Raw genomic sequence first — 57,391 nt, 5'->3', positions numbered from 1 at the left:
CCACCAGCGCCTGGTCGGCCTCGAGTACCCAGGCCACGCCTTCCTGGGCCTGGCGCTGGCCGTGTTCCATGCTTTGCACCGCGTTGTTTGAAGATGCCTGCAACTGGGTAATCAGCGCGTGGATCTGGGTGGTGGACTGAGAGGTACGCTGGGCCAACTGGCGAACTTCGTCGGCGACCACGGCAAAACCACGGCCTTGCTCACCCGCACGCGCGGCTTCGATGGCGGCGTTGAGCGCCAGCAGGTTGGTCTGGTCGGCAATGCCCTTGATCACATCCACCACGCTGCCGATTTCGTCGCTGTCCCGTGCCAGTTGCGCTACGGTCGCGCCGGTTTCGCTGACCACACTGGACAAACGTTCGATGGCCTCACGGGTGTCCCGTGCCACTTCACGGCCGCGCCCGGTCAGCACATTGGCTTGCTGGGTGGCGTCGGCGGTGCGCTGGACGTGGCTGGCGACTTCCTGGGTGGTGGCGGCCATCTGGTTGACGGCGGCCGAGACCTGTTCGGTTTCGACGCGCTGGCGGTCCAGGCCCTTGGAGCTGGCGGTGGCCAACTGGTCGGATTGCCCGGCCAGGGCGCTCAATTGTTCGGCACTGTCCTGTAAACGCGTCAGGCAGGTCTTGAGGCGCGCGTTTTGGCTGAGGAACGCGGTTTCCAAGCGTGCCTGGGGCCCGCTGGCGTCGCTGTACATTTGTGCGATCAAGGCGTCCGAAGTCGAGGGTTCCACCCCCTGCAACAGGCGCAGTGTGCTGCCTTGGCGCACGCGCGAGCAGAGCACGCCCACTGGCACCGCGACAACGACGGCCACCGCAATCGCCAGCGGTGCACTGAGGAACAGGCCGGCGAGGCTGCCGGCCAATCCGGTGGCCACATACGGCACGCAACTGATCGCGGCAGGCAGCCAGGCATCCTGGCGTGGCACGCCCGGCTTACCCTGGCTGATGCGGCGGTAAAGGGCCTGGGCACGGCGGATCTCATCGGCAGTGGGTTTGACCCACACCGATTCGAAACCCACCACCTTGCTGCCGTCGAAGATCGGCGTGACATAGGCGTTGACCCAATAATGGTCGCCGTTTTTCGAGCGGTTCTTGACGATGCCCATCCAGGGCAGGCCTTGCTTGAGTGCACCCCACATGTGCGCAAACACGGCGGGTGGCACATCCGGATGGCGCACGATGTTCTGCGGCGCGCCGATCAGGTCGGCGCGTTCAAAGCCGCTGATCTCGACAAAGGCGTCATTGCAGTAAGTGATGACACCTCGGACATCCGTGGCGGAGATGAGTTTTTGCGAAGGCGCGAGGGAAATCTCACGCTGTGTTATGGGCTGGTTATTGCGCATTCCGACTACTCCCTGGTTGCCCTCAGTCCATCGGCGCCATGTGCGAAAAGGTTAATGCACATTTGCCAATTCGCCAGCCACTGGTCAAAAGCCTGAAACTTCCTGCCGAAAAACCTCATAATGGCGGCCATTTTTGTTTAGCCGTTATTCTGGTGTGCCCCCATGGAAATCAAGGTCAACTTTCTCGACAACCTCCGGCTTGAAGCCAAGTTCGATGACTTCACGGTGATTGCCGACCAGCCCATCCGCTACAAAGGCGATGGCTCGGCACCGGGGCCGTTCGATTACTTCCTGGCGTCGTCGGCGTTGTGCGCGGCGTACTTCGTGAAGTTGTATTGCCAGACGCGCAATATCCCCACCGACAATATTCGCCTATCGCAGAACAACATCGTCGACCCGGAAAACCGCTATAACCAGATCTTCAAGATCCAGGTGGAATTGCCAGCGGATATCTCCGAGAAGGATCGCCAGGGCATTTTGCGTTCCATTGACCGTTGCACCGTGAAGAAAGTGGTGCAGGCCGGGCCTGAGTTTGTCATCGAAGAAGTCGAGAACCTCGACGCCGATGCCCAGGCCTTGCTGATGCCGAACTCAACCTCCGACGGCGGCACCTACATCGCCGGCAAGGACCTGCCACTGGAACAGACCATCGCCAACATGTCCGGCATCCTGGCCGGCCTGGGCATGAAGATCGAGATCGCGTCGTGGCGCAATATCGTGCCTAACGTGTGGTCGCTGCATATCCGCGATGCGCATTCGCCGATGTGCTTCACCAACGGCAAGGGCGCGACCAAAGAGGGCGCCTTGGCGTCGGCGTTGGGCGAGTTTATCGAACGGCTCAACTGCAACTTCTTCTACAACGACCAGTTCTGGGGTGAGGAACTGGCGAATTCGCCGTTCGTGCATTACCCGGATGAGCGCTGGTTCCAGCCCGGCCCCAACGACGAACTGCCGAGCGAAATCCTCGACGCCTACTGCCTCAAGGTCTATAACCGCGACGGCGAACTGCGCGGTTCGCACCTGTTCGACACCAACTCCGGCAATGAAGAGCGCGGCATTGTTTCGCTGCCGTTCGTGCGCCAATCGGACGGTGAGGTGGTGTACTTCCCGTCCAACCTGATCGAAAACCTCTACCTCAGCAACGGCATGAGCGCCGGCAACACCCTGGCCGAAGCCCAGGTGCAGTGCCTGTCGGAGATCTTCGAGCGCGCGGTGAAGCGTGAAATCATCGAAGGCGAGTTCGCCTTGCCGGATGTACCCGCCGAGGTGCTGGCCAAGTACCCCAGCATCCTGGCCGGTATCCAGGGTCTGGAAGCCCAGGGTTTCCCGGTGCTGGTCAAGGACGCATCCCTGGGCGGTGAATTCCCGGTGATGTGTGTGACCCTGATGAACCCGCGCACCGGCGGCGTGTTTGCCTCGTTCGGCGCACATCCCAGCCTGGAAGTGGCGCTGGAGCGCAGCCTCACCGAACTGCTGCAAGGCCGCAGTTTCGAGGGCTTGAACGACTTGCCGCAGCCCACCTTCGAAGGCCAGGCAGTGACTGAGCCGAACAACTTCGTCGAGCACTTCATCGACTCCAGTGGCGTGGTGTCGTGGCGCTTCTTCAGCGCGCAGTCGGATTACGAATTCGTTGAGTGGGACTTCACCGGCGAAGGGGCCGATTCGAACGCCCAGGAAGCCGCGACCCTGTTCGGGATTCTCGAAGGCATGGGCAAGGAGTCCTACATGGCGGTGTACGAACACCTGGGCGCTACGGCGTGCCGCATCCTGGTGCCGGACTACTCGGAAATCTACCCGGTGGATGACCTGATCTGGGACAACACCAACAAGGCGCTGTTCTTCCGCGAGGACATTCTCAACCTGCACCGCCTCAACGATGAAGAGTTGCAGGCGTTGGTCGAGCGGCTGATTGAAAGCGAGCTGGACGACTACACCGATATCACCACCCTGATCGGCATCGAGTTCGACGACAACACCGCCTGGGGCCAACTGACCATCCTGGAGTTGAAGCTGCTGATATTCCTGGCCTTGCAGCAATACGAAGAGGCCAAGGAGTGCGTGGAGATGTTCCTGCAGTACAACGACAACACCGCCGAGCGTGGCCTGTTCTACCAGGCGATGAATGCGGTGCTGGAGATGGAACTGGACGACGACCTGGACCTGGCGGATTACGAAGCCAACTTCCGCCGCATGTTCGGTGATGAGCGGATGGACGCGGTGATTGGCTCGGTGAAAGGCGATGTGCGCTTCTATGGCCTGACGCCGACCAGCATGAAGCTGGAAGGGCTGGACCGGCACTTGCGCTTGATCGACAGCTACAAAAAGCTGCATGCGGCGCGTGCCAACGTCGCCTCAGCCTGACACAGCTTTCTGTGGAAACTGGCTTGCTGTGGTGAGCGGGCTTGCCCCGCTCACCACAGCAGGCCGGTTCACCACGCAGGCCAAGCTAAAGTGCTTTAGATAAGTGCCAATGCTTGCGCCAAATCCGCCCGCAGATCCTCCACATCCTCAACCCCCACCGACAACCGTACCAACCCGTCGCCAATGCCCAACTGCGCGCGGGTCGCGGCTGGGATACTTGCATGGGTCATGATCGCCGGGTGTTCGATCAGGCTTTCCACGCCGCCGAGGCTTTCGGCCAGGGCGAAGATCTTGACGTTCTCCAGGAAGCGCGTCGCGCCGGCCAGGTCGCTGTTCAGGTCAATCGAAATCATCCCGCCAAACCCACGCATCTGTTTGCGCGCCAGTTCATGCTGCGGGTGGGAGGCCAGGCCTGGGTAGTAAACCCGTGCCACCTGCGGTTGCTGCTCCAGCCAGGTGGCCAGGTCCAGGGCGTTGCTGCAATGGCGCTCCATGCGCAGGGCCAGGGTTTTCACGCCGCGCAGGGTGAGGAACGCGTCGAAGGGCCCCGCGATGGCGCCGACCGAGTTCTGCAGGAAGCCTAGGCGTTCGGCCAGTTCGGGGTTATCGCCGACGATGGCAATGCCGCCAATCACATCGGAGTGGCCGTTGAGGTATTTGGTGGTGGAGTGCACCACCACATCGAAGCCCAGTTCCAGCGGACGCTGGATCCATGGGCTGGCGAAGGTGTTGTCGGCCACGCAGATGATGCCTCGATTGCGGCAGATACGTGCGATGGCGCTGAGGTCGGTGAGGCTCAGCAGCGGGTTGCTCGGGGTTTCGACCCAGACCATGCGTGTGTCGTCCTGCAGGCTTGCTTCAAACGCCGACAGATCACTCAGGTCGACAAAGCTGAAGCGGTGCCCGGCGCTGCGTTGGCGCACTTTGTCGAATAGGCGGAAGGTGCCGCCGTACAGGTCATTGCCGGACACGATATGGGCGCCGGCATCCAGCAGCTCCAGCACCGTCGAAATCGCCGCCAGCCCGGACGCGAAGGCAAACGCCTGGCTACCACCTTCGAGGTCGGCCACACAGCGCTCCAGGGCAAAGCGCGTGGGGTTGTGGGAGCGACCATAGTCAAAGCCCTTGTGCACGCCGGGGCTGTCTTGCAGGTAGGTGGAGTTGGCGTAGATCGGCGGCATCAGCGCACCCGTGGTTGGGTCGGGGGATTGCCCGGCGTGGATCACGCGGGTGGCAAACGCGCCTTTATCGGACTGACTCATGCAAGGGATCTCCGTAGATGGTTGAGCAGGTCGACGCGGGTGATCAGGCCGTGGAAGCCTGAATCGTCGGCAATAATCGCAACCAGGCCGCGATCCAGCTCCGCCTGCAGTTCCGCCAGGCTGGCGCTGGGGGCCAGGGTTTGCAAGGTGTTGGTCATGGCGCTGGCGACAATCATCTTGAAGTCTGCGGCGTCATGGTGCAGGCCCAGCAGGATGTCGGACTCATCGATCACTCCCACCAATTCTTGACCGTCCATCAGCACCGGCAGTTGCGAGACGTCGGCCAGGCGCATGCGCTGGAACGCCGTGAGCAAGGTGTCATCGGGGCTCACGCTGATCACGCGGCCGTCTTCGAAGCGCCGCGCGATCAGGTCGCGCAGGTCGCCGTAATGCTTGTATTGCAACAGCCCCGCGTCATTCATCCATTGGTCGTTGTAGACCTTCGACAGGTAGCGCGTGCCGGTGTCGCACACGAACGTGACCACACGCTTGGGCTCGGTCTGTTCACGGCAGTAGCGCAGCGCTGCGGCGAGCAGGGTGCCGGTGGAGGAACCGCCGAGAATGCCCTCGGCCTTGAGCAACTGCCGGGCGTGATCGAAGCTTTCCTCATCGCTGATGGAATAGGCGTGGCGCACGCTGGACAGGTCGGCAATCGACGGGATGAAGTCTTCGCCGATGCCTTCTACCGCCCAGGAGCCTGGCGTTTCCAGCTTGCCGCTGCGGCTGTACTCGGCCATCACCGAACCCACCGGGTCGGCCAGCACCATGGCCAGCTCCGGCTGAACGCGCTTGAAGAAACGCGTCAGCCCGGTAAGGGTGCCGGCTGAGCCGACACCTACCACAATCGCATCGACATCGTGCTGGGTTTGCGCCCAGATCTCAGGCGCGGTGCTGGTTTCGTGGGCCAGGGGGTTGGCGGGGTTGTTGAACTGGTCGGCGAAGAACGAACCGGGGATGTCCTTGGCCAGGCGCGCCGCCACGTCCTGGTAATACTCGGGGTGGCCTTTGCCGACGTCGGAGCGGGTGATGTGCACTTCGGCGCCCATGGCCTTGAGGTGCAGCACCTTTTCCGTGGACATCTTGTCGGGCACCACCAGCACCACGCGGTAGCCCTTGGCCCGGCCGACCAGCGCCAGGCCCAGGCCGGTATTGCCGGCGGTGGCTTCGATAATGGTGCCACCGGGGCGCAGGCGGCCGTCGCGTTCGGCGGCGTCGATCATCGCCAGGCCGATACGGTCCTTAATGGAACCGCCGGGGTTTTGGGATTCAAGCTTGAGGAACAGCGTGCAGGGGCCGGTATCGAAACGGCTGACCCGAACCAACGGCGTGTTGCCGATCAGTTCGAGGACGGCGGGGCGGGGAAGGCTGGGCATGTCGTCACCTGAATACGGATGGGATGGACAGCAAAAGGCAAAGCGTGGGTTCGACGATAGGCCGGGATCGGTCCGGTCGCAACCGGACGGTCCGTTGGCTGTCTGTTTTTGGCGCATTAGCCGGGCGGGTTCAGCACCTGCTGCAAGCGCGTGACGACGCCGGCACTGGCGACCTGCATCGGCGCGCGCAACTCGCTGCCGATCAACCCGTGCAAGGCCAGCGCGGCTTTGACCGGCGCCGGGTTGGGTTCCATGAACATCGTGTTGATCAGCGGCTGCAACCGGAAGAACGTCGCTCGCGCTTCGGCGAGCTGGTTGTCGCGCACTTGCTGGCACAGCGCCACAAATTCCTCGGTATGCAGGTGGGCCGAGGCGGCGATGGCGCCCGTCGCGCCAAGGCACAGCGCGTTGAATATTTGCAGGTCTTCGCCACACAGCACGTCCACCGCACCACTGGCCAACAGCGCGAGGGTATTGCCCAGGTTGCCGCCACAGTCCTTGATCGCGACGATGCGTTCGTGAGCGATGATGTTCAGCAGCGTGGCCTGCTCGAAGGTTGCGCCGGTGCGGTAGGGGATATCGTAGAGGATGATCGGCACACTGGAGGCATCCGCCACTGTACGGAAGAATGCTTCCAGGCCGGCCTGGGACGGGCGGATGTAACTTGGCGCGGGCACCAGCAACCCCGCCAGCGGGCGTTGCAGGATTTCACCCTGGAACTCGAGCAACTCAATCTGGTTGTTGCCCGCCAGGCCCATCACCACGCGGTGCGCGGGGACCAACTGCAGCACTGCGTCGAGCACTGCCAGTTGTTCCTGACGGCTCAGCGACGCGGCCTCCCCGGTGGTGGTGCAGACCATGATCCCGGCCACGTGCTTTTCCAGCAGGTGGCTGACCAGCCGGCGCAGGCCGATAAAGTCGATGGCGCCGTCATGGAACGGCGTGACCACGGGAACCCAGATACCTTGAAACGCTGACATGCACTTTCTCCTGATAGTTGACCGCTGGAGTCACCGTCAGAAGGGCAAGGGCAATTGTGCAAAGGAGGGGGAGACCGTCGCGCTCAATGTCCAGTCAGCTCATCTGACGGGACAGCGCGCCCCGGTCACATGAGCGACTGTTTCTTCGATTTGAGGGCGTGCGCAACGCAACCTTGCGCCTTGGCAATCAAGCCAATGGCGCAAAGGTTAACGGAGGACATTGTGGACATTCGCTGACACACCCTGAATAAGGCCTCCATCTTCATGGAATATTACAGAGTGTGTCAACGGTGCTTATTCGAATTTATCGATACGCGAGTCAGAGTAGAAAAACTCGTTCTTGTCGGTGCTCGATTCAAAGAAGTAGGCGTAGTCGGTCAGGAAGTACAGGTGGCTCACGCGCTTGTACTTGTCGTCGTCGGTTCGGCAGGACAACGCCTTGGCGCTGCCCGCCAGTTTCGCGTTGAGTTCGCTGGCCGGCAGTTCACGCTCGACCTGGCAACGGTTGGTCTGCGTGTTGGTGCTGCTGCCGATCAGGCTGTTGAGGCTGGAGCGTACGGTGGTGTAGGTGACGGTCTCGCCCACGGGCAGGGCCTTCCAGTTACCGGTGAAGCTCAGTTGGGTCAGGGTCGAGCTTTCCGCCATGCCCGAACCGCCGTAGGTGGCTTTGGACACCAGGTGGAACAGGTTGCGCCAGCTCACGGCCTGACTCTCATAGCCGTCGCCACGGGTGGCCAGGGCCAACTGGCCGCTTGGTGCGTCCTGGCTGATGAACTGCGTGCTTTGGTTATCGCTGGTCTTGCCACGGTAGTTGCTGGTGCCCGCGAACTGGACGTATTTGAACGAGCGGGTGGGCTTGTCCAGGTTCAGCTGCGTGATGGCCGCCAGCACGGCTGGCTGCACTGACGTCAGAGCGATGGTAGCCGGAGCCTTCAGGCGTGGCTTGAACGCCGGCAGCGCGGCGATTTTTTCCGGGGTGACGCAGACGTTCTTGAACAGCAACTCATAGTCGGCATTGCTGCCGGCGATGTTCTGCGGCGTGGGGGAACTGTCGACACGGCCGTCGCTGACGCGGTTGTTGGCATCCATGTCGTAGCCGGCCAGTTGCATGTACGTGCCGGCTTTGCAGGCTACCGAAAAGTGTTCGCGTTTTTGCGCGTAGGGCGCGTTGTAGGGCAGGTCGTTGAGCACTGTCGGGTTATCGAAGGCGGCCCAGAAGCGCGTTTCGCCGTTGACGGTCTTGATGCTGTTGGCGTCGATCAGGACCTGGTTGTCACGCTCATTGGTCTGCACCAGGCGCCAGTCGGGCTTGGGTGTCTCGGCGCAGGCGCGCACGAAGGTCGGGTTGGCAGCCAGGGTTGCGTACTGTTGTGGCGACAACGTCTGCGCGGACGCATAGCGATCAATGCTAGCCGGGTACATCCGTCGCACAGCATCCAGGTATAGCAGGTAGACCTTCGGTGACGCACACGCTGCTTCAACTTGCATCGTGCGGCGCACACCATTGGGAATGGGCGGCATCAGCAGCTCGAAGCTCAGCGAATCGCCTTCGCGCACGATGCTGTTTTCCACCAGGGGTTGCGTGAGGGCCAGGGTGAACATTTGATCAACCTGGGCTTTCTGGGTGGCGCAACCGGGCAGGGTGGCAATGCCACCGATCAGCAAAAGGGGAGTGATAAAGCGCACGGGAGCCTCGTTGAGTCCATTCAGGGATGTAAGGGTGACGGCGGGTAAAGCTGAATCTTTAACCGGTTGTTGCGGGCCGCAAGCCTAACGAGGATGGCTGCCTGTGTACAGCCATGGGGTGGCCGCCGCCGGATATGTGCGGGTCGCAATTGTCCTGCCGTGGTTGCAACGAGGCGGTAGGCTGTGCAGATATTCCGGGAGAACCTCGATGATCCGACGTGCGTGTCTGGCCGCTCTGTTGACCCTGTCCGCCTCGACTGCCTTTGGCGGTTCGACCTACGATCATTTGTATGCCTTCGGCGACAGCTACTCCGACAATGGCGCGGGTGAGGAACTCACCACCCGCCTCGCCGCGCAGAAGGTCAAGGAGGCCCAGGCGCTGCCAGGCCCCCTGTACTGGAAGGGGCGCTGGAGCAATGGCCCCACCGCCGTCGAAGGCCTGGCACAGGCGTTGAGCATCCCCCTGACCGACTATGCGGTGGGCGGCGCCAAGAGTGGCCATGGCAACTACTACGCGTGGATGATGCCGTCGCGCGACACCGGAGTACTGGGCCAGGTCACTGAGCATTTGCAGGCCGCCAAGGCCAACAAGGCCGACCCCAAGGCGCTGTATTTCATCTTCATCTCGGCCAACGACTTTTTTGAATGGGCCGACTTCGCCCATCCTGAAACGGTCGAGGCCTTGAGCGAAGCCAGCGTGGCGAATATCCGCAGCGCCACCGAACAGTTGGTTGCAGCAGGCGCCAGGCACATCATGGTCGTGGGCACCACGGACCTGAGCCATGTGCCTGCCGTGGTGCAGGGCAATCAGGTCGACACTGCGAAAAAGTACCAGCAGTTGCTCGCGCAGCAACTTCCGGCAGTGCTGGCACAGATCGGGACGGCGAAGGTGAGCTACTTCGATCATCTGGCCTTTAGCGACAGACTGCGCGCCAACCCGGCGGACAATGGTTTCACCGACCTCGATACGCCGTGCCAGGCCACCTACCCGCAGGTGAAACCGGTGTGCGCCGACCCGGACACCCATTACTACTGGGACGAATGGCACCCCACCCGCAAGGTGCATGCACTGGCGGCCAAGGCGATGCTTGAGGCGTTGCCTTAACCTGCCGCGACCGCCGCTTCAATGGCAGCGATGTCGATCTTCTTCATGGTCATCATCGCCTCGAAGGCGCGCTTGGCTGTCTCCGGGTCCGGGTGGGTCACGGCATCGGTCAGCACGCGCGGGCTGATCTGCCACGACACCCCCCATTTGTCCTTGCACCAGCCGCAGGCGCTTTCCTGGCCGCCATTGCCGACGATGGCGTTCCAGTAACGGTCGGTTTCCGCCTGGTCATCGGTGGCCACCTGGAACGAAAACGCTTCGGTGTGCGGGAAGGTCGGCCCGCCGTTGAGGCCGATGCAGGGGATGCCCAACACGGTGAAGTCCACGGTCAATATATCGCCCTGTTTACCGGACGGGTAATCACCGGGTGCCAGGTGGACGGCATTCACCCGGCTGTCCGGGAAGGTCATGGCGTAGAAGGTCGCGGCCTCCAGGGCGGTGCCGTTGTACCAGAGGCAGAGCGTGTTTTTGTGGGTCATGATCGGTCTCCACGTGAGAATGGCCCTGTGGAGTTTAGCCGCCCAGTTGCTGCGCGATGGCCGCTTTGTCGATCACCGACCATACGTGGGCGAATGTGCCGTCGACCACCTCATAGAACACATTTTCGTCGAACGTCACCTGGCGTCCATTGATCGGCAACCCGAAGAACTCGCCCCTGGGCGTGACCTTGAAGTTCAGGCGACTGGCCACGGTCGGCGGGTCGGCGACCAGCAACTGGATGCAGAACACCAAGTCCGGTATCTCGCGAAAATCCCGCTGCAGCATCGCACGGTAGCCGGCGAGGCCGACGACTTCGCCGTTGTAGGTCACGTCCGGGTGCACGAAGTCACCCAAGTGCTCCCAATCCTGACGGTTCAGGCAGTCGATATAGCCTTGGTAAAAGGCAGCGAGTTCGTCGCGAGTCATCGTTCAGGCCCTGCGCGCCATCAACAGCACCGACGCCGCCGCCGACAGTAACCCCGCGCAGCAGCGATTGAAAATCCGCTTGCCGCGAGGCTCGGCAAACCAGCGACGCATATGCAGGCCCATGTAGGCGTAGGCGCTGATGGCGATCCATTCCAGCATCAGGAACATCGCGCCCAGCAGCGCGAACTGCGGTGTGATCGGCTGACCGGGCACCACGAATTGCGGCAGGAAAGCGGTGAAGATCAGGATGGCTTTAGGGTTGCCCGCCGCCACCAAAAACTCCTGCCGCGCCAACCCCCACAAGCCCACCTTCTTCGCCGCCACATCCGCCTCAGCCTCGGGATTGGCCCGCCACAACTGAAACGCCAAATAAAACAGATACGCCGCCCCCAGGATCTTGATCCCGTAGAACAACAACTCCGACGTCTGCAGCACCACTGCCAACCCGGCCGAGGCGAGGGCGATCATGCCGGCGAACGCCAACAGGCGGCCAACACCGGCCAGGCAGGAAGTGCGGTAGCCGTAGCGTGTGGCGTTGCTCACGGACAGCAGGTTGTTCGGGCCCGGCGCCATGTTGAGGGCGAAGCAGGCAGGAAGGAAGAGGGCGAGGGTGGCGAGGTCCATGGCAGCTCCGGGTGTGCGGGGAGGTGTGAGGATAAGGCGGAGTGGGGCGGTTGGACAATGTGCGCGTTGGTGCTGCGATGACACCAACGCTTTAGGGTCAGCGAGCAATCAAATTGACGTCATTTTTTGAGGAAGTTCATAGGGGAAGTGTGCGACAGCGCTTGAACGACATCGGCAACCATCTGTTCAGCCGTGCTCATCCCATCAATCCGCAGGACCGGCGCCGTCTGCCGTGACAACCACGCTTCATGCCACGCTCGGTTGCGCCCTGAAAAGTTCGGATCGTCATACTGCGAAGCCCATTCCCTGAATGCCACGTGTATTTCATGCATATCACCACCGGGCTTGATCCGGTCGCCAAATCGCTGGGTTTCACGTGCTGCGAGCCGTTCAAGGCGAACAGGGGTAGGGGTCGCAACGAATACGATCAGTTCGGCGTCCGCGATCAGCGCATCTCCCCACACCATGCAAGAACCGCTCAGCACCCATCCGGCATCGCCAAGTGCTTGCTGCATCAGTGACACACGCTCGTTGGGAGGCCGCTTGGTGGTGAAAGGCGGGTTGGTGGGCATCCAGTAGTAATCGTCGACATCCACCTGGCGCACGCCGAGTTGCGTGGCGAGGTGTCGACCCAAAGTGGTCACGCCCGCGCAGGAAGCGCCGGTGATGTAGATCTGCATGTTTTTCCTCCATGAATATAAGGCAGTTTCACGTTCACCTTACCGGTGCGGGCAGCACTTAAGTGTGGCCTATTCAGCCGTCCAGACCGCCAATTCATATCCATCCAGGTCCCTGAAATGGAACCGACTTCCACCCGGAAACGAAAACGTCTCGCGGGTGATGACGGCCCCCAGGGCCTTGAGCCGCTGCTGCGTATCATCGAGATGATCTGCATACACAATCACCAATGGCCCACCCGGTCGCACGGGTTCCCCGGTGGTAAAACCTCCGGTCAGGCGGCCGTCGCTGAATTCGGTATAGGTGGGGCCGTAGTCGACGAATGTCCAGCCGAATGCGCCGCCGTAGAAGGCTTTGCTGCGGGCAATATCACCCACGTTGAATTCGATGTTGTCGATTTTTCGGTCTGTGCCGCGAGTGCTCATGCCTGGTTCCATGGCTGATGTTCAGGGGCGCGAGTGTAACGTAGGCAAACGCCATCGTGAACGCGGGAGTCCGAGTGGGCTATCTAGGCTTATGATGCAGTCGGACACAGAATCAAGGGAGCAACTACAGTGCTGAACATCGGAATCCTGGGCGTCGGTGAGCTGACGGAAAAGGTTGTGATTGGCCTGCGTCGCAGCGGGTTTGCCGGGCGGATGCTGCTGTCTGCGCGCAACCACGACCGTGCACAACAGTTGCGTGCGGAGTGGGCGTGTGACGTGATGGCCGACAATCAGCAGGTCGTCGATGAGGCGGACGTGTTGTTCCTTGGCGTGCGCCCGGATGTGGTGGAGCAGTTGTCCAGGGAAGTCCGGATCAAGCCCCGGCAGACGCTGGTGTCGTTGGTGGCCGGTGTGAAGCTGGACGCGTTGCAGCACCACTTCCCACAGGCACGCGCGGTGCGGGCGATGCTGTCCTATGCCGCCCAGATCAACCAGTCCACCGTGGTGGTCACGCCGGGTGGCGAGCCCCATGAAGCGCTGCTGGGTGCACTGGGCTCGTTGATCGTGCTGGAGCAGGAGGACGCATTCGAGTTGGCGACCGTAGCGGCCTGCATGAACGGCTGGTTCTATTTTTTTCTCAACGATCTTCAGCGCTGGTTTGTCGACAAGGGCCTGCCCCATGAACAGGCGGCCCAGCTGGTGATGGGGAATATGCAGGACTGCCTGGCCAGTGCTCGGCACCAACCGCTGGCCAGTCTCGAAGCGCTGGGGGATGCCATTGCCACGCCTGGGACGTATACGTCGGCGGGACTGGACGTGCTCAGGCAGAACGGCGCGACGCAGGCATGGACGCAGGCCTTTGATGAGGTGCTCGGTCGGCTGCACAAAGGGGCGTAGGGCGCGCTGAAGAAATCGAGTATCGTTGGCGGTCTCAGCGGCGTACGACCGATTTTTCAGGGACGGATGGAATGACATTCAGGGTGATGGTGATCGGTGGCTACGGCAACTTTGGCAGCATCGTTTGCCGGCATTTGGCGCAGGCGCCGGGCATTGCGTTGGTGCTCTCGGGCCGCGATCCGCATAAGTTGCAACGTAAACTCGATGAGCTGAACGCGCAGTCCGGCACAGTGTGCGAAGGCTGGTGCGGCGATGCCATGGGCGCCGGATTCGCGTCCGTTTTGCAGTCGAAGAACATCCAATTGGTCATCCATACCGGTGGCCCGTTTCAAGGGCAATCCTACGCCGTCGCCCAACGCTGCATCGATGCAGGCGTGAACTACTGCGACTTGTCCGACTGCCGCACGTTCGTCAACGGCGTCGGCGTGCTGGATGTGCAAGCCAAGCAGGCGGGTGTGGCCATCCTCAGTGGCTGCAGTTCAGTGCCGACGCTTTCGTCCGCCATCATCGACCAATACCGGGCTCGCTTTTCGCGCATCGATGCCATCGAGCACGGTATTTCTTCCTCGGCCAAGATGCCGGGGCTGTCGACGATCGAGGGTGTGCTTGCCTATGCAGGCAAACCGATCAAGCAGCTCAGGAATGGCCAGGTGCATGAAGTGCTGGGCTGGCAGGACCTGACACTGCGCAAGCTGCCCCAGCTCGGCACGCGGGTGCTGGCCAATGTGGACGTGCCGGACATGGATATCTTCGCCAGCCGTTATGGTGCCCACACTTTGCGCTTCAAGGCGGGAGCCGGGCTCAAACTGGGAGGTATCGCCAACTGCTTACTGGCCCAGGCGATACGGCTGGGGATCGTGCGTGCCCCCGCCCCCTGGGCCGCTCGGCTGCACCGGCTGGGCACCTGGTTCGAACGGTTTGGCGACGGCAAAAGCGCGATGTACATCGACGTAGAGGGCTTGGGAACCGACGGCCAACCTGTGTCACTGGCGGTGCAACTCACGGCCTTGAATGACAAAGGTCCGGAAATTCCGAGCTGCGCCGCCGTGGCCCTGGCCATCAAAATGGCCCAGGGCTACGTGCCCGAACCCGGTGCTCGGCCGTGCGTAGGTGAAATCACCGTCGACGAATACATGGCTGCCATCAATGACCCGGCGAACCTGAGCCTGGCCGTGCGATTCTCTGACGGGCCTGCCAAGCCACTGCACACAACGCCAGCCCGGCCACATTGAGCGACACGGGGTTAAATGCCTCGCTGAGCATCGCACCAGCAGCCCCGGCAGCGCCACGCCGCGGGCAATTCAGTTGATGCGCACCAAGACGTTCATTGCGGTGCTTTCAAAAAGCGCTGCTCATGGTCCGGATGCGGCAATAGGCAAGTGTCGTACTTGCCGAACATCCGATAGCGATTGCGCGCGACGCGGTCGTAAGCCCAATCCCGCAGCGCGCGCGGGATAGCGCGTAAGAGCAGCAATGCACGCCATGCGCCGGGCAACTGCGCGATGATTTCGAACACCGCGTCTGAGCGCACCCAGTAGCGATGATCGCGAAGGACCAAGAGGGTGTCGAACTGATCCAGGGGCAAACCCGCCCAGGCCAACAGCGCCTGGCCTTCGGCGGATTGCACCGCCGCCAGCCGGACGCGGCGTTGGTGGTCATGCCGAATCAGGAACCGTGCCCAACCGTTGCACAGCTTGCACACGCCGTCGAACAACACCACGGTCTCACCGGGGCTGAGCAATGGCGCGGGGGTAGGGCGGGTTTGGGAGGCGGGCATGGGCGAGGGACCAGGCGGTGTGTGGCTGATGATCATACCTGTCTTCGGTGGTGAGGGCGCTGTGGGCTCCTGCGCGGTTACGAAGGGGGGTAATTGCCCTTATTTTTTGTTGCCCGGTACGCCGCCATCGCTGGCAAGCCAGCTCCTACAGGGGGGCGGTGGTGTTGGTGTTGGTGGGGGTGTGTTTGCTGGCGCAATTCAAGTCGTGGCGATGTTCAACTGTGGGAGCTGTCGAGCCCTGGCGAGGCTGCGAAGGCGGTGGTACTGGCGGCGTTTTTCTGCCTGATCCACCGCGTTCGCAACAGCTCTACAGGTCAATACCGCGAAAGCACCGGTTCGGCGTCTTTTGACTCCGTGCCCACGTCATGCAGGGAAATCCTTGATGTCTCCGGCAGCGCCAAACCGCCTGCCAATGCCAGCAGCGCCACGGCTATCAGGTAAAACGCCGGTGACAGGTTGCTTCCTGTGGTGCTGATCAACCAGGTAGCCACCAGCGGGGCGGTGCCGCCGAAGAGGGTGTACGCCATGTTGTAGGTAATCGCCGAGGCGGTGTAGCGCGTGCGCGTCGGGAAAGTCTCTGAGAGCAACGCCGCCGTGACCACGCCGCACAACACCGCGCCTACCGCCAGTAGCATCACGCCGACAATGGATGCCGCAAACGATCCGGAACTGGCCATCAGGAATGACGGGTACACCACCACAATCAACAGCACGCACGCGGTGATCACCGTGACACGACGCCCCACGCGGTCCGAATACCACCCCGCCAGCGGGCAAATCACCGCTGCGAAAATCAGCGCGATCAGCGACACCAGCAACGCCATCGCTCGATTCAACCCACCCGCCACCTGCAGGTACGTCGCGAAGTAGGTGGTGAACATATAAAACGACAGCGCCGTGAGTGACACAAAAGCGCCCAGGCAGCAGATCGCTGCACCATGGTTGCGCAAGGTTTCCTTGAGTGGCGAGTGGGCGACTGCGTGTTCCTGCTTCGCGGCCTGGAATGCGGGCGTCTCGTGCAGCTTCCAGCGCAGATAAAGCCCTACCAGGCCCAACGGCGCGGCGATCAGGAACGGCAGGCGCCAGCCCCAACTGCCCATGGCTTCGGCAGATAACGATGCCTCAAGGGCGTACGCCACCACGGCGGCGGCAGCGAAGGCGGAAAACGTCGATACCGGTACAAAGCTGCCGTACCAGGCGCGTTTGTCACTCGGCGCATGTTCCATCAGGTAGGCGCAGGCTCCGGCGTATTCACCGCCGGCGGAGAAGCCTTGGGCACAACGGATCAGCGACAGCAGAATCGGCGCCGCCACCCCAATGGCGGCGTAGGTGGGCAGCAGGCCAATCAAGGTTGTAGCGCCGGCCATCAGCAGGATCGTCATGGCCAGCGTGCGTTTGCGGCCGATGCGATCGCCGAGCATGCCGAAGAAAATACCGCCCAGGGGCCGGAAGGCGAAGGCCACGGCAAACACCGCGAAGGTCTTCAGCAACGCCGCGCTGGCATCACCGCTGGGGAAGAATTGCTGGGCGATGGTGGTGGCGAGGAAACCGTAGACGGCGAAGTCAAACCACTCGACGAAGTTGCCGATGCCGGCGGCGATGATGACCTTGCGCAGGGTTTGGGGGCTGACCTGTTCGGTGGAGGGGCTCGTCATAGGGGAAGGCCTCGGGATAGCTGGGGGGATGACTGATTATCGGGGCAGGCACTTGGGCGGCGGGGCTCAAAAGAGTCGTCCGCGTAGTCAGTAGCGACCTGGTTGTAGCGACCTGGTTGTAGTGACTTGGTTGTAGTGACAGACGCAGGAATTGGGCCAGGTCGGGCAAGGGGCGAACGTGCGCAGCAGGCGGGCTGTGCAGTTCTCCCTAACACTTTAACAATGGTTTACATCGCTAACGCTTTGAGTTCGATAAGGTTTGTTGAAACTGACAGAACGTGATGAGCCCTCCATGCAGTCGAGCAATATTCGGTTGGACCCTGAGTTGATAACCATCAGGCGGCTATTCGCAACCCCGCTGGCGAGTGTCCAGTATCCCAACGCGCAACGACTCAACGCTGAGCTCAGGGCGATCGTCGCAGCACGGAGGGCGAGCGATATTCTCGGTGCGCAGCGCAGCAATGACGGCGGTTGGCAGTCGGCCGATGATTTTTCGCAGTGGGGCGGGGAAGCCTGCATGGCGTTAGTGCAGTTTGCGACCGAGTTCGCGACCCAACTGACGGCGGTTAACCACGCGGACCTTGGGTTCATCGAGCCTGGTTTCGAGTGGAAACTCAATGCGTGGGTCAATGTGAATGAAGCGGGTCATAGCAACGCGCTGCATGGGCATCCCGGCGCCTTTTGGTCGGGTGTTTACTGGGTCGACACCGGCGGCAGGGAGGAGGATGCAGCCGTCGGCGGTGACCTGGAATTCATCGACCCGCGCGGGATGATTGCATCGACCTACAACCCGTCGCTGCGAATGCGCGTTGAAGATTGCCTGACGGCCGGGTTCAGCAGCACATGCGTGGCTACCAGCGGGACACTCGTCATGTTTCCGTCCTGGCTGATGCACGCGGTACGGCGTTACGACGGCACAAGGCCACGGATCTCCATCGCGTTCAACTTTGGCGTGTGATTGCAGGGGCGACGCCCACCCAGCCTAGGGGTGAAACCTCCTACCCAGCGCATCCAGGCGCACCGCGATCGGCGGCAACCGCTCGCTGCTGCGTGCCAGGGTTTCCACATCGTCCGCGGTGCTTTGCGCAATGCTCTGCACCGACTGCAGACGCCCGACAATCTCCTGGTTCGCCGTGGTCTGCTCGCGGGTTGTGGTCACGATACGGCCATTGAGGTCATCGATGTGGGCGATGTCGTCGCCCACTGCGCGCAGCATGTCAACGGCCACCTGGCTGTCCTCCACGCAGCGCTCTACGCCCTCGCGGCTATCATGCATGGCTTGCACCGCCTGCCGGCTGCCGTGTTGCAGGCCTTCGATGATGGTTTTGATTTCCTGGGTGGATATCGCCGTGCGTTGCGCCAGGTTGCGCACTTCGTCGGCAACCACGGCGAAGCCACGGCCTTGCTCGCCGGCGCGGGCGGCTTCGATGGCGGCGTTGAGGGCCAGGAGGTTGGTCTGGTTGGCAATGCTGCTGATCACTTCAAGCACGGTGCCGATCTGTTCGGTTTGCAGGGCCAGGCCCTGCACCGTGTCGTGGGTGCCGCTGAGGCGCGTGGCCAGCTGAGTGATTTCCTGCTGGGCGCGGCCGACGCTTTCCTGGCCGCGCAGGATCTGTTGGCTGGCCTTGCCGGCATGATCCACCGCTTGCTCGACGTGCACGGCAATGTGGCCCATGGCGTCTTCCATGCGCTGCATCGAGCCGCTCATCTCGGTGATTTGCGCCAGTTGGTGCCGTGCGCCTTTTTCCAGGGTGCCGCTGGCGCTGGCCAATTCCTGGCCGAGTTGGCCAAGGCCGTGGGAGTCACGGGCGACGCCGTCGATCAGGCCGGTCAACTGATGCAGAAAATGGTCGAAACGCTTGGCGAGGGAGACGTGGGTCTTGCCCTGGTCGCCTTGGGCGGTTTCAACGGTGAGCTGGGAAGTGACCGCCAGCATCTTCTCGAGCATTTCCTGGCTCTCGACCGCTTCGGCCTGGCTGTGCACGGCCAGGTAGAGCAGGGCGACGGTCTCCATCACCACGTAGAACGCATGCACGAACACCATGGTCCAGCCGCCGTGGTGTTCCATCACGAACACTGGAAAACCTTGATGTTGCAGCGCATGGAAAACCACGTGGTGCACGGCGATGGTGGCCGCCGCCACCAGGATCGGCAGCCAGTCACGGTAAAACGTCAGCACCGCGAGCAACGCGAAGATGCCGAAGTGCGCTTCGATCAAGCCCTGGGCCTGGTTGATATGCAATGCCGCCATGACCATCAGGCCCGCGCCGAGCGCGCAGCGCATGACACGGGTGCCACCGATGGCGCGGTAAAGCGCGGTCAGCACCACGCTGGTCCCACCGCCGACTATCGCGGCCTGTATCAAGGTGTCGTGCCAGAACGCCAGGCCCAGGGAAAACAGGAACATCAGCCAGACCAACGCCAGCATGATGCGGTCGGCTTTGCGGTAGTGCTCGAAAAAACGCGTGCGAGTGGGCATTCACACTGACTCCATGTGGTCTGGCCGAAAGAAAGCGAGGGGCAGGGTGGAGCGAATCAGGGATTTCTTGGTTTTTATTGGATTCTGTGATGCCAAACGTGTATCGGCAACAAGAGGCGGGACTTTAGAGCGGCTACCCAAGCGGGTAGCCGTTTATCGGGAGGAGAATCAGAAGCTGTACTTGGCCGTCAGCATCATATTGCGCGGGTTGCCGTAGGAATCACCGCCATAGCTCACAGAGTTGGAGATGGACTGGTAGTAGCGGCGGTCGAAGATGTTATTGGCATTGAGCTGCAGGTCCAGGTGCTGGTTGACCTGGTAACCGGCCATCAGGTCGGTGACAGCGTAGGCGCCTTGCTGGAGGCGGTAGGTGCTGCCATCTGCGACTTTGAAGTCGTTGTACATGCGGCTCTGCCAGGAGACGTTGCCACCCACGCGGAGTTTTTCCAGCGAGCCCTGGAAGTGGTAATTGGTGGTCAGTTTGAACAGGTGTTCCGGCGTGTCGGTGTCGAACTGCTTGTTGACCTTCTGCGGGTTGGCGTCGTCCTTGATGGTGTGCGTGCGCGCGTAGGTGTAGCCACCGCCGACCTGCCAGTTCTCGGTCAGGGCGCCTTGCAGTTCGAAGTCGATGCCCTGGCTGCGAATCTCGCCGGAGGCCACAGAGCAGGAGGCCTGCGGGCAGTTTGCGACTGTCACGCCCACGGCACGGTTTTCCTGGTCGACGCGGAACAGCGCCACGCTCGCGTTGAGCGCACCCCCCAGGTATTCACCCTTGATACCCACCTCGTAGTTCTTGCCGACGATGGGCTTGAGCGGGCTGCCGGAGGTGTCTTTTTCGCTCTGGGGGGTGAAGATATCGCTGTAGCTGACGTAGACCGAGTGATGGTCGTCCAGGTCGTAGATCAGGCCGGCGTAGCGGGTGAGGTTGCGAGTCACCTTGTAGTCGCCGTCATTGCTGCCGTGGGCGTCGTAGTCATACCAGTCCAGGCGCCCGCCGAGGATCAGCTTCAAAGGGTCAGCCAGATTCAGGCGCGTGGTGACGTAGAACCCGTCCTGAGTCGTGACGTCACGGTCATTGGTGGTGTGGACGAAGTCTGGTTTGCCCGCCGTGAGCGGCCAGTTCAGGTTGTAGGGGCTGTAGTTGTGGGTGGTCATGTCGTAGATGCGGCGGCTGGCGCCAACGACCAGTTCATGAGTACGCCCGAACGCCTGGAAGGGGCCGCTGGCAAACGCGTCAATACCGGCCTGGTTTTCATCGTAAGCCGCCTGGTAGACCGTGCGTGCCAGTGTGTTGTTGACCCAGCGCGACTGGTAAGAGCCGGAGAACAATGCGTTTTGCTCGGCGTAGTTGGCGTTGACCTGCAGTTTCCAGTCATAAGCCAGTTGCTGACGCAGTTCGGCGAATACCGTGTTGATCTCCTGATCCTTGTTTTCCCAATCGGTGCCGGGGTTGTAGGAGCGCGGCAGGTTCAGGTGATGGCCATCCTGGCCGACCATCGACGAGCCCCAGAAGTAATTGGTCTTGTCTTTCTGGTTGGAGAAACCGAGGGTCAGGTTGGTGTCTTCGCTCAGGTCGGCTTCGGTGACGGCGTAGAACAGCCCGTGATAATCCTCGGCGTTGTCGATGAAGCTGTTGGCATCGCGGTAAGAGGTGACGACCCGACCGCGCCACGTGCCACTGTCGTTGAGAGGGCTGGAGGCGTCGAGTTCGCCACGGTAGTCGTCCCAGCTGCCGGCGGCGCCGGTGAGGGTGACTTTCTGCTCGTCCAGTGGCCGTTTGCGCACCAGGTTGATGGCCGCCGAAGGGTTGCCCGCGCCGGTTACCAAACCGGTGGCACCCCGCACGATCTCAACACGATCGAACATCGCCAGGTTTGGCTGGGCGCCCACTGAAACGCCGTTGTAGCCGCTGGGAATGCCGTCGTACATCAGGTTGTCGATGTCGAAACCGCGCGATGTATAGGACTGTCGACCAGGACCGCTGGAGAAATTCAGGAACAACCCAGGTGTGGCCTTGACCACATCATTGATGCTGGTCATCGCCTGGTCATCCATACGCTGGCGCGTAATGACCGTGACGGCTTGCGGGGTTTCACGCAGGGTCAATGGCAGCTTGGTCGCCGTTTTCATCGCGCCGGTGGTATAGGACTGCGTGCCTTCGGTGGTTTCGCCCAATTGCTCGTCGCCGGAGATTTGCGTGGCCCCCAGTTCAAGCGTGGTGGCGGGTGCCTGGGCATCAGCGGCAGACACCGCCGCTGAGCTTGCAAGACAGACGGCCAACGCCATCAAATTGAGTGAAAAACCTTTGCCGCCGTGTTGTTGCACTGACATGGAACTGACTCTCCCCGAACGCCGTCCCTAGCGAATAATAAAGATGTTGATAATTATTCGCATCAGTGTGCCAGAACAAATCTGTGGGAAAAAGCCTTTGGAGATCATTAGTTAACGAATTTTTCACATCTGGATGGCGGCATTTGGCCACAGCCCCTCCAAACACTGGCCGCCGCCGCTTCGATCATTCGCGCTTGGCAATCGCCACCCGGCTCGTCGCCTTCACCTCACGCAACGCCAGGCTCGACTGTATCGACGCAATCCCCAACTGCCGCCGCAACACGCTCTCGACGAACTCGCTGTAGCTGTCCAGATCTTCCGCCAGCACCTGCAGCAAATAATCGGCGTCCCCGGTGATCTTGTGGCACGACAACACCTGCGGCAGTTCTTTTACCACCGCCTCGAAGGCGTCGGGCGCGTGGTCGGTGTGGATCGCAAAACGCACATGCACGAATGCCATGATGTCCAGTCCGAGCAGCTTGCGGTCCAGGTTGGCCTGGTAGTCCTTGATCACACCTTCTTCTTCCAGGCGTTTGCGTCGGCGCCAACAGGGCGTGAGGCTCAGAGACAGGCGTTCACTGAGTTGCGCATTGGAAATACTGGCGTCTGCCTGCAGCAGGGCGAGGATGGCGAGATCGGTGTCATCAAGAACGACCTGTCTGGATTTATTTTTCATAATCGTCGGCTGCGTAGGAAAGAATTCCCGATAAACCTAACAGTGCCGTAAATAAAAGCAAAGAAAGCCCGCCGCCGCCCGAACAAAATAGAGCCTGTCTTTTACTGGCGGATACCCTCACATGTTGACCGTTTTCAGCGAAGCCCACCGTTTGCACCATGGCACCGAACTCAAGGACGGTGTGCTCAAGCCCTCGTTCGAACAACCGAGCCGCGCCGACACCGTGCGTGACCGCGTCAGGCAGGTAGGCCTGGGCGATATCATCACGCCGCGCCGTTTTGACCGAGCCTGCTACGTCGCCGCCCACAGTGAGCGCTACGTGGCATTCCTCGAAACGGCCTGGGCCGAGTGGACCGCCCTCGGCCGCAGTCATGACGCATTGCCCCTGGTGTGGCCGGTACGCGACCTGGCCAACCAACAGGTGCCCGACTTCATTGATGGCAAGCTTGGTTTCTTTGCGATGGACGCCGGCTCACCGATCACTCGCACCACCTGGGAGGCCGTCAAAACCAGCGCCGACATCGCGTTGACCGGCCTCGCGCTGCTCGATGAAGGCCACGACAGTGCCTTTGCCCTGTGCCGCCCACCAGGCCATCACGCCGCCCGCGAGTACATGGGCGGTTATTGCTACCTCAACAACGCCGCGATTGCCGCGCAGCGCGCCATCACCCAGGGCGCCAAGCGTGTGGCGGTGCTGGATGTGGACTTTCACCATGGCAACGGCACGCAGACTATTTTCTACGACCGTCCGGACGTGATGTTCATTTCCCTGCACGGCGACCCGTCGGTGTCCTACCCGTATTTTTCCGGCGCCAGCAGTGAACGCGGCGCAGGCGCAGGAGAGGGCTTCAACCTGAATTACCCGTTGCCGAAAAACACCACCTGGGCCCGTTACCAAACCGCCCTGACCGACGCCTGCCAGCAACTGCGCCAGTTTGCCCCCGAGGTGCTGGTGATCTCCCTGGGTGTAGACACCTTCAAGGACGACCCCATCAGCCACTTCCTTCTCGACAGCCAGGACTTTCTCGGCATGGGCGCAATCATCGCCAGCGTCGGCGTGCCCACGTTGTTCGTGATGGAAGGCGGCTACATGGTCGATGAGATCGGCATCAATGCCGTCAACGTGCTGCACGGGTTTGAAAGCAACCGCCAATAACAACGATCGCTCAACTTTTTTTCTGCCAAAACTCAAAAACATAACAAGAGGTTTTGTGATGAAAACAACCACGTCCAGGCTTTATGAAAAGCCTGCGTTGCAACGCACCCTGAGCAACCGCCACATCCAGTTGATGGCCATGGGCGGGGCGATCGGCACCGGCCTGTTCATGGGCTCCGGCAAGATCATCGCGCTGTCTGGCACCTCGATCATCCTGATCTACATGATCATCGGGCTCTTCGTGTATTTCGTCATGCGCGCCATGGGCGAGTTGCTGCTGTCGAACCTCAACTTCAAGAGCTTCGCGGACTTTGCCGGTGCCTACCTGGGGCCACGCGCGGCGTTCTTTCTCGGCTGGTCGTACTGGTTGAGTTGGAGCGTGGCTGTGGTGGGAGACGCAGTGGTGGTTGGCGGTTTTTTCCAGTACTGGTTCCCCAATGTGCCGGCCTGGATGCCGGCGGTGGGCATGTTGTTGACGCTGTTCGCGTTGAATGTGCTGACGGTCAGGCTGTTCGGCGAAGTGGAGTTCTGGTTCGCGATCATCAAGATCATCGCCGTGGTGACCTTGATTGGCGTGAGTGGGGTGCTGATCGCCAGTTCGTTTGTCTCGCCCACCGGAGTCACCGCGTCGTTGACCCACTTGCTGGATAAACAGGCGGCGTTTCCCAATGGCGTGTTCGGCTTTTTCGCCGGGTTCCAGATGGCGATCTTTTCCTTTGCCGGCACCGAGCTGATCGGCACGGCCGCTGCTGAAGCCCGCGCGCCGGAGAAGACGCTGCCCAAGGCGATCAACTCGATCCCGCTGCGCATTATCCTGTTCTATGTGCTCGCCCTGGCGTGCATCATCGCGGTGACGTCATGGCAGCAGGTGTCGCCGAGCAAGAGCCCATTTGTCGAGTTGTTCCTGGTGGCGGGGTTTCCGGCTGCGGCGGGTATCGTGAATTTCGTGGTGCTGACGTCGGCAGCGTCGTCTGCCAACAGCGGGGTATTTTCTGCCAGCCGCATGTTGTTCGGGTTGGCCGACCTGGGTGATGCGCCGGGTATCTTCCGGCGACTGTCGAACAACAGCGTGCCGTTTATCAGCCTGGCTTTTACCTCCCTGCTGATGCTGCTGGGGCTGGTGTTGCTGTTTGTGGTGCCGGAGGTGATGACCGCCTTCACCATCGTGTCGACGGTGTCGGCGATCCTGGTGATATTTACCTGGTCGACCATCCTCGCGTCCTACATCGCCTACCGCAAGAAACGCCCGGACCTGCACGCCAAATCCGTCTACAAGATGCCCGGCGGCGTGCCGATGGCCTGGTTCTCCCTGGCGTTTCTCGCGTTTGTGCTGGGCCTGCTGGCGTTGCGGCCGGATACACGCCTGGCGCTGTGCGTGATGCCGGCCTGGTTTATCTGGCTGGGGGTTGCCTACCCATTATCACGCTATCAAGGCGCCCAATGGGGGAAGGCGAAGCACTCGGTCACAGGTGATCCGCATCAATGACTGCCTTGGCAAACGCCTCTGGCGCTTCCTGTGGCAGGTTGTGGCCAACGCCACCGGTGATCAGGCGGAACGCATATTGGCCGGTAAAGCGCTTGGCGTAGTCCTCAGGCTGCGGGTGCGGTGCGCCGTTGGCGTCGCCTTCCAGGGTAATGGTCGGCACGCTGATGGATGGCGCCTGGGCGAGCTTCTGTTCCAGTGGGTCGTATTTCGTCTCGCCCTGGACCAGGCCCAGGCGCCAGCGGTAGTTGTACAGGGTGATCGCCACGTGGTCCGGGTTCTCCAGGCCCTTGGCGCTGCGGTCGAACGTGGCGTCATCGAACTTCCACTGCGGCGACGCCAGTTGCCAGATCAGCTTGGCGAAGTCGTGGGTGTTTTTCTGATAGCCCGCTGCGCCACGCTCGGTGGCGAAGTAAAACTGGTACCACCACTGCAGCTCGGCTTTGGGCGGCAGTGGGTTCTTGCCCGCCGCCTGGTTGCCGATCAGGTAGCCGCTGACCGACACCAGTGCCTTGACCCGTTCCGGCCACAGCGCCGAGACGATGTCCGCCGAGCGAGCGCCCCAGTCGTAGCCGCCGAGCACGGCTTGCTTGATCTTCAGCGCGTCCATGAAGTCGATCACGTCACTGGCCAGCGCTGCCGGCTGGCCGTTGCGCACGGTCTTGTCCGAAAGGAAGCGCGTGTCGCCATAACCCCGGGCGTAGGGGATCAGCACGCGATAACCCTTGGCCGCCAGCAACGGCGCGACCTGGGCGTAGCTGTCGATGTCGTAGGGCCAACCGTGCAGCAGGATCACCACCGGGCCGGTGGCCGGGCCGACTTCGGCGTAGGCCACGTCGAGCAGCCCGGCCTTGACGTGCTTGAGGGCGCCGAACGCAGTGTGTGTAATGGCGACAGCCTTGGTCGGTGCCTCGGGCATTTCGGCGTGAGCCATGCCCAGGATGCCGAATTGCGCCAGGGCAGCGGCCAGGAAAAGGGGGTGGGTGCGACGAATCAACTGAGTGTGCATGGCGAGCCTCCTGCGGCGGGATGTGTGCTGGATGCTCAGTTGAACCCCTGGCTGTATCTGGCCTGTTTCAGGAAACTCGCGCAGTTAAAGACGGTGTATCGCAGTGGGCTCTGTACACACTGCGATACAAACCTAGAACGCCATCCTTACCCCCAATGTGCCTGCGCGGCCGTTGAAGGTGTTGCTGTCCAGATTGCGGTCGTAACCGAGTTCGCCGTACAGGCTCACGTCTTTGGCAACCTGTAAGGTGGCCCCCAGGCTGACCTCCATCGTGGTGGATTTCTGCTCGGTGTCGATACGGGTGGCATCGTTATAGATCACACGGTTGTCCCCCGCACTGGCGTGCCAGACGTTGGCGCGCACATAGGGCTGCAAGGGCCGGCCACCGACGTGGTAGTCACCGCGCAGCCTTACACCCAGGCGGGAAGTGACACTGGTGTCGGCGTCATATTTGACGTCGGAAATACCGTCGTTCTGGCTGTCGAGCCGGTTCTTGCCCGCGACCATTTGAACCTGGGGCTCGACGATCCATCTCTGAGTGACCTGCAGCGGCCAGCCGACTTCCGCGGAGGCAGTGACATTACGCCCACGGGTTTTCATCTTCACGCCACGGTCCGATTCGTTGTTGCCATTGAAGCGGGTGCCCATCAACACCAGGTCCACATACGCTTGATTGGCCCCGATGAAAGTCCAGTAAAAACCCAGGCTGTCACCACGCAGGGTGGTCTTGCCGGCGTCCAGGTCCTGCCAACCACCGTTGAAGCCTTTGACGTTGCCTGTCAGGGTTATATGGCCGAAGAAGATGCCTGCGTGTTGGGTCTGGCCACTACCGTTGGTGCTGACATAAACATCACTACCGACCTGGAAGCCCGTGACGCTGCTGTCCAGCGTCGGGCTCACCGTCCCGGCGAAACCCTGACGACTGCTACCGCCGTAGACCCGGCCCCAAGCTGCGCGTACATCGCCAGTCTGTTGCTGGCTCTGGTCACCCATGCGCTCGTGATAAGTGCTCAGCGTGTTCCGCACGATCTGGTCAGCCGCCGGAAAAATAGCCGCGTAAATCGGTACTTCCTGACGGTAGATGGGAATTGGCGTGTTGCCTGGGTTATCGGGCAAGGGCGCCTCGCCGGGACTGGGCAAGGGGACGGTAATCACCGGGCCAGGAGGCTGCACCGGCACCGTCGAGCGCAGGTAGTAGTTCTCTGCCGTGCCCGCTGTTACACCGCCCTTGAACAGGCGGTAGTCGAACGCACCGGCGGACACCGGGCCTGCCAGGTTAAAGGAACCGGCGCTGCCACTGGCGCCATTGAGTGCCTGGACCACTTGAATACCGTCCTGCAACGTCGCCGCGCCGGCGCCCGCCAGGTTGGTGACGCTGATTGCCGTGGTGCCGTCGAATTTCCCTCCGTCGATTACCAGTTTGTCGCTGGGTGAACCATCGCCTCCCAGCACGCTTTGCAGCGCAAGCTGCGCGCCGTTGCCGGTGTAGTTGCCCCGGATGGTCAACGTGTCGCTGGTGCTGGTACTGCCCGTGGTCATGTCGATCAAGCCGCTGTTGTTGACCGTCACCAACTGGCCGGCGGTAAAGGCTTCGATCACGCCCGTGCTCGCCAAGAGTGTGCTTGTACCGTCCAGGCTCAGTGTGCCGGTACCGGTTGCACTGTCACCCAGCTTGAGTGTGCCGCCCAGGTGCAGCTTGGAGCCGTTATCCATCTGCATGGTTTCCCAGTTGGTCAATAGGCTTGGGTCCCCGGCCTCGGTGTTGTCCAGGGTCAGGGTATCGACGCCTAGGCCGCCATCAATCAGCTGCGCTGCTGCCAATTGTGAGCCAACCAGGTTCTGCAGCAATGCGTTATCGTTTCCTGCACCCGCCAGCACGGACGAATGCAGGTTCCCCCCCGACCAGATAAATTGGTCATTGCCGAAGCTGAGCAGTATCTGCCCGTTCACCTCGCCACCCGAGACAGTCACCTGATCGTCGCCGCCGCTGACGCTGATATTGCCGCCCACAAACGAGGTGCCGGAGATCAGGATGGTGTCGTTGCCAAAGCCGGTCACCAGGTTGCCGATGATTTGGCCGCCGGACATATCGAAAATGTTGTTATCGAGCTTCATGTCGACGCGGCCAATGCTGCCGCCCGTCATCCTGGCGCGGTCACCGTCCTCGAATGCGCCGATGATCCGACCGGCGTTCATGAAAAAGTCGTCCAGGCCATCACCTTGTTCGAGTGACGCGATTTCTCCTCCGCTCATGGCAAAGTTGTCGATACCCGCCCCTTGGCGGATGGCACCGGCTTGACCGCCGCTGATCTGCACCACATCAGCGCCCGCGCCTTGAGTGACGGAGCCGGTAACGCTCCCCACGTTGAGCCGAAATATATTCGCACCGTCGCCCTGGTCGAGGTTCCCGTCGATCCCCGCACTCGGACCGTTCACATCCACCAGATCGTTGCCGGCCCCAAAGGTCACGTTACCAGTGACCCGGCCTGTCGCGGTGATATTGAGGGTGTTATTGCCTGCCGTGTCGGTAAACCCCGGCGCAGTGGCGCTGTCGCAAGTGGAAGTGTCATCGCCGGCACTGTTGTTGATGGTGCAGGCCCCATAAGAGGCCAGCGGCAACGTCGCCATGACGATCGGGTACAACCAGGAGAGTGTCCGTACGCGCATGATCCGTCCTCATTCGAGGGATAGTTGTCCCGGCACCTGTACAGGCGCGGGTTAGACCATGACAACGTGACGCGCGATACGGATCAGGGACTGCGCTTACCCTTTTCTGAAAACACCGGCCAATGCAAAGGGTTGGCATGGCTTTCTCGACTGCACATGAACCCGTGCAGCGCTTTTTCCACCATAGCCACACATTCGGCAGGCCGCTACTGTCAGAAATAACAGGTATAGACAAGTGGGTGCTACGCCAGCACGATCTCGTAAGGCTCGCGCATCCGCTCCAGCAGCACCTGGGCCAACATGGGCGCCAGGCCGATCTCCGGGTCACCGGCCAGTTGGCTGGCATAGGCATGGGCGGCGTGCAGTTTGCGCGCCACCGTCCAGGTGTCCAGGCGCACCTTGCGCGCTCGCTGCCAAGGGATGATCGCGCCTTCACGGGCCGGCCAGTGCCAGGCCCAGATCGGCAATTCATACAACTGCGCGCCCACCAGGCTGCAGGCGTTGGCGCTGGCCCGGCCGACCGCGTCATGGTCGTCATTGCCGTCGTTGCGCCAGGTGCTGAATACCACGTCGCCAGGCTGCAGGTAGCGCGCGATGAATTGACTCAACTGCGGCTCGCGGGCGGCGAGGGCGTTGTCGCAGAAGCCGCCACGGATCCATTTCAAACTGTGCAACGGCATGCCCAGGCGGCGCAGGGCCTCGACACTTTCCTGAGGGCGCACCACGCTCAAGCGGGCCGCCGGCCACACGTTAGAGCCAGGATGGCTGGCACTGCCATCCGTGATGGAGATCAGCTGCAAGGGGTGTTCCAGCGTACTGAGCAACTGCAGCAAACCGCCGCAGGCCAGCACTTCGTCGCCGGGGTGAGGCGCGATGATCACCACGCGCGCGCCAGGCGGCACCAGTGATGATGGCGCGATGGGCGGGATCTGCGCCAACTGCGGGGCGCTGTTCCAGATTTGCGCAGGGCCGCGACGGCCGTCGCTTAAGGAAGCAAGCTTCATGGGGTGTCACATCCTTGTCGATTGATGCTGGGTCGTACCCCGTTGACGGGACGACGCTCTTGTATCCACCACAGGCTCCGCTGCAGTGGCTGCATGGCATTCCAACCTTGGAACGCCAGCAAGGCGTCATCAGCATAGACAAGGATTGGCGGGTTTTACATTCTGTAATGCCGTTTTTTTCACGTCGCGAGCATCAGGCTCTTCAAATAATCGCCGAAGCCGCCTTGTGTACGGGCGTCCAGGCGCGCACTGGTGATCACCTGCGGGGCGTGGCTCCAGGCGATGGAGGCGCCGCACAGTTCCAGGTTGCGCACCAATTGCACATCCTCATGGCAGGCCAGGGGTTCGAAGCCGCCGGCACGCACGTAGGCACCGGCGCTCACTCCCAGGTTGGCCCCGTGGATATGCCGATGACCGTCACGGGCCTCATAGCCTTGTTGGTAACGAATCTGGGCGGCGGGGTCGAACCCTTCGCTCCATGCATCCACGGTGACGGTGCCACACACCGCGTCCACCCCCAGCGCCAACTGCGCCACCAGCCAATCCGGGGCTACCCGGCTGTCGGCGTCGGTGCAGGAGATCCAGCGCGCGCCCTGATTGAGCAGGTGCCGGGCGCCAACGCCGCGCACGTGCCCCACGTTGCGCGCCTGGGCTTCCAGGCACTGCACAGGGTAGGCCCGGGCAATGGCGGCACTGGCGTCACTGCAACTGTCGAGTATCACCAGGATGTTAACGTCTTCCCCCAATAACCCGGGGTGGCTGGCTGCGATCAGTGCCGCTTTCAGGCAGTCGCCCAGCAACGCCTCTTCGTTGTGTACCGGGATCAGAATGCCGATCATCGCAGGCCCTCGAGGGTGGCAACCGATGTGCCGTCGCGGCTCCACAGGTCGAGAAGGAAGTCGTGTTCGTGATGGCTGGCGACGCGTGGCAGGTCCAGGCGCTCATGGAGCAGGGCGTGTACCTGCTCGGCCGTTTGCGGGCAACCTTCAATCGGCGGGCGCCAGTGGCAGGCCAGGAGCTGGCCATTGGCGCTCAGCGAGGCGCGGGCTCTATCGACCAGTTCGCACAGGTCATCGGCGTCGAGGTAGTAGCACAACTCGCTCAATACGATCAGCTCGAACTGACCGGTCGGCCATTGCTCGGGCAAGCGACTTTGTTGTACTTCAGCGTAGGGGAATCCCAGCAGGCGACTGCGTGCCAGGGCCACGGCGGCCGAAGCGGTGTCGCAGCACAGCAGGCGATCGCAGCGCGGCGCCAGCTCGAAGCTCAGCTCGCCGTTGGCGCAACCGGGTTCAAACACCGAGGCGTAGCGGGGCCGTGTGAGCATGGCCAGGGTCATCGCGCGTTTGCGCCGTTCATACCAGCGTTGGCGAAAGGCCCAGGGGTCGTCGTTCTCGGCGAACAATTGGTCGAAGTAAGGCGTGGCCACACTCATACGAATATCACTTCAAAGGGTTGCAACAGACGCTCCACCACATAGGGCGCGAGCACCGGGGGCAGGCCAATCTGCGGGTCGCCCTCCAATTGGCTGGCGAATGCATGAATGGCGTGGCGCTTACGGGCCACGGCGTCGCAGCTCAGCGGGAGCTTGCGCGCGCGGTGCCAAGGCACCAGGCTGTTTTCGGGCGTTGCCCAGTGCCAGGTCCATACCGGTAGTTCATACAGGGTTGCACCCACCGCCTGTGACGCCTTGGCGCTGGCACGGCCGACGGCCTCATGGTCGCAATGGCCGTCTTCACGCCAGGTGGTGAACACCACGTCGTTGGGTTTGAGGTGGCGCTGGATAAACGCGGTGAGTTCCTCCTCCCGCGCGGCCACCTGGCTGTCGGCAAACCCAGCACGTAGCCATTTCAAGCTGTGCAGCGGCATACCGAGACGATGCAGGGCCTGAGCTGACTCTTGGGGACGCACCACGCTCAAACGCTCCACCGGCCAACGCCGGGAACCGGGGTGACTGGCGCTGCCGTCGGTCACGGATATCAACTGGATCGGCCTGCCCAGCGCAGCCAGGCCCTGCATCAGGCCCCCACAGCCCAGCACCTCGTCATCCGGGTGCGGCGCGATGATCACCGCGCGGTGGCCTTCGGGCACCAACTGCTCGACGCTGATAAGCGGCAGCTCGGCCATTTTGGGCGAGGCCTGCCAGTGATGCAGAGGCGTACCCTGGCCCACGATCGGATTGGGTTTCATAACTGCCACCTCCCTGTGAGATCGCCGGCGACGAGTTCGCCGAGGCCGGCAAGGTCACGCTCGGCATGACTCTGACGCACATACACCGGCAGGTCTGCCATCAGTTGGGCGAAGTGCGGGTCCTTGCAATAGGGCCCGGCACCGACCGCACGGCCAACGTGGCGTATCACCTGTTCGACGGTGTCTTCGATGCAGGCACGTGTCTGTTGAGCCAGCGCTCTGGCATTGGCCCTGGGTTCGAGGTCAACCTGTTCTGCGCTGGCGCGCAGTACGCAAGCGGCGCTGTTCAAGGCGCTGTCGACCGCCCCCAAATGGGCGAGGGCATGGGGTTCGGGGCGCTTGCTGCATTGCTCGCGCAAGACTTCCGCCAGGCGTTGCGCCGCGCCGTACCAGCACGCGGCGATACCGATGCCGCCTTGCCAGAAACCCGGGCGGGCGAGGTAATCCCCCGGACCGCCCACCGCCAGGCCCCAGGCGTCGTCAAACACCACTTCCACACTGCCGGTGGCGGCCATGCCCACGGCGTTCCAGCCTTCGTCGGTGACGGTGACGCCAGGTTGATCCATGTGCACCGCCACCAGTTGTTGGCGATCCTCTTCATCCCAGGCGGTCAGCAACCCATGGCTGACCACCGCCGCGCCAGAGCACCAGGCCTTGCGACCCTGCACCTTCAAACGATGGCCCTTCCGGTACACGCGCACCTTGGCGGTGGGTGGCTCGGCGGCCCACATGCCCCACGTACTGCCCAGGGGCGGCAGGGGGCTGTCGAGTTCAGCGATGATTGCCAGGGCGTCGGTATGGCCTTCGAACAGTTTGCACAGGCGCAGGTCATGCCCTGCCACCTGCGCCAAGCCGCTGAACCGCGCCAATGTCTGGCCGCTGCCCGGCAAGGGCAGTTGGTCCAGGCCTTCTTCCTGAAGCGCCCTCAGGGCCGCGCCCAAGGCTTGCGTGTCCGCATAGCCCCGGAAGCCCTGAAGGAATCCATGCAAAGCCATTTCACACCTCGTCTTCGCGCTGCAGTTCAAACAGTAGCAAAGAACGGCCGGTCACCGCGTACTCGTGATCAAAGTCAAAGCGTTCCTGGCCGCGCACGGCAGGCTCGTTGGTGTCGAGCATGCAGGTCCAGAATTCACCCTCTGGTACCGACGGCAGGCGGAAGTTGACCATGTCGTGGTGCGCATTGACCACCAGCAGCAACGTGGCATCGGCGCCTGGGCGGCGAATACCGGTTTCCTGGGCGCGGCCATCCATCAACATGCCCAGGCAGCGGCCATGGCTGTCTTGCCACTGTTCGGTGGTCATTTCGTTGCCATCCGGCGCCAGCCAGGTGACGTCCTTCACGCCGATGTCTTCGTTGTAGTCGCCCACCAGGAAGCGCCCACGACGCAGGATCGGGTAGGCCAGGCGCAACTTGATCAAGCGTTTCACAAACTTGAGCAGCGCCTTGCCGTCTTCGTCCAGGTCCCAGTTGATCCAACCGATCTCACTGTCCTGGCAGTAGGCGTTGTTGTTGCCGTGCTGAGTGCGGGCGAACTCGTCGCCGGCCACCAGCATTGGCGTGCCTTGGGACAGCAGCAGCGTGGCGAAGAAGTTACGCATCTGGCGCAGACGCAGTGCGTTGATTTCCGGATCGTCGGTCGGGCCTTCGACGCCGTGGTTCCAGGACAGGTTGTTGTTGCTGCCGTCCTGATTGTTTTCGTCGTTGGCTTCGTTGTGCTTGTCGTTGTAGGAGACCAGGTCGTGCAGGGTGAAACCGTCGTGCGCGGTGATGAAGTTCACCGAGCTGTACGGGCGACGGCCACGGTGGTTGAACATCTCGCCGGAGGCGGTCATGCGGGCGGCGAAGTCAGCCAACTGGCTGTCGTCGCCTTTCCAGAATGCGCGCACGGTATCGCGGAAACGGTCGTTCCACTCCACCCAGCCCGGCGGGAAGTTGCCCACCTGATAACCGCCAGGGCCACAGTCCCAGGGCTCAGCGATCATTTTCAACTGGCGCAGCACTGGGTCCTGGCGGCAAGCCACGAGGAAGCTGTGGCGCTCGTCAAAGCCGTCGCGGTAGCGGCCGAGGATAGTTGCCAGGTCAAAGCGGAAGCCGTCGACGTGCATTTCCGTCGCCCAATAACGCAGGGAGTCGGTCACCATTTGCAGCACGCACGGGTGGCTCAAGTCCAGGGTGTTACCGGTGCCGGAGTCGTTGATGTAGAAGCGTTTGTCATCCGGCATCAAGCGGTAGTACGAGGCGTTGTCGATGCCGCGCATCGACAGGGTCGGCCCGCGTTCGTTGCCTTCGGCGGTGTGGTTGTAGACCACGTCCAGGATCACTTCGAGCTTGGCTTCGTGCAGGTGCGCGACCATCTCTTTGAACTCGGCGATCTTGCCGCTGGCCAGGTAGCGTGGGTCGGGGGCAAAAAACGCGATGCTGTTGTAGCCCCAGTAGTTGGTCATGCCTTTTTCCAGCAGATGCTGGTCATTGACAAAGGCATGCACTGGCAGCAGCTCCACCGACGAGATACCCAGCTGGCGGATGTGCTTGAGCACGTCATCTTCCATCAGCCCGGCGCAGGTGCCGCGCACGGATTCGGCGACCGAAGGATGGCGCATGCTGATGCCGCGCAGGTGGGTCTCGTAGATGATCGTACGGTCCCACGGCACGCGCACCGGTTGGTCGTTGCCCCAAGTGTGCGCCGGGTCGATCACTTTGCATTTAGGCACGAAGGGCGCGCTGTCGCGCTCGTCGAAGCTGAGGTCGTCATCCGGGTGGCCGATGGTGTAGCCGAACAGCGCCTCGGACCATTTGAGTTCGCCCACCAATTGCTTGGCATACGGGTCGATCAGCAATTTGTTGTGGTTGAAGCGGTGGCCGTTGGCCGGATCATACGCACCGTACACGCGGTAGCCGTAAATCAGCCCGGGGTGGGCGTCGGGCAGGTAGCCGTGGAAGGTTTCGTCGGTGTATTCGGGGAGTTCGATACGTTCCAGTTCGACTTCGCCAGAGTCGTCGAACAGGCACAGCTCCACCTTGGTGGCGTTGGCCGAGAACAGTGCAAAGTTGACACCCAGGCCATCCCAGGTGGCGCCAAGCGGGAAGGGCAAACCTTCACGAATCCGCGACGGCTCATTGTCCGGCGTCGGTGGGGTTTTATCGGGTTTGCTCATTGAGTTGCTCCTGCAGAGGGTCTTTTTTCAGGCCGAACGCGGCCGTACTGACGCAAGGTCAGATCAATCTAAAATTTCGTACAAAACCCCATAGGAGCCGGCTTGCCGGCGATAGCGATCTTGAGAGCGCCATCGCTGGCAAGCCAGCGCCTGAACAGGGCGGTCAGCTGGCGGGCTTGCGCGGTGCTGCCTTGGGTTTTTTAGGCGGCGGTGGCGGGGCGGCCTTGGGTTTGGCTGCCGCCTTGGACGCGGCTTTAGGCTTGGCCGCGGCCTTGGGTTTGCTTGGCGTCAGCGCTTCGGCTTCGGCCAGTTTGCGCGCCATTTCCCAGTGTCGCGCGTCCTCGCCGTGGGGTTTACCTTCAGACTCCCAGATCTGATGCGCCAGTTCGCGAATGCGTTTGTCTTCAGTACTCATCACAATGCTCCTCACAGAAAATTTCAGCTTTCTTGATCATCAGGATTGATAAAGACATTGACCGGGAAATCCCCCAGGGCAGTGCTGATCAACAGCTCCTTGTCTGGTGTGACTGCGCCTGTATGAAAAAGTCCCTTCCAGTTTTGAGTTGTCGCGGCGAACGGTAATTTCACCCGTGTATCGCCCCAAACCTGCGCATTGATCTGTGGATACACACCGTTTTCAAGCAGGGGGTGCGACCAGCGCGGTACCACCACCAGCAAGCGTTTACCCTGATGTTTGCGACAGAACGCGACCACCCGTTCGGCGTGTGTGCCGACCACTTCCAGCGGCGTGTAGGAGCCGCTGCGGAACAGCTCAGGGTGGGCTTTGCGCAAAGCCAGTGCCTGAGCGATCAGCGCCTGCTTGATGCGCCCGTCACGCCAGTTGAACAGCAGTTCGCCGATATCCGGTGGGGTGTCCAGTGCCTGTTGCCGTGCGTTGAAATCCACCGGGCGACGGTTGTCCGGGTCCACGAGACTGAAGTCCCAGAACTCATCGCCCTGGTACAGGTCCGGCACACCCGGCACGGTGATGCGAAGCAAGGTTTGCGCCAGGCCGTTGAGGGCACCGGCCGGGGCAATCGACTGGGCGGCGTCGCCGATGGCACTGCGCAGTGGCTGGCCTTCGTCGCTGAGCAATAGCCGCGACAGGAAGGCTTCGACGCCTTGCTCATATGCGTCGTTGGGCGCGCTCCAGCTGCTCTGCAATTTGGCCTCGCGCAGGGCCTTTTGCTGCCACTGCCACAGGCGTTGCTGATAGCCGTCGAAGTCAGCGCCCTGTTCCAGCGGCCAACTGCCGAGCAAGACCTGGTAGAGGATCAATTCATCGCCTGCCGACGGTGTATTGGCCTCCACCCGCAACGGCGCGGCGAGGGTGCGCCAATGGTTCACCTGCTCGGCGTACCAGGGCGCGCGCTCACTCAGCACGGCCAGGCGCGCACGCGTATCTTCACCGCGCTTGTGGTCGTGGGTGGCGGTGGCCAGCAGGTTGTCGGGGAACGTCTGCAGGCGGTGTTGGTTGATCGCATGAAACTCGGCCAACGGGGCGCTGAACTGCTCGGTGCTGAAGCCCACGTCATTGCGCGACAGCAATACCGCTGAGCGATAGAACGCGGTGTCTTCCACCGCCTTGGCGGCAGCAGGCGAGGTCAGTTGCTGGAAGCGCACGCAGGCGTGCTTGAGGATCTTGCGCTCGCGGCCCACCGGGCGGTTGCGCCAAGGCTGGCCGCCGAGCCATTTTTCCAGGTGTTCGAGCACCGGCCAGTCGCCTTCGCCAAGGGTAGTGCGTGCGCCGTCCATGGCCTGCTGGAACACCTTGTCGTCGGCAGCACTGCGACCGCGCGCGCTGATATAGGTGCGGTACACCGGGAAGTGCACGATCAGTTCCTGCAAGGCCCGGCGGATGGCGCCGAGGGTCAGGTCGCGGGTCATCACGTCGTCGCGGGCCACTTGCAGCAGGGCCTGGGCCACGCTTTCAAAGTCGCCGCCGAGGGAGCCGTTGAGGATCTGCTGGCGTGCCAGTCGTGCTTCCTCGATAAACGCCGAAGGCCGCTCGCTGTGACGGGTCCACAACTCGGCCAAGGGCTCGAAGCCTTCCGGTTGATGTTGCAGCAGCGAGAGCTGGTCCATGAATTCGTAGCCGGTGGTGCCGTCCACTTGCCAGTCTTCACGCAGGGTTTCGCTTTCGCCGAGGATCTTCTCGACAAAGATCGGCAAATGCCGCTCCGGCGACAGCGAATCCACGCGGCGGCGCAGCTTGCGGCAGTAACCGCGCGGGTCGGCCAGGCCGTCGATATGGTCGATGCGCAGGCCGTCCACCAGGCCTTCGCTGATCAGTTCGAAAATCTTGCCATGGGTGGCTTCAAACACTGCCGTGCGCTCGACGCGCAGGCCACCGAGTTCGTTGACATCAAAGAAGCGCCGCCAGTTGATATCGTCCGCCGCCGTGCGCCAGCTGGCCAGGCGATAGGCCTGCTGCTCCAGCAACTGATGCAGGCGGTTGAAGCCTTCCGGCTGGCGCCCGTCGAACGCGCTCAACCGCGCCTTGATCGCGGGTAACACTTCGGTGGCGCGTTCCGCCAGCGCTTGCTTGAGCCAGGCCGCCTCATGGTAGGCGTCGTCCTGGTAGGCGAGCGCACTGAAGCGCTCGGCCAGGGGTTTAAGCAGCTCATCGCTGCCGAGGATCGCCGCGTAGTCCTTGGGACAGATCGGGAAACGGTGTTCGTAATGCTCAACGTAGAACGTGCCATGGGCGGCATCGAACTGCAGGGTCAGGGTGCCGGTCTGCAGGGCTTCGCCATAGTCACTGCCGAGGAACGGCATCAACAGTTGGCCCTTGAGCAGCGGGTCGGGCGAATGCCACTGGATATCGAAGAACTCGCTGTAGGGACTCAGGCGCCCCCATTCCAGCAGGTCCAGCCACCAGGGGTTGTCGGCACCGCCGACGGCCATATGGTTGGAGACGATATCGAGGATCAGGCCCATCTCGTGTTCACGCAGCGCGGCGACCAGGCGGCGCAGGGCCGGCTCGCCGCCGAGTTCCGGGTTGACGCTGGTGGGGTCGACCACATCGTAGCCGTGCATGGAGCCGGCACGGGCGCTGAGCAGCGGCGAGGCATACAGGTGACTGATGCCCAGCCGGGCGAAATACGGCACCAGGGGCACCGCGTCATCGAGGGTAAAACCTTTATGGAATTGCAGGCGCTGGGTAGCGCGCAGGGGCAGTGCTTTCATCGGTCACGCTCATAGGCTTGGTTGCGCGCGACGGCCAACAGCTCGAGGCGGCGGGCGGCACCGGCATTGTCGAGCAGGCTAGAGGCCTCACCCGCCAGGCGACGGCGCCAATTAGGGTGGGTGTCGGTGGTGCCGGGCAGGTTGGCCTGCTCTTCGATGCCAAGGGCGTCCTCCAGCGGCAGCAGCACCAGGGGGGCGCGGGTGTGGCCGAGGTAGCGCACGCTGGCGTCGATCATATGGTCGGTTTCATTGCGGATTTCTTCGACGAAGTTCTGCGGGTCCTGGCTCAAGGCCTGACGCAGGGCCTGGCGTTCGCGCAAACGGTGTTCGCTCCATTGCTCCACGGTGGGCGCATCGATCAGGCCGAGCTGGATATTCCAGTCGATGTCACGGCTGTGCCACCAGCCGTTGAGCGTCGGCAGGTCGTGGGTGCTGGTGGTGGCCAGGGCGTTGTCGGGCCAGTCGAGGATCGGCCGGAATTGGCCGTCGTGGTTTTGCTCGAACAACAGCACGCGCATGCCCAGGATCGAGCGCGCGATGAGTTTTTCGCGCAGGCCATCCGGCACCGTGCCGAGGTCTTCACCGAGCACGATGGCCTGGTGGCGGTGCGACTCCAGCGCCAGCAGGCGCAGCAGGTCGTCTACCGGGTAATACAGGTAGGCGCCTTCCTTGGGCGAGGCGTCCATGGGAATCACCCACAGGCGTTGCAGGCCCATTACGTGGTCAATGCGCAGGCCGCCGGCATGGGCGAAGTTGGCGCGCAGCATCTCGATAAAGGCGCGAAAGCCATGGCGCTTGAGGCCTTCGGGGGAGAACGCGGAAATGCCCCAGCCCTGGCCGGCGCGGTTGAGAATGTCCGGCGGGGCGCCCACGGTCAGGTCCGCGAGCAGTTCATCCTGGCGGCTCCAGGCCTGGCTGCCGCCACCGTCGGCACCCACGGCCAGGTCGGCGATCAGGCCGACGCCCATGCCGCTGCCACGCGCGGCTTGTTGCGCGCGCTCAAGGCAGCGCGCAATCAGCCATTGGCTGAAGGCGAAGAAGCCGATTTCATCGCGATTGTCTTCGGCGAACTGCGCCAGCGCCGGGCTCTGCGGGGTGCGCCAGGCTTCGGGCCAGTGGCGCCAGTCGAGGTCTTCACCTGCCGCGGCGCGGGCCGCTTGAACCGCTTCGAAGCGGCAGTGGTTTTCCAGGGCTTCACCGCCGGCCTGACGGAAACTCTGGAAGTCGGCGTGTTGCGGGTGGTGGCCGTGACGGAAGTCTTCATACAGCGCACGCAGCAGGCGCTGCTTGGCCTTGGCCGCAGTGGGCCAGTCAATCAGGGTGTGTTGCTCCAAGTCGTGCAACTCGTCGGCGAGCCCTGTTGCCTCGATGGCATTACGCACTTCGCGCTCACCGAGGATGCAGCCCGGCGAGGCGTACAAGCTGTTGAGGAACAACCGGCTGGAGGGCGAATACGGGCTGTAGCGCCCGGTGTCGGCGCTGAACATCGCGTGCATCGGGCTGATCGCCAACGCATCGGCGCCACGCTCGGCCGCCGAACGGGCCAGGTGCTCCAGGGCCAGGGTGTCGCCGAAGCCACCATCGCCTAGGCGACGCAGGCTGTACAGTTGGGCGCTGAGGCCCCAGGCACGGGCGGGTTGGGTATCGACGGCTTCTGCCACGCTGTAGCAGTGGGTCGGAGCAACGGCCAGGGTAAAGCTCTGGTCGGCAATGTGGACCTGGTGATAGCCCAGGGCAATGACACCGGGCATGACGGCGTCGCCATCGAGCCGCAGTTCCAGGGTGTCGCCGTCTTCGAGGCTGACCCGGCACGGGGTGTCCGGTTCGAAATAGCGGGCCAGGTCCAGGCCTTCGCCACTGTCGATGGTCAGCAGGGGCGGCAGGTGTTTGTCTTGTTGCACCCGCTCCAGGTCGAGCAGGCTGGCGTCGATCTCGGCATCGGTGTCGGCCGGGTGGCCCAGGCCTTTGAGAACGGCGCGCAAGGCGTCGGGTTTCACACGTTGCGGGCGGCCGTTTGCGTCGATCCAATCGACGGCCAGGCCCGCTCGGCTGGCGAGGATTTCCAGGTTCGCTTCGCTCAAGGGTGCTCTCCAACAGGGGATAGGGTGACACGCGCGCTGTACGGCGGCAGGTGTGCGCCGGCATCGGCAGGCGTTTGAAAAAGAACCGGCGCTGTAGCCGGGTGATCCAGGGGCGCGTCGCTCAGGTTGAGGTCGATCTGCAACACGCTGCCATTGCCCAGGCGCCAACGGGCGCAAACGGCACCCTCAGCCAACACCTCGGCGCCCAAGGCCATGCTGCCAGGCAAATGGGGCACGAGGTGGCGATGGCGCAGGCTCAGTAGCTGGCGGTAGAGCTGGGTGTGTTCGTTTGCGTCAAAACTGGGCGTTGTCTGCACAAAGGTTGGCAGGGCATTGGGATCGGGGATGCGCTCGCGTCGCTCCGGGTCCTGGAATGCCGCGAAATCCTTGAACTCATTGCGTCGGCCTTCGCGCACCGCTTCTGCCAGTTCGCCATGGTGGTCGGTGAAAAACAGGAACGGCTGCGCAGCGTTGACTTCATCGCCCATGAACATCAGCGGGATCATTGGCGACAGCAGCAGCAGGGCGGTCGCCGCCTTGAGCGCTTGCGGCGAGCAGAGTTGATGCAGGCGCTCGCCCAGGGCGCGGTTGCCGATTTGATCGTGGTTTTGCAGGAACGCCACGAAGGCGGTCGGGGGCAAGTAGCCGCTGGGTTCGCCACGCTCATGGCCATGCCGAGTGGTGTGCCCCTGGTAGATAAAGCCTTCGCCCAGGCAGCGGGCCAATTTGGCGGTAGGCGCTTCGGCGAAATCGCTGTAATACGCGTCGGTTTCGCCGGTCAGCAGCACATGCAGGACGTTGTGGAAGTCGTCATTCCATTGCGCGTCGAAATCGTGCTGCAGGAGGCTGGCCTGGTTGAGCTCGTTTTCCAGCATCAGCCAGACGTGGCGACCCGTGTCCACTTGTTCGCGAACGCGGTGCGCCAGCTCCTTGAGGAAGTCCGGGTTGTCGATGGCGTGTACGGCGTCCAGGCGCAGGCCGTCGAAGCGGTATTCGAGCAACCACATCAGCGCGTTATCGAGGAAAAAGTCCCGCACTTCACGCCGATCGAAATCGATACCCGCGCCCCATGGCGTGTGCACGTCTTCCTGGAAGAAGCCCTTGGCGTACTGGCCCAGGTAATTGCCGTCGGGCCCGAAGTGGTTGTAGACCACGTCGAGGATCACCGCCATGCCATGTTCGTGGGCGCTGTCGATCAGGTGCTTGAGCTGTTCAGGTGTGCCATAGGAGGCTTGGGGGGAGTAGGGCAAGACCCCGTCATAACCCCAGTTGCGATCGCCGGGGAATTGCGCCAACGGCATGAACTCAATCGCGGTAATCCCGAGCTCGGCCAGGCGTGGCAGGTGCTTTTCGATTTCGGCGTAACCGCCCATGGCGCCGACGTGCAGTTCATAGATGACGGCTTCGTGCCAGGGACGCCCCTGCCAATTGCTGTGGCGCCATTGATAGGCGAGAGGGTCGACCACCAGGCTCCAACCGTGTACATCCGCGGCCTGGGCCCTGGAGGCAGGGTCGGGTACATCCATTTCCCCATCGATATTGAAGCGGTAGCGCGTGCCCGCCGGGCACGCTATTTCAGTTTCAAACCAGCCATCTGCCTGGGGCAGCATGGCGACGGACTTGCCGTTTTCCAATTCAACGCTGACATAAAACGCGTCTGGCGCCCACAAGGCAAAACGCGTGTGCTGCGCGTCCAACATGATTGCGCCGTGGGGCCAGGTTTCCAGAGTCCGTAACGGCATCTACAAAAACCTCCCTTTGATTATTTAGCGGATTTCCCCAGTGCTTTAGCCACCAGTTGCTCATACAGTTCGGCGTAGGGTTCCACCGCCTGGCTCCAGTTGAAAGGCTGTGTCATTGCCCGGCAGCGCATGGCGTTGAGCAAGCCAGGGAAGGCAAACACCTTGAACGCGCGGCTCAAGGCTTCTTTGTAACTGTCGACCGTGGATTCATTGAACAGAAAACCCGTTACACCGTTTTCGATGGTGTCAGCCAGGCCGCCGGTGTTGCGTGCCACAGGCAGCGAGCCGAAGCGCTGGGCGTACATCTGGCTCAGGCCGCAGGGCTCGTAGCGCGACGGCATCAGCAGGAAGTCGCTGCCGGCGAACATGCGACGGGCGTCGGTCTCGTTAAAGCCGATGCGCACACCAATCTGGCCCGGGAAGCGCAGCGCCAATTCACGCATGGCGTTTTCTTCTTCCGGCTCGCCGCGACCGATGATCGCGATCTGGCCACCTTGCTCGACGATAAAGCTGGCCACGGCTTCGGTGAGGTCCAGGCCTTTCTGGAACACCAGGCGCGAGACCACGGCGAACAGCGGGCCCGTCGAGTCGTGCAGGCCGAACAGGTTGCGCACCTGCGCGGCGTTCACGGCCTTGCCTTCCCAGTCGCCAATATTGAAGTTGTGCGTCAGGTGCGGGTCGGTCGAGGTTTCCCAACTGTCTTCAATGCCGTTGGGAATGCCGCTGAGCAAGCCTTGCTGGGTCTTGCTGGCCAAAAAGCCGTCCAGGCCGCAGCCGAATTCTGGGGTGGTGATTTCCTGGGCGTAAGTGGCGCTCACCGTGGTGATATGGCTGGAGTACGCCATGCCCGCCTTGAGGAACGACATCTTGCCGTAGAACTCCATGCCTTCCTGTTGCAGGGCGTGCGGTGGAATGCCCAGCTCCGGCGTCGACGCCAGGCTGACCACGCCTTGATAGGCCAGGTTGTGGATGGTGAACAAGGTTGGGGTGCGTGACCCGCGCCAGTGCATATAAGCCGGGGCCAGGCCCGCGGGCCAGTCGTGGGCGTGCACCAGGTCCGGGCACCAGTGGATCTGTGCGAGGTTGGCGGCCATGTCGGCGGCGGCCAGGCCCAGGCGGGCGAAGCGGATATGGTTGTCCGGCCAGTCGCGACCGTTGTTGGCACCGTACGGAGTGCCTTCGCGCTCATAGAGCTCGGGGCAGATCAGCACATAGATGACCAGGCCGTCCTTGAGGTCCATGCGCCCGATCTTGCACGGCGGCAGCGCGGCGTGGCCACCCAGTTCACCGATGATATGGATCGGGTTGTCGCTCTCCATCACCTGCGGGTAACCCGGGATCAGCACCCGCACGTCGTGCAGGTGGGCCATGGCGCGGGGCAGGGCCGCGGACACATCGCCCAGGCCGCCGGTTTTCACCAGGTCGGCAAATTCCGAGGTCACGAACAGGACTTTCTTGCGATTAGGATTCTGACTCACGATCGGCCGCACAGTGGTGGGCAGGTCGGCCAACAGAGGCCCCCCTACCGGTTGACTGACACGCTCTCCCTGAATATCTACAGCGGCACTGATCATAGTTCTCTCCCACATGTTGGTCGGCTAATGGCCCGCTGCCATTAGCTCCGATGACCGCATCCTGCGGCCAGGCGCACAAGCACTGTACAAACTGGCAAGGCGTATGCCAGTTGCACGGTAAGCCTAAAAAGATTGGATGGACGGGCATCGAGGTGTGAACCACGTGCGCTCGCCTTACCTTAAAACTGGACCTACGGCAGAGTTCGAAAGTTTCGATTTTTTGCGGGGTTTTTGTTTTGGAACGGACCCATCGGTCCTGAGTCTAGGACAGATCCTAGAGCCTGTAGGGTTTTCAGGGTTTTTTTGTAGGACAAAATACTTTTAACAAAAATAGGTCTGGTTATTAGGCGGCGGCGATGGTCGGAGATTTACGGGGAGAGCCGGATTGTTGTAGTGAACGGGCGCTCTGTGGTGAGCGGGCTTGCTGTGGTGAGCGGGCTTGCCCCGCGCTGGAGTGCGAAGCGCTCCCAAATGGGCTATGGCAGTGCACCAAGTAAATCTCGGTTGTCTGGTTTGGGGCTGCTTCGCAGCCCAGCGCGGGGCAAGCCCGCTCACCACAGCAAGCGCGCTCACCACGGACGACAAGCTGGGTCAGCCTGGCGTGTCCGTGCGCCCGGAAGTGGTCTTGCCCTTTATTGGTGCGTCAGCCGAGCACCCGAATGGGCGCACCGTTGGCCCAGGCCTGAATGTCTTCAATCATTTGCGAATAGAACTGCCGGTAATTCTGTTCGCTCACGTAGCCGACATGCGGGGTGGCCAGTACATTCGGCAGGCGGCGAAATGGATGATCCGCAGGCAGCGGCTCTTCGGCATACACGTCGAGTGCCGCCCCGGCCAGGCGACCGCTTTCCAGCGCCTGCACCAGCGCCTGCTCATCCACGATGGGGCCACGTGCGGTGTTGACCAAGCGAGCGCTCGGTTTCATCCAGCCCAACGCCTGGGCATCCACCAACCCCCGGCTGCGGTCGCTGAGCACCAGGTGCACGGTGAGGATGTCTGCCTGTTCGAACAGTGCTTGCTTGCTGACCCAGGTTACGCCGGACTCGGCCGCGCGTTCCGGCGTGAGGTTTTCACTCCAGGCAATCACCTGCATGCCAAACGCTTGGGCGAATTGTGCGACTTTCTGGCCAATGCTGCCCAGGCCAAGAATCCCCAGGGTCTTGCCATGCAGATCACCGCCGAGCCCCACCTGCCAGTGACCGGCACGCAAGGAATTGGCTTCCTCCACCAGATTGCGGGTGGAGGCCATGATCAATGCCCAGGTCAGTTCCGGCGCGGCGTGTTTATAGCTGTCGGTGCCGCACACCTGAATGCCCAGGGCTTTGGCGGCGGGAATATCAATCGCGGCGTTGCGCATGCCGCCCGTCACCAGCAGCTTTAGGTTTGGCAGCCCTTGCAGCAGGGCCTTGTCGAAGGTGGAGCGCTCGCGCATCACGCAAATCACCTCGAACCCCTGCAAACGCTCGATCATCGTGGCGGTATCCGCCGGGTAGTCGTGCAGGAAGTGCACCTGGCCCACCGCCTCAAGGACTGACCAATCCACCACGCCTCTGGCCACATTCTGCCAATCATCAATGACTGCAATCTGTACCGACATTCACGAGTGCCTCGAAAAAGGTTGGATTAAAGGGCGTTCAACCCCTGCAACAGCGCTTTATGAAACTGTTCCGGCTCTTCCATCTGCGGCGCATGCCCCAGGCCCGGGAATTCCACTAGCGTCGCATGAGGGATCAACCGGGCCACCTGCTTGCCAAGCACGGCATAGTCGCCGAGCTTGGCCTTGACCGCCGGCGGCGCGACATCCTTGCCGATGGCGGTGTTATCGGCGGTGCCGATCAGCAGCAGCGTAGGCATTTGGAGGTGCTTGAATTCGTAGTACACCGGCTGGGTGAAGATCATGTCGTAAATCAACGCTGAGTTCCATGCGACTCGCGTATGCCCCGGGCCGTTGCTCAGACCGGCGTACATGTCTACCCAACGCTCGTATTCGGGCTTCCAGCGCCCGACGTAATAGGTAGTGAGTTGGTACTTGCGAATGCCCTCGGCGCTGACTTTCAACTCGCGCTCATACCACTGGTCGACGGTCAGCGCGGGCACGCCCAAGGCTTTCCAGTCTTCCAGGCCGATGGGGTTGACCATCGCCAGTTGTTCGGTTTGCTCCGGGTACATCAGGGCGTAGCGAGTGGCGAGCATGCCGCCGGTGGAATGGCCGAGCAGGGTGGCCTTTTGAATGCCGAGCTTTTCCAGCAGTTGGTGGGTGTTGTTCGCCAATTGCTGGAAGCTGTATTGATAGTGGTCGGGCTTGCTGGAGGTACAGAAGCCGATCTGGTCCGGCGCGATCACCCGGTAACCGGCGTCGCTGAGGGCCTTGATCGAGCCTTCCCAGGTTGCACCGCAGAAGTTCTTGCCGTGCATCAGCACCACGCTGCGGCCGTTGGGCGTGCCTTTTGCCGGTACGTCCATGTAGCCCATCTGCAGGGATTTGCCTTGGGATTGAAACGCGAAATGCTTGAGCGGGTAGGGGTATTCAAAGCCTTGCAGTTCGGGACCGTAGGTCGCTGCAAACACCGGCGAGGCAGTGGCCGTGAGCAGGCCGGCGATACAAAAAGCGCGGATTAGAGGCATTGGCGAGGGCTCCGAGAAGGGTGGCTCGGATGCTGTTGCGAGGGGATTAAGTGCGGATTAACACCCACTGCAAGGTCACGGCCGCCAGCACGCCATAGCGCAGGCCTTTGGCCAGGGTCACCAGCAACAGAAATCGCCACAACGGCTCGCGCATCACTCCGGCCACCAGTGTCAGCGGGTCGCCGATGATCGGCACCCAGCTGAGCAACAACGTCCAATGCCCCCAGCGCTGGTAATGGTTACGAGCTTTTTCCAACTGCCGATCGTTGACTGGAAACCAGCGTCGATCCTTGAAGTGTTCAACCCAGCGCCCCAGCCACCAGTTCACCACCGAACCCAGCACGTTGCCGAGTGTCGCAACACCCAGCAACAGCCACAGACTGTAATGCCCGTTGAGCAGCAGGCCGACCAGCACCGCTTCCGATTGCAGCGGCAACAAGGTCGCGGCGCCAAACGCCGCGAAGAACAGCCCCAGGTAGCCTGCGATCATTGCGCCGGGTATTCGGCCACCACGACATCCTTGCCTTCACGGGTCAGGCCGATGACTTGAAAGGCCTCACTGCGACCCTCGACTTCCATGCCCGGCGAGCCCATGGGCATGCCCGGTGCGGCGACGCCCAGCAGGTCGTCACGTTTGCGCAAGGCCAGCACCTGTTCGGCGGGCACATGGCCTTCGACGAATTTGCCATCGATCACGGCGGTGTGGCACGAGCCCAGGCGTGGCGCCACGCCCAGGCGTTGCTTGACGGCGCTCATGTCGGCTTCGACGTGGTCATTGACCTTGAAACCGTTGCTTTCCAGATGGCTGATCCACTTTTTGCAGCAGCCGCAGTTGGCATCACGGTGCACGTCGATAGGGATCAACTCGGCGGCTTGCGCCAGGGAGGTGGTGAACAGGGCTGACAGCAGGACCAGGCGCAATGTGGTTTTCATAGGATCTCGCGTGCGGGAGGGGGCCGTTGGGATGGCGGCGATCATGACGACGTCATCGCAGGCAAGCCAGCTCCCACAGGTCAGCGGGTGGCGCGGTAATGTTTCAAGATTATACGAAGGGCGGGTTTTCCAGGCGGTGCTTGAGCTGGCCGAGGGCAATCGCCGACAGTTCGATCATGCGTTCATGCAAGGTGGCCAGTTGCAGCTCGGTTTCATAGGTCAACACGCGCTTGAACAGCGTGCCGCCCTGATGGGGCAACAGGAAGTAGTGAATCGAGCCGTCGACGGCCAGGGAGGTGAACACGGTCTTGAACTCGCCGGGGCGTCGGGCGATTTGTACGCGGTAACTCATGGGGACACGCACACCGAGCAGGTCGATGAACTCGGTAAAACGTGCGCCTGCCGGGAGTGAGCCAGTGGTGCCGGTGTCGGCGCTGAGGGAGGTGGGGTGCCATTCGTGCCAGCGATCCGGCTGGGTCACGTAGTCGTAAACGGCGTCGATAGGGGCTTGGATAAAGCGTTCCTGACTGATCCGCTCCAAGCGGACCGATTGCTCGGCTGCGCGCATGGCACACCTCCTGTGTGGCAGTTCTAAGCACTTCGAACTGTCAGAATAGTCCCACTCCCGCACATTGCACGGGAGTGTTTCAGCCGTTTATCACCGCACCTTGAATCGACCCATCAAGGCAATCACCCGGCCATTCGCATCCAGCAGGCTTTGGGTATTGGTTTCAGTGGCGTGGCCGCTCTGTACCAGCTCTTCGACCATTTGTCGGATCTGCACCATGCTGCGGTTGATCTCCTCGGTCACCGCGCTCTGTTGCTCGGCGGCCGTGGCGATCTGGGTGCTGAGGTTGTTGATATGGCTGACGGAGCCGGCCATCTCATCCAGCCCGGTGTTCACCCGCGCCGTGGCATCCGCCGCCGACTGGCAACTGGCCTGGGTGTTTTCCATGGCCGCGACCGAAGAACTGACCCCGGCGGTCAGGCGCGTCAGCATCTCGTTGATCTGCGAGGTGCTGGCCTGGGTGCGTGCCGCAAGCGCGCGGACTTCATCGGCAACCACCGCAAACCCACGGCCTTGCTCGCCGGCACGCGCGGCTTCGATCGCGGCGTTGAGGGCCAGCAGGTTGGTCTGGCCGGCAATCGCGCCGATCACGCCGAGGGTTTCGGTGATGCGCGCCGCGTCCTGGCGCATGTTTTCCACGCTGTGGGTGGCGCTCGACACTTCGCCGATCAAGGCACTGACGCTATTGGACGCTTCGCCCACGACCACGCGGGAACGGTCGGCGTGCTCATTGGCGCGCTGGGTGAACGCGGCGGTTTCAGCGGCGTTTTGCGCCACGGTGTCGGCGGTGGAGCTCATTTCGGTGATGGCGGTAACCGTCTGATCGGTCTCCGAAGCATGCCGTACCAGGATCTGGTTGGTGTGCGCCGAGGTGCGTTGCAGTTGCTCAAGGCTCGACGACATGGCACCGGTGGCTTGGGTGACTTCGCCGATCATGTTCTGCAGGTAGACGATAAAACGGTTGACCGAGTGACCAATAGCGCCCAGTTCGTCTTCGGCGCGGATGGTGATACGTCGGGTCAGGTCGGCATCGCCGGCCGACAGCGCGTCGATATTGGTTTTCAGCGACTTCATGCGCTGCACCAGTTGGCGGATCGCATACACCGCGAGCAGCACCAGCAGCAACACCATCGGGATTTGCAGCAAGGCCAGGGTGCCGAGCACGTCATCGCGCTGGGCGGTGATCAGCGAGGTGGGCAGGGCAGTGGCGAGGAACCACGGCGTGCCTTCGATGGGGCGCATGTAGAAGGTGCTGGCCACACCCAGGTTGTCGAACTCACTGCGTTGCAGCGCCTGGTCGCGGTGGGCCAGGGCTTTGCTGACCTGGCCGGCGAACGCCGAGCTGCCGGTGAGTTCGCTGATGTTCTTCAACACCACCGGGCCGCTGATGCGCGAGCTGTTGCTGATGATTTTGCCGTCACCTTCGACGATCAGCATTTGCCCGCCGATGTCTTTTTCTTTGCTGGCCACCAGGTCATTAAAGAAGCCCAGGGTCACGTCGATGGTGGCGACACCATAGGGCACGCCGTCGCGCTGGATGGCCATGGCGCAGTTAGTGCGTGGCTCCTGGCTGGCGTCGTCCTTGTAGGCGGCGGCCCAGGCGCATTGACCGCGCGGTGAGGCGAGGCCGCCCTTGTACCAGCTCTGGTCGTAATAGTTGGGTGCAGGGTCGCTGTTCCAGAAGGTATTAACCGCCAGCTCGCCCGACGCGTCACGGTGCCAGAACGTGCTGTGCTTGTTGCGCCCCGGTGTGCGCTGGTTGGGCAGCGGCCAAATCCCGCCACCGAAGACTTTCAGTTCGCCATATTGATCGACCAGGCCCGGCAGGACTTTGTCGATGGCATCGCTGTCGAGCAAGGGGATGGTCTGGGTGATGGTGCGTTGCTGGGACTGAACCTTGTTCAGTTCGCCCTGGATCTGTTCGGCCACTTCGGCGATGCGGTTGAGCACCACCTGTTCTTCGGTGTGGCGCAGCGTGGGGGCGACCAACTGGCCGATACCCACCACCGTCAACACAAATAACACCAGGACGAACAGCACCAGGAACAGGGTATAGCGGGCTTGGATGGAGCGCAGTGGGGGCATGGGGTCGTCCTTACGAAGCGTTTATTATCGACGCGGCTTTTTTAGAGCTTCGTAGGGCTATCGGCTTGAGCAAGCGGAGCTTTAGGTACGTTCGTACAAGAAAAAAGAGCGCCGGGTGAGGGCGCTCTGTTGACTCAGATATCCAGCATGGCCATCACCGCCTCGGGGTAGCGCAGGCCGGCGGTGGCCTCGGCCGGGAAGATCGCCTCCAGTGCCGCCAACTCAGCCGGGCTGAGGTGGATCGATAGCGCTGCCACGTTTTCTTCCAGGTATTTGCGCTGCTTGGTACCCGGGATCGGAATGATGAAGTCGCCTTGCGCCAGCACCCAGGCCAGCGCCAGTTGCCCGGCACTCACGCCTTTGTCGGCTGCCAGCGCTTGCACCTGCTTCACCAACGCCAGGTTCTTGTCGAAGTTTTCGCCCTGGAAGCGCGGGCTGAAGCGCCGGTAGTCGTCGGCTCCGAAATCGTCTGGGTTTTTCAGCGCGCCGGTCAGGAAGCCACGGCCCAGCGGGCTGTAGGGCACAAAGGAGATGCCCAGGCGCTGGCAGGTGGCGAGGCAGCCGTTGTGTTCCTGGTCGCGGCTCCACAGGGAGTACTCGCTTTGCAGGGCGCTGATCGGGTGCACCCGATGGGCACGCTCCAGAGTGGCGGCGGAGGCTTCGCTGAGGCCCAGGTAACGCACTTTACCCTGGTGCACCAACTCGGCCATGGCGCCAACGGTTTCTTCGATAGCGACCTGCGGGTCGATACGGTGCTGGTAGTAAAGGTCCAGGGTCTCTACCCCCAGGCGGCGCAGGGTGCCGTCGATGGCGTTGCGGATGTATTCAGGGCGACCGTTTACGCCGCGCAAGGCAGGGTTGGCCGGGTCGCGCACGATACCGAACTTGCTCGCCAGGAACACCTGGTCACGTTTGCCGGCGATGGCTTGGCCGATCAGTTGTTCGTTGGTGTGCGGGCCATAAATGTCGGCGGTGTCGAGGAAGTTGACGCCCAGCTCCAGCGCGCGGTGCAAGGTGGCGATGGCCTCGCGGGTGTCGCTGCCGGGCGTATAGAAATCGCTCATGCCCATGCAGCCGAGGCCGATGGCTGAGACGCGTGGACCGTGTGTGCCGAGTTGACGAGTGTGCATGGGTTCAGCTCCTGGAGTGGGAAGGCCTTCATTGTCACGCTCGACACAATCGAGATAAACCAGCTAAAAGCAGTATTACTGTTCGTATTTTCTAAATAATCCAACTGAGGAAATCGCCCTTGGACCGTTTCAACGCGATGCGCGTGTTCACACGGATCGTCGAGTTGCGTGGCTTTGCCAAAGCCGCTGACAGCCTGCAACTGCCGCGCGCCTCGGTCACGGTGTTGATCAAGCAATTGGAAGCGCACCTGGGCGTGCAACTGTTGCAGCGCACCACGCGGCAAGTCAGCCCGACACTGGATGGCGCAGCGTACTACCAGCGCTGTGTGCAATTACTGTCGGACCTTGAGGAAACCGAGGCGGTGTTTTCTACGCAACGCCAGAACCCGCGTGGCACCTTGAGCATTGATATGCCCTCGGGCATCGGGCGCTTGATCGTGATTCCGGCCTTGCCGACATTCACGGCGCGTTACCCCCAGATTGATTTAGAGATCAGCCTGAATGATCGCACGGTAGACCTGATTCGCGAGGGTGTGGACTGTGTGCTGCGCGGCGGTCAGGCACTCGATGAGTCGCTGGTAGCCCGGCCATTGGCGATGATGAACCAGGTGACCCTGGCCAGCCGTGATTACCTCGAACGCTTCGGCGTGCCCGAAACGCTGGACGACCTGGCTGGCCATCGGATGGTCGAGTATGTCTCCCGTACCAGCGGCAAACGCTTTGGCCTGGAGTTCCAGGTGGGCAGTGAATTGCGCGAGATAAACCTGGAGAAGGTAATCGCGGTCAGCAGCTCCGACGGTTATTTCGCCGCGTGTGAAGCCGGCTATGGCTTGATTCAGGCGCCGTACTATCACGCCACGCGGCAACTGGCCCAAGGCACGTTGGTGGAAGTGCTGCCACGTCTTGCACCTCCCGCCATGGCGCTCACTGCGTTGTACCCACCCCATCGCCAACTGTCCCAGCGGGTGCGGGTGTTTATCGATTGGCTGGTGGAGGTGTGCACCCATCCGGACAGCCCATTGCAACGCCAGACGTGAGTCCGGCGCGCATAAGCAAGGTGTTTAAGAAAGGTAACTCTTGCGCTCAGGCAGCCCCAGTTCCCGGAGCATGCCATTTTCCGTAAAGTGCTCGGGGTTGGTGGCGGTGGGCGGGGTAGTAGGATCGTTATCGAAGTCATAGGGTTGCGCGCTGCTCGGCAAACCGACCACTTGAAACTCGGTGTTGGGAATCTGACTTGAAAACGCTGGTTCCGACGGTGAGTGCTCCAGGGTCCGGCCTGGTAGGTTGGTTCCTGTCGCGCCATTGTAGGCATGCCCCATTTCGTGGATTAAACCGACGATGGGAGGCTCAAGCGTGTCTTTTCTAGGGTCACCCAGATCCATCGGATCGTAATTCAATACCCCCTTATCGGCGCGGGCTCCGGGCTGGCCGTCATAAACTCTGCCGCGTCTTGGGTCATCACGCTCGACCTTGCTGTCTCTGTCGTGTCGCAGCTTATCCAGTTCCGAGCTGCCAAAAAGGTAGCTGTTGCCGTTTTCGCGTTCTTCTCGGACCGTGACTTTTCCTCCAGCGTTGGCAGCTTCCCTGTCCATGTCCTCAAGCATCTTTTGCCCGGTAGGCGAACTGCGCAAGAACTCGAAATCATCGGCGACACGCTGCTTGAACTTAGGGCGACCAACGACGCTAAAGCCTTCGTCACCGGCGTTGCTGGTCTTCACCTTGGTAAATGCGGAGCCTTGGGAGGCGTCGTAGGCATCACCCGCTTTTGCGTATATCCGATCGCCACGCCTATTGTTGATGATCTGGTTTTTACCTTTGCCGGTATAAAAAGTCGTTCGGTCAAACCCTACCAATTGGTCGTTGCCCTTACCGCCATGGAGGATTGTATGTCCGTTGCCAGCATAGAGGCGGTCGTCGCCACTTCCGCCATCCAAGTAGCTTTGCTTGCTCACGGGGCCGGCGCCGGCATACAGCTGATCATTGCCATTGTTGCCATACATGACTGCATTGCCGGAGCCTCCGATGAGGGTGTCGTCGCCGTCATTACCTTCCGCGTAGCCCGTGTTGCTGCCGAGGCGAAGGGTGTCGTTGCCCGCACCACCCAGTAGACGGGTTTTGCCACCGCCAGCGGTCAGGGTATCGTCCCCGTCACCACCATCAATCGTGGCTGGGTTATTCACATCAGGGCTGATGGTGACCCTGTCATTTCCGCCACGGGTGTTGATTTGCAAATTGATGGGCTGGCCCTGTGGGTCGATGCTGTCGAATGCATAATCCTTTCCATTGATTTGCAGGTTCAGGTGACCGTCTGGGCCCTTGCCGACGTACAGGGTGTCGGCTTTATTCCCGGTGTCGATAATCAAGCTGACACTCTTGAGTCGGGGCCAGCCTCCGGACAGGTCCCATTTAGCCTCTCGTTTGATAGTCATGTAGCCGTTATCGACCAGTGTTTCGGATTTGGATCGAACGAGGCCCTCGCCGGGGTCGGAGAGCCGGGGCGGAGTGTAGATCGAGTCTTGAGCGTCGGGGCGCGTGGGAAGGGTGGGGAGATGTTGTTTGGTCGCTGCACTGATGAAGTCGGGGCGTTGGGTAATCACGGGATTGCATCCAAAGTCTGTCGAGTGAGAGCCTCATGGGTGGTGTCCGCGCGCAAAACGTTCCATCTTCCTACAATCGCAGTCGGTGAATCTTCCTGCTTAGCGACTCAATTCTGTATCTGCGACCTGCGATACGCCCCAGGCTGCTGCCCGGTCACTTTGTGAAACGCCCGTGTAAACGCCGCCACCGACTGATAACCCACCGCCAATGACACATCCGCCACCGTCTGATCCTGCTTGAACAGCTGGCAGGCGTGGCGCATGCGCATCATCAACAGCACCTGCCCCGGCGACTGCCCGCACAGTTCATTGAAGCGCTTGAAAAACGCCGAGCGCGACAGCCCGGTACACGCGGCCATGCTCTCCAGGGTCCAGGCATCGGCCGGGTGGGCGATCAATTGCTCCAGCAGGTGGGCAAACGCTGGCTGCCGGCCCAGCGCAGCCAGGCCGCCGAGTTCGGTGTTATCCAGCACCTGTTGGCGCAGCACGTACAGAAACAGCAGATGGCAAAGCCGTTCGAGCAAGGCAGAAGAGGGCGCGGGCACCCGCTCGCACTCTTGCAGGATCAGTTCGAACAGGTTGCGCGCGGCGGTCAGTGAGGGGTCGCCTGCGCGCAGAATGATCCAGGCGGGCAGGGTGTCGACGATCATCGCGGACAAGCCGGACTGGAAATGAAAGAACCCACACACCAGGCCAACGCCATCGTCGGCGGCGCGGTCCAGGGGCACCATCGGCACGCGGGGGCATTCCTGGGCGCCCGCCGCAGTCGGTTCGCCGGACAGGCGATAGACCAGGTCCCGCAACAGGAACACCGCATCGCCGTTTTCCAGTTGATGGGGCGTGCTGTCGCCCTCGATGTGCAGCCAGCACTGGCCTTGCACCACCAAGTGAAAACTCGCGCTCGCCAGGCCATGGGTGCTCGCATGCCAATCGCCGCAGTAACGGCCGACATGGAACAGGCTGGTGTCGAGTTCGAGGCTGTCTAATAACCAATCGACAAGTGCACTGGACGAATTCATCTAATGGAAAGACTCAAGAGCAAGTAATCGCTACTTTAGACTATTGAGGCGATTTTTTATAACCAACAGACTGGGTGCACGAACCCATCAGGAGTCCACTCCATGTCCCGTGTACCGTTGCTCACCCCTGAAACCGCGCCGGAAGCGGCCAAGCCCTTCCTGGAAAACGCGCTGAAAGGCTCGGGCTTCATCCCCAATCTGCTGGCGGTATTGGCCAACGCCCCGGCGGCGCTGGAAACCTACATCACCGTGTCCGGCCTCAACGCCAAGGCCGAGCTGAGCCTGGCCGATCGCGAGGTGGTGCAGCTGATTGCCGCCACCACCCATGGCTGCGATTTCTGTGTGGCCGGCCACACCGCCGTGGCGCGCAACAAAGCCAAGTTGCCGGAAGAGGTCATCGACGCCCTGCGCCAACGCGGCGAACTGCCCAATGCCCGTTATGAAACACTTGCCGCCTTCACCCGCGAAGTGATCGCCACCCGTGGCGATGTCAGCGATGCAGGCTTCGATGCCTTCCGCGCAGCCGGTTACTCCGACGGCCAGGCCCTGGAAGTCATTTTGGGCGTCAGCCTGGCAACCCTGTGCAACTTCGCCAACGTGTTTGCCCGTACCCCGTTGAACCCGGAACTGGCGCAGTACCGCTGGGAAAAACCGGCACGCTGAACCTGGCCCACCTGCTGCACAAGGAGAGACTTGAATGCTTGACCCCATCTTGAGCCGTTGGCTCGACATCCAGGCGCAAGCCTTGGATGTGGGCAGTTGCGACCCACAGGAAGTGCTGCCACGGCTGGCAGAGGCCAACGTATTGCGCATCGGCGTGCCGACTCAACTGGGTGGCCTGGGCGGTGATGTGGCAGGCGCGGTGGAAGCCATTGCCAATGTCGCCAGCCATTCCCTGGCGGCGGCATTCGTGTGCTGGGGCCAGCGATCGTTCATCGAATACCTGCTGCAAAGCCCCAATGCGAAACTGCGCGAGCGGCTGCTGCCGGACTTGCTCAGTGGCCGGTTGGCGGGTGCGACGGGCCTGTCCAATGCCATGAAGTTCTTGTCGGGCATCGAGACCCTGCAGATCAGCGCCGAACCCACCGACGACGGCTGGACCCTCAACGGCCGCCTGCATTGGGTGACCAACCTGCGCAAGAGCGGCTTCGTCGCCGCCGCTGCCATTGAGCACGCTGCGGGCGGCGCGCCGTTTATCCTGGCCATCCCCGATTCAGTGGCCGGGCTGCAGCGCTCCAGTGACTTGGAACTGCTCGGCTTGCAGTCGAGCAATACTGCCGCCCTCGGCTTGGAAGGCGTGGCGTTGAGCCGCGATTGGCTGCTGCATGAGGATGCGCGCAAGTTCCTGCCGGCGGTGCGCCCGGCGTTCCTGGGCTTGCAGTGTGGCCTGGCCATTGGCTTGGCCCGCCGCTCGTTGGCGGAAGTGGCCTACCATCTGGGCGCGACCCGTACGGTGTTGCGCGAAGAACTGGAAACCTTGCGCGTGACCCTGGAGCACCTGGTCACCGACCTCAAGAGCGGCCTGCTGGCCGGGCGGTTTGCGGCCGAGCCGGTGCCGTTGTTCAAGCTGCGCATCGCCCTGGCCGAGACAGCCACCAGCGCTGTGCAACTGGAACTGCAAGCCAGCGGCGGCAAGGCCTACCTCACGGCCCACGGCAGTGGGTTTGCGCGACGTTGGCGCGAGTCGGCGTTTGTGCCGATCGTGACCCCAAGCCTGGTGCAATTGCGCACCGAGTTGCAGCGCCAGGCCAACCTATGACCAGTGCCGTACTGAGCGCCCAGGGGATTTGCCTGGGGTATGCCAGCGGGCCGGTGCTGCAGGGCTTTGACCTGCACTTGCAGCCCGGTGAAGTGGTGTCGATCCTGGGCCCCAGCGGTGTTGGCAAGTCCAGTCTGTTGCGGGTGCTTGCCGGTCTGCAGGCCCCGCAGGGCGGCAGTGTGCGGGCGTTGGGCGAACCGTTGGACGGCCCCCATCCGCGCGTGGCCGTGGCCTTCCAGGACCCCAGCCTGTTGCCCTGGCTGAGCCTGGAAAAGAACGTCGCCTTCGGCCTCGACTTCGCTCGGCAGCCGCAATTGAGCCACGACGAACGTCGCCGCCGCGTTGATCACGCCATCACCGCCGTTGGCCTGGAACATGCGCGCCAGCAGTTCCCGGCGCAGCTCTCCGGTGGCATGGCCCAGCGTACGGCGCTGGCCCGTTGCCTGGCGCGCCAACCCCAAGTGCTGTTGCTGGATGAACCCTTCGGGGCCCTGGACGAAGTGACCCGCGCCGACATGCAGCACCTGCTGCTCAAGGTCAATCGCGAGCAAGGTTCGGCAGCGGTGCTGATCACCCATGACATTGATGAAGCGCTGTTGTTGTCCGACCGCATCCTGCTACTGGGTAACCGCCCGGCGCGGACGTTGGGCGAGTGGCTGATCGACCTGCCGCAACCACGGGAGGAACAGGTCGAAGCCATCGGCGCGTTGCGCATCGACATTCTTAAAACCCTACGGCAGGCGAGCCGCCCTCAACCCAACCCCCTTGACCTGCTGGAGCCTGCCCATGTGCCTGGATGACCTGACCCACTCGCGCCGCGACTTTCTCAAACTCTCGGCGGTGCTGAGTGCCGCCGGCGCCTTGCCG

General features: G+C 62.0%; 48 protein-coding genes and 2 pseudogenes (2 of these 50 only partly in view). 12 read left to right on the top strand and 38 right to left on the bottom strand.

Translation table 11 applies throughout. The features are described from left to right. Together KUA23_RS30395 and KUA23_RS30390 are read right to left on the bottom strand one after the other, a co-directional pair. Window positions 1-751, bottom strand: a pseudogene (locus tag KUA23_RS30395) (methyl-accepting chemotaxis protein); its annotated part reaches 224 nt to the left of the window's first position; the annotation flags it as partial. Window positions 752-1,069: 318 nt separating this feature from the next. Beyond that, a pseudogene (locus KUA23_RS30390) lies at window positions 1,070-1,342 on the bottom strand (PAS domain-containing protein); the annotation flags it as partial. Window positions 1,343-1,504: 162 nt separating this feature from the next. On the opposite strand from KUA23_RS30390, the gene KUA23_RS16295 reads away from it, so the two are divergent. Next, window positions 1,505-3,703, top strand: coding sequence for an OsmC domain/YcaO domain-containing protein (locus KUA23_RS16295; RefSeq protein WP_252992417.1), 2,199 nt, complete (start codon window positions 1,505-1,507; stop codon window positions 3,701-3,703). A 95-nt stretch (window positions 3,704-3,798) separates the two neighbouring features. Here the strand turns inward: KUA23_RS16295 and KUA23_RS16290 are convergent, their stop codons facing one another. From KUA23_RS16290 to KUA23_RS16275, 4 genes are all read right to left on the bottom strand, one after another. Beyond that, window positions 3,799-4,965: a cystathionine gamma-synthase gene (locus KUA23_RS16290; RefSeq protein ID WP_252992416.1), complete on the bottom strand. Its 1,167-nt coding sequence runs from the start codon at window positions 4,963-4,965 to the stop codon at window positions 3,799-3,801. Further along, window positions 4,962-6,338: a pyridoxal-phosphate dependent enzyme gene (locus KUA23_RS16285; RefSeq protein WP_252992415.1), complete on the bottom strand. Its 1,377-nt coding sequence runs from the start codon at window positions 6,336-6,338 to the stop codon at window positions 4,962-4,964. The genes KUA23_RS16290 and KUA23_RS16285 overlap by 4 nt, the downstream gene beginning before the upstream one ends. 116 nt (window positions 6,339-6,454) lie before the next feature. Further along, window positions 6,455-7,318 carry a 4-hydroxy-tetrahydrodipicolinate synthase gene (dapA, locus tag KUA23_RS16280; protein ID WP_252992414.1) on the bottom strand — a complete coding sequence of 288 codons (864 nt, stop codon included), beginning with the start codon at window positions 7,316-7,318 and terminating at the stop codon, window positions 6,455-6,457. A 294-nt stretch (window positions 7,319-7,612) separates the two neighbouring features. Next, on the bottom strand, window positions 7,613-9,004 hold the full coding sequence (locus tag KUA23_RS16275; RefSeq protein WP_252992413.1) for a hypothetical protein: 1,392 nt from the start codon (window positions 9,002-9,004) through the stop codon (window positions 7,613-7,615). Between the two features lie 208 nt (window positions 9,005-9,212). Between KUA23_RS16275 and KUA23_RS16270 the strand changes: the two genes are divergently transcribed. After that, a complete protein-coding gene (locus tag KUA23_RS16270) occupies window positions 9,213-10,109 on the top strand; it encodes an SGNH/GDSL hydrolase family protein (protein WP_252992412.1) in 897 nt (298 codons plus the stop codon). Here the strand turns inward: KUA23_RS16270 and KUA23_RS16265 are convergent. The 5 genes from KUA23_RS16265 to KUA23_RS16245 all read right to left on the bottom strand — a co-directional run bounded on the left by KUA23_RS16265 (window position 10,106) and on the right by KUA23_RS16245 (window position 12,742). Beyond that, entirely contained in the window at window positions 10,106-10,588 is a 483-nt protein-coding gene (locus tag KUA23_RS16265) for a VOC family protein (RefSeq protein ID WP_346356339.1), read from the bottom strand. The two genes, KUA23_RS16270 and KUA23_RS16265, sit on opposite strands and share 4 nt — an antisense overlap. A 34-nt stretch (window positions 10,589-10,622) precedes the next feature. Then, window positions 10,623-11,015, bottom strand: a complete 393-nt coding sequence (locus KUA23_RS16260) for an ester cyclase (protein ID WP_078048646.1) — start codon at window positions 11,013-11,015, stop codon at window positions 10,623-10,625. A 3-nt stretch (window positions 11,016-11,018) separates the two neighbouring features. Continuing rightward, window positions 11,019-11,639, bottom strand: a complete 621-nt coding sequence (locus KUA23_RS16255; RefSeq protein WP_078048645.1) for a LysE family translocator — start codon at window positions 11,637-11,639, stop codon at window positions 11,019-11,021. 119 nt (window positions 11,640-11,758) lie between these two features. Then, entirely contained in the window at window positions 11,759-12,319 is a 561-nt protein-coding gene (locus KUA23_RS16250; RefSeq protein WP_252992411.1) for an ATP-binding protein, read from the bottom strand. A gap of 69 nt (window positions 12,320-12,388) precedes the next feature. Continuing rightward, window positions 12,389-12,742 (bottom strand): VOC family protein, encoded by a 354-nt coding sequence (locus KUA23_RS16245; protein ID WP_078048643.1) that lies wholly within the window; start codon window positions 12,740-12,742, stop codon window positions 12,389-12,391. A 129-nt stretch (window positions 12,743-12,871) separates the two neighbouring features. Between KUA23_RS16245 and KUA23_RS16240 the strand changes: the two genes are divergently transcribed. Beyond that, the gene (locus tag KUA23_RS16240; RefSeq protein ID WP_252992410.1) at window positions 12,872-13,639 is read left to right on the top strand and encodes an NAD(P)-binding domain-containing protein; all 768 of its coding nucleotides are present in this window, start codon (window positions 12,872-12,874) and stop codon (window positions 13,637-13,639) included. A 71-nt stretch (window positions 13,640-13,710) separates the two neighbouring features. After that, a complete protein-coding gene (locus KUA23_RS16235) occupies window positions 13,711-14,871 on the top strand; it encodes a saccharopine dehydrogenase family protein (RefSeq protein ID WP_252992409.1) in 1,161 nt (386 codons plus the stop codon). A 92-nt stretch (window positions 14,872-14,963) separates the two neighbouring features. Here KUA23_RS16235 and KUA23_RS16230 read toward each other — a convergent pair whose 3' ends face one another. Both KUA23_RS16230 and KUA23_RS16225 read right to left on the bottom strand, forming a co-directional pair. Further along, window positions 14,964-15,416, bottom strand: coding sequence for a thiol-disulfide oxidoreductase DCC family protein (locus KUA23_RS16230; RefSeq protein WP_252992408.1), 453 nt, complete (start codon window positions 15,414-15,416; stop codon window positions 14,964-14,966). A gap of 314 nt (window positions 15,417-15,730) precedes the next feature. Beyond that, entirely contained in the window at window positions 15,731-17,071 is a 1,341-nt protein-coding gene (locus KUA23_RS16225; protein ID WP_252992407.1) for an MFS transporter, read from the bottom strand. Window positions 17,072-17,363: 292 nt separating this feature from the next. Here KUA23_RS16225 and KUA23_RS16220 point away from each other — a divergent pair, with 292 nt between their 5' ends. Then, a complete protein-coding gene (locus KUA23_RS16220; RefSeq protein WP_252992406.1) occupies window positions 17,364-18,029 on the top strand; it encodes a TIGR02466 family protein in 666 nt (221 codons plus the stop codon). 24 nt (window positions 18,030-18,053) lie between these two features. Here the strand turns inward: KUA23_RS16220 and KUA23_RS16215 are convergent, their stop codons facing one another. The 3 genes from KUA23_RS16215 to KUA23_RS16205 form a co-directional block, all read right to left on the bottom strand. After that, window positions 18,054-19,550, bottom strand: a complete 1,497-nt coding sequence (locus KUA23_RS16215) for a methyl-accepting chemotaxis protein (RefSeq protein ID WP_306428739.1) — start codon at window positions 19,548-19,550, stop codon at window positions 18,054-18,056. Window positions 19,551-19,718: 168 nt separating this feature from the next. After that, window positions 19,719-21,881 carry a TonB-dependent siderophore receptor gene (locus KUA23_RS16210; protein WP_252992405.1) on the bottom strand — a complete coding sequence of 721 codons (2,163 nt, stop codon included), beginning with the start codon at window positions 21,879-21,881 and terminating at the stop codon, window positions 19,719-19,721. Between the two features lie 184 nt (window positions 21,882-22,065). Beyond that, window positions 22,066-22,557 (bottom strand): Lrp/AsnC family transcriptional regulator, encoded by a 492-nt coding sequence (locus KUA23_RS16205; protein WP_078048636.1) that lies wholly within the window; start codon window positions 22,555-22,557, stop codon window positions 22,066-22,068. A 121-nt stretch (window positions 22,558-22,678) separates the two neighbouring features. Between KUA23_RS16205 and KUA23_RS16200 the strand changes: the two genes are divergently transcribed. Next, entirely contained in the window at window positions 22,679-23,713 is a 1,035-nt protein-coding gene (locus KUA23_RS16200; RefSeq protein WP_078048635.1) for a histone deacetylase family protein, read from the top strand. Between the two features lie 58 nt (window positions 23,714-23,771). Next, on the top strand, window positions 23,772-25,199 hold the full coding sequence (locus KUA23_RS16195) for an amino acid permease (RefSeq protein ID WP_252992404.1): 1,428 nt from the start codon (window positions 23,772-23,774) through the stop codon (window positions 25,197-25,199). On the opposite strand, the gene KUA23_RS16190 is transcribed toward KUA23_RS16195, so the two are convergent. The 20 genes from KUA23_RS16190 to KUA23_RS16095 form a co-directional block, all read right to left on the bottom strand. Further along, a complete protein-coding gene (locus KUA23_RS16190; protein WP_252992403.1) occupies window positions 25,177-26,205 on the bottom strand; it encodes an alpha/beta fold hydrolase in 1,029 nt (342 codons plus the stop codon). The two genes, KUA23_RS16195 and KUA23_RS16190, sit on opposite strands and share 23 nt — an antisense overlap. Before the next feature lie 132 nt (window positions 26,206-26,337). Then, complete coding sequence (locus KUA23_RS16185) at window positions 26,338-28,872, bottom strand: autotransporter family protein (RefSeq protein ID WP_252992402.1); 2,535 nt, start codon at window positions 28,870-28,872, stop codon at window positions 26,338-26,340. Between the two features lie 242 nt (window positions 28,873-29,114). Next, window positions 29,115-29,876, bottom strand: a complete 762-nt coding sequence (locus tag KUA23_RS16180; RefSeq protein ID WP_078048631.1) for a PIG-L deacetylase family protein — start codon at window positions 29,874-29,876, stop codon at window positions 29,115-29,117. 179 nt (window positions 29,877-30,055) lie between these two features. Beyond that, window positions 30,056-30,715 (bottom strand): glycosyltransferase family 2 protein, encoded by a 660-nt coding sequence (locus KUA23_RS16175; protein WP_252992401.1) that lies wholly within the window; start codon window positions 30,713-30,715, stop codon window positions 30,056-30,058. Beyond that, window positions 30,712-31,311, bottom strand: coding sequence for an SAM-dependent methyltransferase (locus KUA23_RS16170; RefSeq protein WP_100490568.1), 600 nt, complete (start codon window positions 31,309-31,311; stop codon window positions 30,712-30,714). The genes KUA23_RS16175 and KUA23_RS16170 overlap by 4 nt, the downstream gene beginning before the upstream one ends. Beyond that, entirely contained in the window at window positions 31,308-32,066 is a 759-nt protein-coding gene (locus KUA23_RS16165; RefSeq protein WP_078048628.1) for a PIG-L deacetylase family protein, read from the bottom strand. Before KUA23_RS16165 ends, KUA23_RS16170 begins: the two co-directional genes overlap by 4 nt. Beyond that, on the bottom strand, window positions 32,063-33,061 hold the full coding sequence (locus KUA23_RS16160) for an acyl-CoA dehydrogenase family protein (protein ID WP_252992400.1): 999 nt from the start codon (window positions 33,059-33,061) through the stop codon (window positions 32,063-32,065). Before KUA23_RS16160 ends, KUA23_RS16165 begins: the two co-directional genes overlap by 4 nt. A 1-nt stretch (window position 33,062) precedes the next feature. Further along, complete coding sequence (gene glgX / locus KUA23_RS16155) at window positions 33,063-35,222, bottom strand: glycogen debranching protein GlgX (RefSeq protein ID WP_078048626.1); 2,160 nt, start codon at window positions 35,220-35,222, stop codon at window positions 33,063-33,065. A 163-nt stretch (window positions 35,223-35,385) separates the two neighbouring features. After that, complete coding sequence (locus KUA23_RS16150; protein WP_252992399.1) at window positions 35,386-35,637, bottom strand: DUF2934 domain-containing protein; 252 nt, start codon at window positions 35,635-35,637, stop codon at window positions 35,386-35,388. A 23-nt stretch (window positions 35,638-35,660) separates the two neighbouring features. Continuing rightward, the gene (locus KUA23_RS16145; RefSeq protein WP_252992398.1) at window positions 35,661-38,411 is read right to left on the bottom strand and encodes a malto-oligosyltrehalose synthase; all 2,751 of its coding nucleotides are present in this window, start codon (window positions 38,409-38,411) and stop codon (window positions 35,661-35,663) included. Then, complete coding sequence (gene malQ / locus KUA23_RS16140) at window positions 38,408-40,492, bottom strand: 4-alpha-glucanotransferase (protein ID WP_100490571.1); 2,085 nt, start codon at window positions 40,490-40,492, stop codon at window positions 38,408-38,410. Before malQ ends, KUA23_RS16145 begins: the two co-directional genes overlap by 4 nt. After that, window positions 40,489-42,234 carry a malto-oligosyltrehalose trehalohydrolase gene (treZ, locus tag KUA23_RS16135; protein ID WP_346356338.1) on the bottom strand — a complete coding sequence of 582 codons (1,746 nt, stop codon included), beginning with the start codon at window positions 42,232-42,234 and terminating at the stop codon, window positions 40,489-40,491. Before treZ ends, malQ begins: the two co-directional genes overlap by 4 nt. Window positions 42,235-42,254: 20 nt before the next feature. Further along, window positions 42,255-43,808, bottom strand: a complete 1,554-nt coding sequence (glgA, locus tag KUA23_RS16130; RefSeq protein WP_078048621.1) for a glycogen synthase GlgA — start codon at window positions 43,806-43,808, stop codon at window positions 42,255-42,257. A gap of 643 nt (window positions 43,809-44,451) precedes the next feature. Beyond that, window positions 44,452-45,405 carry a D-2-hydroxyacid dehydrogenase family protein gene (locus KUA23_RS16125; protein ID WP_252992397.1) on the bottom strand — a complete coding sequence of 318 codons (954 nt, stop codon included), beginning with the start codon at window positions 45,403-45,405 and terminating at the stop codon, window positions 44,452-44,454. Window positions 45,406-45,431: 26 nt separating this feature from the next. Then, complete coding sequence (locus tag KUA23_RS16120; protein WP_078048619.1) at window positions 45,432-46,433, bottom strand: alpha/beta fold hydrolase; 1,002 nt, start codon at window positions 46,431-46,433, stop codon at window positions 45,432-45,434. Window positions 46,434-46,479: 46 nt separating this feature from the next. Then, window positions 46,480-46,923: a YqaA family protein gene (locus KUA23_RS16115; protein ID WP_252992396.1), complete on the bottom strand. Its 444-nt coding sequence runs from the start codon at window positions 46,921-46,923 to the stop codon at window positions 46,480-46,482. Continuing rightward, entirely contained in the window at window positions 46,920-47,366 is a 447-nt protein-coding gene (locus KUA23_RS16110; protein ID WP_099492195.1) for a DUF411 domain-containing protein, read from the bottom strand. Before KUA23_RS16110 ends, KUA23_RS16115 begins: the two co-directional genes overlap by 4 nt. A gap of 109 nt (window positions 47,367-47,475) precedes the next feature. Continuing rightward, window positions 47,476-47,934 (bottom strand): SRPBCC family protein, encoded by a 459-nt coding sequence (locus KUA23_RS16105; protein WP_078048616.1) that lies wholly within the window; start codon window positions 47,932-47,934, stop codon window positions 47,476-47,478. A gap of 90 nt (window positions 47,935-48,024) precedes the next feature. Continuing rightward, entirely contained in the window at window positions 48,025-50,019 is a 1,995-nt protein-coding gene (locus tag KUA23_RS16100) for a methyl-accepting chemotaxis protein (RefSeq protein ID WP_252992395.1), read from the bottom strand. A 134-nt stretch (window positions 50,020-50,153) separates the two neighbouring features. Next, on the bottom strand, window positions 50,154-51,149 hold the full coding sequence (locus KUA23_RS16095; RefSeq protein ID WP_252992394.1) for an aldo/keto reductase: 996 nt from the start codon (window positions 51,147-51,149) through the stop codon (window positions 50,154-50,156). A gap of 119 nt (window positions 51,150-51,268) precedes the next feature. Between KUA23_RS16095 and KUA23_RS16090 the strand changes: the two genes are divergently transcribed. Further along, window positions 51,269-52,186, top strand: a complete 918-nt coding sequence (locus tag KUA23_RS16090; protein WP_078048613.1) for a LysR family transcriptional regulator — start codon at window positions 51,269-51,271, stop codon at window positions 52,184-52,186. Between the two features lie 24 nt (window positions 52,187-52,210). Here KUA23_RS16090 and KUA23_RS16085 read toward each other — a convergent pair whose 3' ends face one another. Both KUA23_RS16085 and KUA23_RS16080 read right to left on the bottom strand, forming a co-directional pair. Beyond that, entirely contained in the window at window positions 52,211-53,746 is a 1,536-nt protein-coding gene (locus tag KUA23_RS16085) for a M91 family zinc metallopeptidase (protein ID WP_252992393.1), read from the bottom strand. Between the two features lie 107 nt (window positions 53,747-53,853). Next, window positions 53,854-54,765, bottom strand: coding sequence for an AraC family transcriptional regulator (locus tag KUA23_RS16080; RefSeq protein WP_252992392.1), 912 nt, complete (start codon window positions 54,763-54,765; stop codon window positions 53,854-53,856). Window positions 54,766-54,867: 102 nt separating this feature from the next. On the opposite strand from KUA23_RS16080, the gene KUA23_RS16075 reads away from it, so the two are divergent. The 4 genes in view from KUA23_RS16075 to KUA23_RS16060 are tightly spaced (at most 34 nt apart) and all read left to right on the top strand, a layout consistent with a single transcriptional unit that may run on beyond the window. Then, a complete protein-coding gene (locus tag KUA23_RS16075; RefSeq protein WP_078048611.1) occupies window positions 54,868-55,428 on the top strand; it encodes a carboxymuconolactone decarboxylase family protein in 561 nt (186 codons plus the stop codon). Window positions 55,429-55,462: 34 nt separating this feature from the next. Further along, window positions 55,463-56,524, top strand: a complete 1,062-nt coding sequence (locus KUA23_RS16070) for an acyl-CoA dehydrogenase family protein (protein WP_252992391.1) — start codon at window positions 55,463-55,465, stop codon at window positions 56,522-56,524. Continuing rightward, window positions 56,521-57,324 carry an ABC transporter ATP-binding protein gene (locus tag KUA23_RS16065; protein ID WP_100490578.1) on the top strand — a complete coding sequence of 268 codons (804 nt, stop codon included), beginning with the start codon at window positions 56,521-56,523 and terminating at the stop codon, window positions 57,322-57,324. Before KUA23_RS16070 ends, KUA23_RS16065 begins: the two co-directional genes overlap by 4 nt. Beyond that, window positions 57,311-57,391, top strand: the beginning of a protein-coding gene (locus KUA23_RS16060) for an ABC transporter substrate-binding protein (protein WP_078048608.1). It continues 1,119 nt past the right edge of the window; 81 of the gene's 1,200 nt are visible here — the first part of the coding sequence; its start codon is at window positions 57,311-57,313; the stop codon falls past the right edge of the window. Before KUA23_RS16065 ends, KUA23_RS16060 begins: the two co-directional genes overlap by 14 nt.

It is taken from the genome of Pseudomonas pergaminensis (genome assembly GCF_024112395.2).
GTDB lineage: Bacteria > Pseudomonadota > Gammaproteobacteria > Pseudomonadales > Pseudomonadaceae > Aquipseudomonas > Aquipseudomonas pergaminensis.
Note: the sequence above shows the minus strand (reverse complement) of the source record. Positions and strands in the feature narration are given on the sequence as shown.

What these genes read in the sequence shown, in the direction of transcription:
- KUA23_RS16295 (WP_252992417.1), top strand. Translation starts at nt 1,505, where the DNA reads ATGGAAATCAAGGTCAACTTTCTCGACAACCTCCGGCTTGAAGCCAAG.
- KUA23_RS16290 (WP_252992416.1), bottom strand. Translation starts at nt 4,965, where the DNA reads ATGAGTCAGTCCGATAAAGGCGCGTTTGCCACCCGCGTGATCCACGCC.
- KUA23_RS16285 (WP_252992415.1), bottom strand. Translation starts at nt 6,338, where the DNA reads ATGCCCAGCCTTCCCCGCCCCGCCGTCCTCGAACTGATCGGCAACACG.
- dapA (WP_252992414.1), bottom strand. Translation starts at nt 7,318, where the DNA reads ATGTCAGCGTTTCAAGGTATCTGGGTTCCCGTGGTCACGCCGTTCCAT.
- KUA23_RS16270 (WP_252992412.1), top strand. Translation starts at nt 9,213, where the DNA reads ATGATCCGACGTGCGTGTCTGGCCGCTCTGTTGACCCTGTCCGCCTCG.
- KUA23_RS16265 (WP_346356339.1), bottom strand. Translation starts at nt 10,588, where the DNA reads ATGACCCACAAAAACACGCTCTGCCTCTGGTACAACGGCACCGCCCTG.
- KUA23_RS16260 (WP_078048646.1), bottom strand. Translation starts at nt 11,015, where the DNA reads ATGACTCGCGACGAACTCGCTGCCTTTTACCAAGGCTATATCGACTGC.
- KUA23_RS16255 (WP_078048645.1), bottom strand. Translation starts at nt 11,639, where the DNA reads ATGGACCTCGCCACCCTCGCCCTCTTCCTTCCTGCCTGCTTCGCCCTC.
- KUA23_RS16250 (WP_252992411.1), bottom strand. Translation starts at nt 12,319, where the DNA reads ATGCAGATCTACATCACCGGCGCTTCCTGCGCGGGCGTGACCACTTTG.
- KUA23_RS16245 (WP_078048643.1), bottom strand. Translation starts at nt 12,742, where the DNA reads ATGAGCACTCGCGGCACAGACCGAAAAATCGACAACATCGAATTCAAC.
- KUA23_RS16235 (WP_252992409.1), top strand. Translation starts at nt 13,711, where the DNA reads ATGACATTCAGGGTGATGGTGATCGGTGGCTACGGCAACTTTGGCAGC.
- KUA23_RS16230 (WP_252992408.1), bottom strand. Translation starts at nt 15,416, where the DNA reads ATGCCCGCCTCCCAAACCCGCCCTACCCCCGCGCCATTGCTCAGCCCC.
- KUA23_RS16225 (WP_252992407.1), bottom strand. Translation starts at nt 17,071, where the DNA reads ATGACGAGCCCCTCCACCGAACAGGTCAGCCCCCAAACCCTGCGCAAG.
- KUA23_RS16220 (WP_252992406.1), top strand. Translation starts at nt 17,364, where the DNA reads ATGCAGTCGAGCAATATTCGGTTGGACCCTGAGTTGATAACCATCAGG.
- KUA23_RS16215 (WP_306428739.1), bottom strand. Translation starts at nt 19,550, where the DNA reads ATGCCCACTCGCACGCGTTTTTTCGAGCACTACCGCAAAGCCGACCGC.
- KUA23_RS16210 (WP_252992405.1), bottom strand. Translation starts at nt 21,881, where the DNA reads ATGTCAGTGCAACAACACGGCGGCAAAGGTTTTTCACTCAATTTGATG.
- KUA23_RS16205 (WP_078048636.1), bottom strand. Translation starts at nt 22,557, where the DNA reads ATGAAAAATAAATCCAGACAGGTCGTTCTTGATGACACCGATCTCGCC.
- KUA23_RS16200 (WP_078048635.1), top strand. Translation starts at nt 22,679, where the DNA reads ATGTTGACCGTTTTCAGCGAAGCCCACCGTTTGCACCATGGCACCGAA.
- KUA23_RS16195 (WP_252992404.1), top strand. Translation starts at nt 23,772, where the DNA reads ATGAAAACAACCACGTCCAGGCTTTATGAAAAGCCTGCGTTGCAACGC.
- KUA23_RS16190 (WP_252992403.1), bottom strand. Translation starts at nt 26,205, where the DNA reads ATGCACACTCAGTTGATTCGTCGCACCCACCCCCTTTTCCTGGCCGCT.
- KUA23_RS16185 (WP_252992402.1), bottom strand. Translation starts at nt 28,872, where the DNA reads ATGCGCGTACGGACACTCTCCTGGTTGTACCCGATCGTCATGGCGACG.
- KUA23_RS16180 (WP_078048631.1), bottom strand. Translation starts at nt 29,876, where the DNA reads ATGAAGCTTGCTTCCTTAAGCGACGGCCGTCGCGGCCCTGCGCAAATC.
- KUA23_RS16175 (WP_252992401.1), bottom strand. Translation starts at nt 30,715, where the DNA reads ATGATCGGCATTCTGATCCCGGTACACAACGAAGAGGCGTTGCTGGGC.
- KUA23_RS16170 (WP_100490568.1), bottom strand. Translation starts at nt 31,311, where the DNA reads ATGAGTGTGGCCACGCCTTACTTCGACCAATTGTTCGCCGAGAACGAC.
- KUA23_RS16165 (WP_078048628.1), bottom strand. Translation starts at nt 32,066, where the DNA reads ATGAAACCCAATCCGATCGTGGGCCAGGGTACGCCTCTGCATCACTGG.
- KUA23_RS16160 (WP_252992400.1), bottom strand. Translation starts at nt 33,061, where the DNA reads ATGGCTTTGCATGGATTCCTTCAGGGCTTCCGGGGCTATGCGGACACG.
- glgX (WP_078048626.1), bottom strand. Translation starts at nt 35,222, where the DNA reads ATGAGCAAACCCGATAAAACCCCACCGACGCCGGACAATGAGCCGTCG.
- KUA23_RS16150 (WP_252992399.1), bottom strand. Translation starts at nt 35,637, where the DNA reads ATGAGTACTGAAGACAAACGCATTCGCGAACTGGCGCATCAGATCTGG.
- KUA23_RS16145 (WP_252992398.1), bottom strand. Translation starts at nt 38,411, where the DNA reads ATGAAAGCACTGCCCCTGCGCGCTACCCAGCGCCTGCAATTCCATAAA.
- treZ (WP_346356338.1), bottom strand. Translation starts at nt 42,234, where the DNA reads ATGCCGTTACGGACTCTGGAAACCTGGCCCCACGGCGCAATCATGTTG.
- glgA (WP_078048621.1), bottom strand. Translation starts at nt 43,808, where the DNA reads ATGATCAGTGCCGCTGTAGATATTCAGGGAGAGCGTGTCAGTCAACCG.
- KUA23_RS16125 (WP_252992397.1), bottom strand. Translation starts at nt 45,405, where the DNA reads ATGTCGGTACAGATTGCAGTCATTGATGATTGGCAGAATGTGGCCAGA.
- KUA23_RS16120 (WP_078048619.1), bottom strand. Translation starts at nt 46,433, where the DNA reads ATGCCTCTAATCCGCGCTTTTTGTATCGCCGGCCTGCTCACGGCCACT.
- KUA23_RS16115 (WP_252992396.1), bottom strand. Translation starts at nt 46,923, where the DNA reads ATGATCGCAGGCTACCTGGGGCTGTTCTTCGCGGCGTTTGGCGCCGCG.
- KUA23_RS16110 (WP_099492195.1), bottom strand. Translation starts at nt 47,366, where the DNA reads ATGAAAACCACATTGCGCCTGGTCCTGCTGTCAGCCCTGTTCACCACC.
- KUA23_RS16105 (WP_078048616.1), bottom strand. Translation starts at nt 47,934, where the DNA reads ATGCGCGCAGCCGAGCAATCGGTCCGCTTGGAGCGGATCAGTCAGGAA.
- KUA23_RS16100 (WP_252992395.1), bottom strand. Translation starts at nt 50,019, where the DNA reads ATGCCCCCACTGCGCTCCATCCAAGCCCGCTATACCCTGTTCCTGGTG.
- KUA23_RS16095 (WP_252992394.1), bottom strand. Translation starts at nt 51,149, where the DNA reads ATGCACACTCGTCAACTCGGCACACACGGTCCACGCGTCTCAGCCATC.
- KUA23_RS16080 (WP_252992392.1), bottom strand. Translation starts at nt 54,765, where the DNA reads ATGAATTCGTCCAGTGCACTTGTCGATTGGTTATTAGACAGCCTCGAA.
- KUA23_RS16075 (WP_078048611.1), top strand. Translation starts at nt 54,868, where the DNA reads ATGTCCCGTGTACCGTTGCTCACCCCTGAAACCGCGCCGGAAGCGGCC.
- KUA23_RS16070 (WP_252992391.1), top strand. Translation starts at nt 55,463, where the DNA reads ATGCTTGACCCCATCTTGAGCCGTTGGCTCGACATCCAGGCGCAAGCC.
- KUA23_RS16065 (WP_100490578.1), top strand. Translation starts at nt 56,521, where the DNA reads ATGACCAGTGCCGTACTGAGCGCCCAGGGGATTTGCCTGGGGTATGCC.